Below are 57,111 nucleotides of genomic sequence, written 5' to 3'. Positions count from 1 at the left end.
AGCACAAGAATCTTTTTGGTCATGCGGCGCTCTCCAAGGAACCGAAGCGGCGAATCATGCGCGCCCGACGTGCGCAAAATGTGGCGCCTTCCGATGATGCGGAAGCGGGGTAAGTCCTTGCGTCAAAAGCAGAAAACAAATATAGAACACGTCTCATTTTATCTTTTTCTTTCAACTGCTTGGTGCGGCCTTGCGCATCTGGAACAAATCAGGTACAAACTTCGCATCGGCGGCTACATTGCCTAGGCGGCTTCAATAACCTAAAGGTGGATCGGATGTCACAGAATAGTTTGCGGCTCGTAGAGGACAAATCGGTGGATAAAAGCAAGGCACTTGAAGCGGCACTCTCCCAGATAGAGCGGTCGTTCGGCAAGGGCTCGATCATGAAGCTCGGATCGAACGAGAACGTGGTCGAAATCGAAACTGTTTCCACGGGTTCGCTGAGCCTCGATATCGCCCTGGGCATCGGCGGACTGCCCAAGGGACGTATCGTCGAGATCTACGGTCCGGAAAGCTCGGGCAAGACGACGCTTGCGCTGCAGACGATCGCCGAAGCGCAGAAGAAAGGCGGCATCTGCGCCTTCGTCGATGCCGAACATGCGCTCGATCCGGTCTATGCCCGCAAGCTCGGCGTCGATCTGCAGAACCTGCTGATTTCTCAGCCTGACACCGGCGAGCAGGCGCTTGAAATTACCGATACACTGGTGCGCTCCGGTGCAGTCGACGTTCTGGTCGTCGATTCCGTTGCAGCATTGACGCCGCGTGCGGAAATCGAAGGCGAGATGGGCGATAGTTTGCCTGGTCTCCAGGCTCGTCTGATGAGCCAGGCGCTGCGCAAGCTCACCGCCTCGATCTCCAAGTCAAAGACAATGGTGATTTTCATCAACCAGATCCGCATGAAGATTGGCGTGATGTTCGGTTCGCCGGAAACGACGACGGGCGGCAACGCGCTGAAGTTCTATGCTTCCGTTCGCCTCGACATCCGGCGCATCGGCGCCGTCAAGGAGCGCGACGAGGTCATCGGCAACCAGACCCGCGTCAAGGTCGTCAAGAACAAGATGGCGCCTCCGTTCAAGCAGGTCGAATTCGACATCATGTACGGCGAAGGCGTGTCGAAGACTGGCGAACTTGTCGATCTTGGCGTCAAGGCCGGCATCGTCGAGAAATCGGGCGCCTGGTTCTCGTATAACAGTCAGCGCCTTGGGCAGGGCCGCGAGAATGCGAAGCTTTTCCTGCGGGACAATCCGGACCTCGCTCGTGAGATCGAGACGTCGCTGCGCCAGAATGCCGGGCTGATCGCCGACCGTTTCCTCCAGAACGGCGGACCGGATGCCGATGATGGTGATGGTGCCGGCGACATGTAATCTCCAGTAGACGATCTCCTGAAGTCTGTTTCTTTCATTCAAAACCGGTTGCACGTCCTTAAGATGTGCAGCCGGTTTTGTTTGTGCGGCTGGACAGGGCCAAGAGCGGACGATAAAAGCCGATAGATTTGAAGCTTACCTGCCTTTGGCAGCAATGAAGGGCCCACTATGAGCGGTGTGAATGAAATCCGGTCGACCTTCCTCGACTACTTCAAGACGAACGGACACGAGATCGTTCCGTCGAGCCCGCTTGTGCCGCGCAACGATCCGACCCTGATGTTTACCAATGCCGGCATGGTGCAGTTCAAGAACGTCTTCACCGGTCTGGAACAGCGTCCCTACAAGACGGCATCGACTGCGCAGAAATGCGTGCGCGCCGGCGGCAAGCATAACGACCTCGACAATGTCGGCTATACCGCGCGCCATCACACATTCTTCGAAATGCTTGGCAATTTCTCGTTCGGCGACTATTTCAAGGAGCGGGCGATCGAGCTTGCCTGGAACCTGATCACCAAGGAATTCGGCCTCGATGCCAAGCGCCTGCTGGTGACCGTCTACCATACGGATGACGACGCCTTTAACCTTTGGAAGAAGATTGCCGGTCTCTCCGATGACCGCATCATCCGCATCGCGACCAGCGATAATTTCTGGGCCATGGGCGATACCGGCCCCTGCGGCCCGTGCTCGGAAATCTTTTACGATCACGGCGACCAGATTTGGGGCGGCCCTCCCGGCTCGCCGGAAGAGGATGGCGACCGCTTCATCGAGATCTGGAACCTCGTCTTCATGCAGTACGAGCAAGTGACGAAGGAACAGCGCGTCGACCTGCCGCGTCCGTCGATCGACACCGGCATGGGTCTCGAGCGCGTCGCTGCCGTCCTGCAGGGCAAGCACGACAATTATGACATCGACCTCTTCCGCGCGCTGATCGAAGCTTCCGAGGAAGCAACCGGGGTCATGGCGGTCGGCGAGCACCGCGCCAGCCACCGCGTCATCGCCGATCATCTGCGTTCGTCCGCATTCCTCATCGCCGATGGCGTGCTGCCGTCGAACGAAGGCCGTGGCTACGTGCTTCGCCGCATCATGCGCCGCGCCATGCGCCATGCGCAGCTGCTCGGCGCGCGCGATCCATTGATGTACAGGCTGCTGCCGACGCTGGTGCAGGAGATGGGCAGGGCTTATCCCGAACTGGTGCGGGCGGAATCGCTGATTTCCGAGACGCTGAAGCTCGAAGAGAACCGTTTCCACAAGACGCTGGAGCGCGGCCTGTCGCTGCTCTCGGATGCAACGACGACGCTCGGCAAGGGCGATATGCTCGATGGCGAGACGGCATTCAAGCTCTACGACACCTACGGTTTCCCGCTCGATCTGACGCAGGATGCGCTGCGCGAGCGCGGCATCGGCGTCGATATCAGCGGCTTTACCGATGCCATGGAGCGCCAGAAGGCCGAGGCCCGGTCGCATTGGGCCGGTTCCGGCGACAAGGCTGCCGAGACGATCTGGTTCGAGCTCAAGGAAAAGCACGGCGCGTCCGAATTCCTGGGCTATGACACCGAGGTGGCTGAAGGCGTGATCCAGGCAATCGTCAAGGATGGCGTTTCCGTCGACAGCGTCTCGGCCGGCGATGCCGTGCAAGTCGTCATCAACCAGACGCCGTTCTATGCCGAATCCGGTGGCCAGATGGGCGATACCGGCACGATCTACGGCGACAGCGGCGAGCTCAATGTGACCGATACGCAGAAGAAGGGCGAGGGGCTCTTCGTCCATGTCGGCACGGTCGGCGAGGGTTCACTGAAGGTTGGCGATCCCGTTGCGCTGAAGGTCGATCATGCCCGCCGCGGCAGGCTGCGCGCCAACCATTCCGCGACCCACCTGTTACACGAGGCCCTGCGCGAAGTGCTCGGCACCCATGTGGCCCAGAAGGGCTCGCTGGTTGCCCCTGAGCGCCTGCGTTTCGACGTCTCGCATCCGAAGCCGATGTCGGCGGAAGAGCTGAAGGCTGTCGAAGAAATGGCCAACGAGATCGTCCTGCAGAACGCGCCGGTCACGACGCGTCTGATGAGCGTCGATGATGCCATTGCCGAAGGCGCGATGGCGCTTTTCGGCGAAAAGTATGGCGACGAAGTGCGCGTGGTCGCGATGGGCACGGGCATTCACGGCGCCAAGGCCGGCAAGCCCTATTCGATCGAGCTTTGCGGCGGAACGCATGTTTCGGCAACCGGCCAGATCGGTCTTGTCCGCATCCTCTCGGAAAGCGCCGTCGGCGCCGGCGTTCGCCGCGTCGAAGCGGTCACCGGCGAGGCAGCGCGCGAGTATCTCGCCGAGCAGGACGAGCGCGTGAAGTTGCTGGCATCCACGCTGAAGGTTCAGCCGGGCGATGTTCTGGCGCGCGTCGAATCGCTGATGGACGAGCGCCGCAAGCTGGAACGCGAACTTGCCGATGCCAAGCGCAAGCTGGCGATGGGCGGCGGTCAGGCGGGAACGGCGGACGCCGTTCGCGAGATCGGCAGCGTCAAGTTTCTCGGCAAGGCGCTTCAGGGCGTCGACCCCAAGGATCTCAAGGGTCTGGCCGATGATGGTAAGGCCAGCATCGGTTCGGGCGTTGTCGCGCTGATCGGTGTTTCGGAAGACGGCAAGGCGAGCGCCGTCGTCGCGGTCACTGCTGATCTCGTCGAGCGCTTCAGCGCCGTCGAGCTTGTCCGCGTCGCTTCTGCCGCCCTTGGCGGCAAGGGCGGCGGCGGCCGGCCGGACATGGCACAGGCCGGCGGCCCCGATGGCTCCAAGGCCGACGAGGCGATCGAAGCCGTGGCGAGCGCGCTCGCGGGCTGATTGGTTCTTATTTCTGCGGTTTCAAGCGGCGGAGGCTTCACGGCCTCCGCCGCTTTTGTTTGCCGCGATATGTTCGGGCGGAAGTCAGCAGGATTTGTCAAATCGGACTATGCTTTCTTCGGGCCGATCGAATTGCATGGGGTTTGACATGAACGGCGAAAAGGCATGGGGCATCTATGAAGCGCGTCTGAGGCGGGTTTCGGCCTATATCCACGAGCATCTCGACGAGGAGCTCGACATGGAGAAACTTGCCGAAATCGCCTGCATGTCGAGCTATCACTGGCACAGGATCTATCGGGCGATCTATGGCGAGACGCTGACCGCGACGGTCAAGCGTCTGCGGCTGCATCGTGCGGCCGGCGAAATCGTCCGGACAGGTCTTAATGTCGGCGAGATTGCAAGGCGGTCGGGCTATCCCAATCTCCAGTCTTTCAACCGCATCTTCAAGGCCGCCTACGGCATGCCGCCGGCGCGCTACCGGAAAGAGGGAAGTCATATAGTCTTCGAACCAGGACCCAAAGGAGAGGTTTCAGCCATGTTCGACGTCACGCTTCGCACCATTCCGTCCACCCATCTTGTCGGCGTCGCCCATGAGGGATCGTATATGCAGATCGGCAAGGCCTTCGAAACGCTGTTCGGCACGCTCTATGCCCGCGGCATCGCAAAGCCAGAGATGCGGATGATAGGCGTCTATCTCGACGATCCCGACATCACGCCCGTTGAAAAGCTGCGGTCTATGCCTGCGTCCAGGCCGGTAGCGAGCTCTCCGTGTCATCGCCGCTGGAGCGGCGGGAGATCAATGGCGGCGAATATGCCGTCCTGCGGCACAAGGGACCCTATGCCGATATGCACAAGGCCTATCAATGGCTCTATGCCGAGTGGCTGCCGAGTTCCGGCCGCCAGCTGCGGGACAGCGTGATGTTCGAGGAATACCTCAACAATCCGCGCGATGTCCCGCCAACGGAGCTTCTGACCGAGATCTATATGCCGCTGCATTGAGGGCTGGGCGGCCTGGCACCGGTTTGTCAGGCCGCCTGCATAGCCTTGGCAGCTTCGTCGTCCAGCATATTGCCGCGCTTATAGGCGTCACGCTCGCTGAGACGGCCGAAATAGTCGACAAAGGCCTGGCGTTTCTCCATCGTACCGAAGGCGAGGCCCCAGCCGATATGTGAGCCGACGTAAACGTCAGCTGCAGTAAAGCGGTTGCCGGCAATGTAGGGTGAGGCGGAAACCGCCTGTTCAAGCGTGCCCATGACATCGCCGAAATCGCCACAGCCTGCCATGCGCAGCCTGTCCTTCGGGATTTCGAAGCCGAGAGCCCGCATCGTTACAGATGCTTCGACCGGACCGGCCGCAAAAAACATCCAGCGGTAGTATGCGGCACGCTCCTCCGGCCTTGGTGCAAGGCCTTTCTCCGGGAATGTCTCGGCAAGATAGGCACAGATGGCGGCACATTCGGTGACAACGGTTTCGCCGTGCCTGATCGCCGGCACCTTGCCCATGGGATTGACGGCAAGGTAGCTCGGCGCCTTCATTTCTTCACTGAAGGCAAGGACCTCGGTTCGGTATGTCAGGCCGGTTTCCTCAAGCATCCAGCGCGCAATGCGCCCGCGCGACATCGGGTTTGTATAGAATATCAGCTCTTCTGCCACGGTCTCTTCCTCACATTGTTGCCATGTCGTGGTCGACATGTCGCAAATTCCCCTTGAGCCAAAGTAGCTCAACTAGAATAGATGATTGTGTAGATTGCGTGATCTGCTCGACGGAACCTCGTCGCTATTCACGTCAGCTTTGCTAAAGTTCGCCACACGGCCAGCGCGTTGGCATTCGAGCCGTCTCTGAAGCTAAATGGCGATGGTGATTGGGGGGGCGATATGACGCTGCGAGAATTACTGTGCAGGCGGCGGGAGTGGTCGGAAGAAAATACCATTTTTGTAGTGGAGCCGTGGAGCGAAGATTCGGCTGCGTTCCTTTCGAACGAGGCTACAGAGACGACTGATCCGATCATTCAATCTGGAAAATGTTACGCCTATTTCCTTGAAGGATTCATCGCTCGCGATTTCCTCGACGATCTCGGCGCGCCAGATGATGTGGGCGAGGCGGCGTGTGAACGATTGATCCGGTACGCCATCGACGACGCATAGGCGCCAAAGAGCTTTATTCTTGCAAGTCGAACGGTGTGTTGCGCTGGCTCCGCACCTATAAGTCTACAGCCTAGGTCGCGAACTCATAAACCCGATACATCCCAACGGAGTTGCTCGACAAAAGCGGTAAACCGTCTGGCAGCTCGGCCGGCGGATTCCACTCGCGTCCATTGTCTCTCGGCAATGCCGGTATCGACGTAGCGAAATTCAACGGAGCCGGAAGGCAAGGGCGAAATACGAAGATATGGCCCGCTGTAGGGAGTTGTATCAGTTTGCTGGACACACAGGTCGTGCATCGAGGTCCATCCGAACAGTACGGAGTTGAGCGGCCCCTCCGCAATCAAGCTTGCGACTTGAGCGACCCCCGATAGCGCAGTTTGAAATTCTCGCCCTTCGAGCCCCTGCTTCTCGCGAAGTTTTACAATAATATCATCCCAAGACTTGCTCATGCCGGAAGTGTGACGCATGGGGCCGTTGCCTGTCAAATGTGCGCCTCCTCTTACACAAATGTTTAAAGTCTGATTCAACGGTGGCATGAGTCGATATGATTTGACTGACTTCGAGTGGCGCGTAATCGAACCGCTGCTGCCCAATTTGGGATCAGACCTCTCTTCAGCACATTGCTTTACCGCAAACGGGACCTGATCGAGCGCTTCTTCTCCAAACTCAAGCACTTCCGCAGGATTGCCACACGCTACGACAAGCTGGCCGAAAACTTCTTAGCTGTGGTCCAACTTGCTTCAGTGCGACTGTGGCTTCGAGTTTATGAGTTTACAGCTCTAGTCAGAGCGGCTTCCGATATTGAATGAATCCGGAGCGCGCGGCGATGTGGTCGTAAAGTCTCTGGGCGGTGACGTTGGTTTCATGCGTCGTCCAATAGAGGCGGCCTGCCTTGTTGGCCCTCGCCAAATCTGCCACCGCCTCGATCAGCGCTGCCCCCGTGCCGCGGCCACGCTGGCTTGCGTCGACATAGAGGTCCTGCAGATAGCATGTCCAATCGGGCAGCCAGGTGGAGCGATGGAAGATCGCGTGCACAATGCCGACAAGTCGGTTCTCGTCGTCGAATGCGCCCAGCGCGTGCATCGGCTCGGATGCGTCGTGGAAGCGTGCCCAGGTCCGGTCCGTCGTTTCAGTCGGGATTTCGACCTCGTAGAAGCGCTGGTAGCCTTCCCAGAGAGGCTGCCAGGCGGCGCGGTCCGATGGCTGAAGCGGGCGAATCGTCGTGGTCATGAAAATACCTCGCGGCTGATGCCCAAAAGAAAACGGCGGGAGAGCCCCGCCGTCAACTGTTTCCTGAGATGCCGGCCCAATCAGGCCAGCCCCAATCAGGCCATGGCCTTCTGGAGGTTCTCGTCGATCTTGTCGAGGAAGGCTGTCGTGGAGAGCCACGGCTGATCGGGGCCGATCAGCAGCGCCAGGTCCTTCGTCATGAAGCCGGCTTCGACGGTGTCGACGCAGACTTTTTCCAGCGTGGAGGCGAACTTGGCCAGTTCGGCATTGTCGTCCAGCTTGGCGCGGTGTGCGAGGCCGCGGGTCCAGGCGAAGATCGAAGCGATCGAGTTCGTCGAGGTTTCCTGGCCCTTCTGGTGCTGGCGATAGTGACGGGTAACCGTGCCGTGAGCGGCTTCGGCTTCAACCGTCTTGCCGTCCGGCGTCAGCAGGACCGAGGTCATCAGGCCGAGCGAGCCGAAGCCCTGGGCGACCGTGTCGGACTGGACGTCGCCGTCGTAGTTCTTGCAGGCCCAGACGTAGCCGCCGGACCACTTCAGGGCGGAGGCGACCATGTCGTCGATCAGGCGGTGTTCGTAGGTGATGCCGATTTCCTTGAACTGATCTTGGAATTCAGCTTCGTAGACTTCCTGGAAGATGTCCTTGAAGCGGCCGTCATAGGCCTTGAGAATGGTGTTCTTGGTCGACAGGTAGACCGGCCACTTGCGCATCAGGCCATACATCATCGAGGCGCGGGCGAATTCGCGGATCGACTCGTCGAGGTTGTACATGGCCATGGCAACGCCGGCGCCGGGAGCGTCGAACACTTCCTTCTCGATGACCTGGCCGTCTTCGCCCACGAACTTGATCGTCAGCTTGCCCTTGCCCGGGAACTTGAAATCGGTTGCGCGGTACTGGTCGCCGAAAGCATGACGACCGACGACGATCGGCTTTGTCCAGCCGGGAACGAGGCGCGGAACGTTCTGGCAGATGATCGGTTCGCGGAAAATGACGCCGCCGAGGATGTTGCGGATCGTGCCGTTCGGGCTCTTCCACATCTGCTTGAGGTTGAATTCCTTGACGCGGTCTTCGTCCGGGGTGATCGTTGCGCACTTGATGCCGACGCCGTGCTTCTTGATGGCGTTGGCGGCGTCGACGGTTACCTGGTCGTTGGTGGCGTCGCGATTTTCGACCGAAAGGTCGAAGTAGTCGATATCGAGGTCGAGATAGGGATGGATCAGCTTGTCCTTGATAAGCTGCCAGATGATGCGAGTCATTTCGTCGCCGTCGAGATCGGCTACGGGGTTAGCGACCTTGATCTTCTTCATGTATCTGCCTCGTTCTGCTGATGGGACCAATGTCCCGGGGAGTGGGAATGAAGTCCATGGCGCTATAGCACCGTGTGCCTGGAACGCAAAGCCGCTAGAGGCGTCGGATCGACCTTTTTGCTCTTCACATTCCCTCGAACTGCCATGGCATTTTTCAAGCAGGCGCCATTGCCAAAGCGGCGGATGCGGATAATCTCGCGCGCAAGTGCTTGGACCATTCACGGATACCCGTCATGCGCAAATTACTGTCCGCGGCCGCCCTTGGCCTATTCGTCTCGCTGGCCTCCGGAGCGATTGCCGCAGACGCTGTGGCACCTGTCAAAGCCGTCATGGACGCGACCGTCGCCAACTGGGCCGGTGGGGATAGCGACTGGCAGGACATTTTCGAGGAATCCAAGCTCAACCAGCTTTACAGCAAGGATTTCATTGAGAAATACAAGGCGGCCGCGCAGTTTCCGGCGGTCGACGAGGACGGCATCTCGCCCTTCGATTACGATGTGATCGTCGGCGGGGAGGATGCCTGCCCGCTGGAAGATTTGACCATCTCGCTGCAAGCGCCATCTAACGGCAAGACGGAAGTGGTCGCCCAGTTCAAGAAATCGACCTGCATGGGAACGGATCCGCAATACCAGGCCTATACGAGCGTTCGTTTCGAAGTCCTCGAAGAGAGTGGCAAGGCCGTGATCGACGATATCATGACGACGGATGACAGCGGCAATGTCAGCTCACTCAAGGATGCAATGCAGGCAATCGTGAAGCAGCAACAGCAATAGCTTTTCCTCCCCCTCAATGAAGGACGGGTATGCACCTCGGTCATCAGCTTCGCGATTGGCTGGCCGCCAATGACCCGGCCTTTTCGCGGCTTCGCCAGGCCACGCGGGTGACGCTGACGATCGCCTTTTCGTTCGTCATCCTGTTTGCGATCCATATCGCTATCGTGCCGCTTCCGACGATCACCTATGCGCTCGGAATATTGCTTTCGATCCAGGGCGGGCTGACCGTGCGGGATACGCTGCCCTCACAGCAATTGGTCACGAGGCTGCTCGGCTGTGTCGCCAGCATCGTGGTGGTGATCCTCGCCGCCCTATTTGTCGATCACCGCTATATTTCCGATTTCGTATTTCTTCTCATAATTTTTGCTGCCAGCTGGGGGCGGGCGATCGGCGTGCGCTGGAATGCCGTCGGCATGTTTGCCTTCATGTCCTATTTCATGGGCGCGTATTTTCAGCCGAAACTTGCGGAGATACCGCTTGTTGGATTCGGTTCCGTCGTCGCTGTCCTCGTAGCTCACGCCGTGCGCGTATGGCTCCTGCCCGATGACTGGCGGCGTGATCTGTTGCGGGCGCTGGAAAGCGTGCGAGGAAGGGTGAACCAGATTCTTGTCGAGCTTGCGGCCGCAGTCTCCGATGGGAAACTTTCTGAGGGCGAGCGCAGGGCATTGACGCAATCGGAAGAGCGGTTGAAGGAAGCCGTTCTCATGGCGGAGAGCTTTGTGCCCAAGCCTGCGGACAGCGCGTCCAGCGTCGACTCGCCCGATGCCGAGGTCGCAATGCGGTTGTTCGACATTCACCTCGCCGCAGAGAGCGTCATCGTTCTTAGCCAGCACGCTCCGCCATCCTTCGCACTTGTTCATTCCGTGATCGATCATGACGAGGCCCTGCTGCGACGCGAGATCGATAGTTGCGAGAGCATGGAGGACAAGGACAGGGCGGAGACGGCGCGAGCGCTGATCTGGCTGGATGAGGCGCGCAATGCGCTTGGCGAGTTGATCCAACGCGGCCGTAGCACGGGCTTTCGCGCGCTGGAGGCCTCGCAGGCGGCAAGCAGCACGCCCGTGACATGGCCGAAATTATCGCTCGACGACCCGGCGACGCGGTCCTCCCTGCAGATTACGCTTGCGACCAGCATTGCGATGATCCTGGGGCTGATGCTGTCGCGCGAACGCTGGTTCTGGGCCGTCCTCACGGCCTTCCTCGTTTTCAACAATACCAGCTCTCGCGGCGATACCGCCGTGCGGGCGATGCAGCGGTCAGTGGGGACTGTGCTTGGCATTGTGATCGGGATGCTCCTGGCGGCTCTGGTGGAGGGACATATGGCCGCCGCGATTGTGCTGTCGGTGATCTCCATTTTCCTCGCCTTCTATTTTCTGCAGGTCTCCTACGGGGCGATGACTTTCTTCATCACCATCGTCCTCTGTCTGATCTACGGGATGACCGGGGCACTCTCGTTCCACCTTCTGGACCTGCGGGTGGAGGAAACCATTCTCGGCGCGGTGACGGGGACGCTTGTTGCCTTTTTCGTTTTCCCGGCCAAGACGAGGAGCATTCTCGATACTGCCCTGCTCAAATGGTTTGACGCATTGCGGGCGCTTTTGAACGCAGCCTTCGGCAACGGATCGGGAATGGAAATCATTCAGCTCTCGCAGAAGCTCGATGCGGCCTATCGCGATGTTGCCACGGCCGCGCGACCGCTTGGCGCCTCCTGGTATGTGGTCAAGCGACCCGGCCATATCCGCCAGACCCTGGCGATCTTCATGGCCTGTACCTATTGGGCCCGGATTTTCGCCCGAAACATCGTCGACTCCCGCGATGATCCGGACGGCGAGATCAGAAAAAGCCTCGAGGAGAACCTGAAACGCATCGATGCGATCGCGCCGAAGGGGTCGGACTGTTTCTTCGTGCAGCGCAAGACACCACGGACGGTCGGTCAAAATCTGCCGCTGTCGCGTCATGGAAAACGTCTCGGGGTGGAGATGGTCGGCTCCATGCTGGATCGCCTCTATCCGTGATCTGGCCGTGATCGGGCCTTGCCGATTGCGCTAAGCGCCGTTATTTCCGGGGCGAATGCGCCTTGATGGCGGCAAAGGACGGACTTCATGGCAGGCACGAACAGCGAGCTTCAACTTTTGGCCGAAGGGCCGGCGATCATTCTGGTAGAACCCCAAATGGGCGAGAATATCGGGATGGTGGCGCGCGCCATGGCGAATTTCGGACTGGCGGACCTGCGTCTCGTCAACCCGCGCGACGGCTGGCCAAACGAGAAGGCGCAGGCCGCTGCCTCCAAGGCAGACCATGTGATCGAGGCTACCCGCGTGTTCGACACGGTCGAGCAGGCGATCGCCGACCTTAACTTCGTCTATGCCACGACAGCGCGCTCGCGTGACGGCTACAAGCCGGTGCGCTCGCCTGTTGTGGCTGCCCAGACGCTGCGTGCAAAATTTGCGGCGGGCGAGGGGACCGGCATCCTCTTTGGTCGCGAGCGCTGGGGACTGAACAACGAAGAAGTGGCGCTCGCCGACGAGATCGTCACTTTCCCCGTAAACCCCGCCTTTGCCTCGCTGAACATCGCCCAGGCGGTGTTGCTGATGTCCTACGAGTGGATGAAATCCGGGATGGAAGATCTCTCCGCCGTGCCGTTCCAGGCGGTCGAGCAGCGACCTTCCACCAAGGAACAGCTGTTCGGTCTTTTCGATCAGCTGGAGGAGGCGCTCGACGCCCGCAATTATTTCCACCCTGCCGGGAAAAAGCCAAAAATGGTAGACAATCTCAGGGCCGTTCTCTCCCGCCGGGCTTTCACGGAGCAGGAAATCAGCGTGATGCGCGGCGTCATCTCCTCACTCGACCGTTTCTCGCGCAAAGCTCCGCGCGGCAGCGGCTCACCGGCAAAGCGCAAGGAAGCCAAAGGCGATGACAGCAGCAGCGAATGAGCTGAAACCCGTTCTGGTCTTCGATTCCGGTATCGGCGGCCTGACCGTGCTGCGCGAAGCGCGCGTGCTGATGCCGGAGCGCAGTTTCATCTATGTCGCTGATGATGCCGGTTTTCCCTATGGAAGCTGGGAGGAGCAGGCGCTGAAGGAGCGCATCATCGGGCTCTTCGGCAAGCTGCTGCAGGACCATGACCCGGAAATCTGCATCATTGCCTGCAACACGGCCTTCACGCTTGTCGGAGCGGATCTGCGGGCCGCCTTTCCGCAGATGACCTTCGTCGGCACGGTGCCGGCGATCAAACCGGCTGCGGAGCGGACGCGATCGGGCCTCGTCTCGGTTCTTGCGACGCCCGGAACCGTGAAACGCGCCTATACCCGCGATCTGATCCAGTCCTTTGCGACGCAATGCCATGTGCGCCTCGTCGGATCGGAAAATCTTGCGCGGATGGCCGAGGCTTACATTCGCGGCGAGACCGTGTCCGACGAAGCCGTTCTTGCTGAAATCGATCAATGTTTTGTCGAGAAGGATGGCGGCAAGACCGACATTGTCGTGCTTGCCTGCACGCACTATCCCTTCATGGCCAATCTGTTTCGACGACTGGCGCCCTGGCCGGTAGATTGGCTCGACCCTGCCGAGGCGATCGCCCGCCGCGCTCGCAGCCTCGTGCCGCTGGTTGCCGATGCGGTCCATGCCGAAAACTCCGATTTCTCGGTGTTCACATCAGGCATGCCCGATTTTCCGACCAGGCGGCTGATGCAAGGCTTCGGGCTCAGGGCGTAGAGGCGATCAGCTGTGACACTTGTTATTCTCATCGGCGCTTCCGGATCGGGTAAGACGACACTTGCGAAGGCCGTCAGCGAACGTTGGCGAGATGAAATCGATGTTCTCCATTTCGATTCTATCGGCGTCCCGCCGGTCGAGGAGATGATTGCCGTACACGGATCGCCCGAAGCGTGGCAACGTGCGGCCACTGTCGAATGGATGCGGCGCCTCGCTGACATGGCGAAGGACGGGCGGCACATATTGTTCGAAGGGCAGACGCGCTTGTCCTTTCTTGCGGAGGGTGCTGCCGCCGCTGGAGTGCTCCCTTATGTGCCTATTCTCGTCGATTGCGACGATGCGACGAGAACGCGGCGGCTTTCGGTGGATCGGGCGCAGCCGGAACTCGCAAATCCCGACATGATGAACTGGGCGGCCTATCTGCGAGCGGAAGCGCAGCAAAGCGGCTGTGAGATATTCGATACGTCTGACCGCGGCCTGGAAGACTGCTTGGCCTACCTGCTGGAGCGCTTTCGGAGCCCAGCGTCTCCGGTGAGTGACAATGTGTCGGAGCCCGAAATCCGGCGGGCCGATGTTGCGGATGCCGATGCAATCCGTGAGCTGACGCGCGCCGCCTACACGAAATGGGTGCCGCTGATCGGGCGTGAGCCGCTGCCGATGACGGCGGATTATGAGCAGGCGGTCCGGCATCATCTGATCGACCTGCTCTATGCCGGGAATGAGCTCGCAGCGCTGATCGAGCTAGTCCCCGATGAGGGACATCTTCTGATAGAGAATGTCGCCGTCTCGCCGCGGTTTCAGGGGCGGGGATATGGACGTCGGCTGATGCGGCATGCCGAGGATGTTGCGGCAGGCCTGAAACTTCCGGAAATCAAGCTCTATACGAACCAGTTGTTCGCCGAAAATGTCGCGCTCTACCGGAAGCTCGGCTATTCCGTCGATCGTGAGGAGCCGTTCAAGGGCGGCGTCATCGTGCATATGAGCAAGCATCTGCCCTACAACGAATAATCCTTTGTGGGTTTCTCAAATCCAGCCGCGAAAGCCCGCAAATTCTCTGATAGACGACAGCGTAACATTTCTGAAAAAATGAGCGTTCGCGCATCTGAGTCCAATTCGGAAGGGTCAGGCATTGCAGGTAGGTATCGATATGGGATTGGCGTCCGGCAACAGCCCGGCGACGCTCGATATCGAGGAGCTGCTCGCCACCCGTCTGCTCGTGCAGGGCAATTCCGGCTCGGGTAAATCGCACTTGTTGCGACGCCTGCTGGAGCAATCCGCTCAATGGGTACAGCAAGTCATCATCGATCCCGAAGGCGATTTCGTCACGCTGGCCGACAAGTTCGGGCATATCGTCGTCGATGGCGAGCGCACTGAGGCCGAGCTTGCCGGCATTGCCAACCGCATCCGCCAGCACCGCGTCTCCTGCGTCCTGACGCTCGAGGGGCTCGATATCGAGCAGCAAATGCGCGCTGCCGCAGCATTCCTCAACGGCATGTTCGATGCCGATCGCGAATATTGGTATCCGGTGCTGGTCGTGGTCGACGAGGCGCAGATGTTTGCGCCCTCGGTCGGCGGAGACGTTTCTGAAGACGCGCGCAAGATGTCGCTCGGCGCGATGACCAACCTGATGTGCCGAGGCCGCAAGCGCGGATTGGCCGGTGTCATCGCAACGCAGCGACTGGCAAAGCTTGCCAAGAACGTTGCGGCCGAAGCGTCGAATTTCCTGATGGGCCGCACCTTTCTCGATATCGACATGGCTCGTGCCGCCGACCTGCTGGGCATGGATCGTCGGCAGGCGGAGATGTTCCGCGACTTGAAGCGCGGCAATTTCGTCGCGCTCGGGCCCGCCCTGTCGCGCCGGCCGCTACCGATCCAGATCGGTTCCGTCGAGACGTCGGCGCGCTCGTCCAGCCCGAAGCTGATGCCTTTGCCCGATGCGCCGCAGGATGTGGAAGATCTGATCTTCACACCCGATCCGGAAGAGTTCACCCGGCCTATCGTTCGCCGCGCCCCGCCCGCGCCACGACCGACGACCGATATTCTTGCCGAATTGTCCCGATCGGCCCCGGCGGCGACTGTTGCCCCTGTTGAGACGCGGGCAAGCCAGGTCGAATTGTCGGAAGAGGAACGCGAGGAGCGGCTGAGCGGCGTGCTCGCCGAAATTCTGGATGATCCAGGTGCGGCTTTCAGAACGGATTCTGTACTTTACCAGGAATTCCTCGTTCGCTTGCGTATGCGCCGCGTTCCCGGCCCACCGATGTCGCTGCCGGAATTCCGGCGCAGGGTGGCAGTCTCCCGTTCCGGCGTCGATGCTGCAACGGCGGAGACAGAGGTTTGGAACCTTGCCCTTTCGTTGTCGAGCAGGGTGACGGACGATCTGCAAGGCGTCTTCCTGATGCTCGCAAAGGCGGCCGTCTGCGGCGAGCCGTGCCCCTCCGATGCCCGCATCGCACGCGCCTATGGAACGCATTCCGCTCGGCGCGCCCGCCGTCTCCTCGGCTATTTCGAGGAGCAGGGCAGTGTTGTGGTCCACACCGATTTCTCGGGAAAGCGCATCGTTGCCTTTCCGGATATGGACTGCCAGACCGCGCCCGGCGACCCCAATGCGCCGGATGCCGGCGTGGCTGAGCAGGCGGCGGCCGAGTAACCGGTCAGCCCTCTCGTCGCCAATCGCGATGTGCCTGTCACGGATTAAAGTGGAGTATTTCACTCATCTGTCATATGCACTTCAAACCCCGCATGGATAACTTTAGCGTGCCCCGGGGGTTCGGTGCACGTTGTAACAGGTGGGGATATTCAACAATGCAGAACGACATCAGACGCTATTTTTCGCTTTTTCTTGCCGCATCCGCTCTGACGCTCATGGCCGCGCAGGCACATGCCGACGAGGCCGCAGACAAGCTGCTGGAACGCGCTGCTCAGGGTGACGTCAGCGAGCCCGGCGGCGCTCGTCGCCTGACCGGTGATATTACTGAAGCCTTCCGCGCTTCCATCGTGGACGGTCGTCCGAAGAATGTCATCCTGCTCATCGGCGATGGCATGGGCGATTCCGAAATCACCATTGCGCGCAACTACGCGCGTGGCGCCGGCCAGTTCTTCCGCGGGATCGACGCGTTGCCGATCACCGGCCAGTACACGCATTATTCGCTCGACAAGAAGACCGGCAAGCCGACCTATGTCACCGATTCCGCCGCTTCGGGGACGGCGTGGGCGACGGGCGTGAAATCCTATAACGGCGCGATCGGCGTCGATATCAAGGAAGCGGCCCACGAGACGCTGATCGAAAAGGCCAAGGCCGCTGGTCTTGCCACCGGCGACGTTTCGACGGCTGAACTGCAGGATGCCACTCCGGCCGTTCAGATCGCGCATGTGACGAACCGCAAATGCTACGGTCCGGAAGCAACGACGAAGCTGTGCGCTTCCAACGCACTCGAAAACGGCGGCAAGGGCTCGATCAGCGAGCAGCTGCTGAACGCGCGCGCCGATGTCACGCTCGGCGGCGGCGCCAAGAGCTTCGGCGAGACTGCAAAGGCAGGCGACTGGAAGGACAAGACCCTGCGTGAGCAGGCTGAAGCCCGCGGCTTCAAGATCGTCGAAAACCTTGCCGATCTGCAGGCCGTGAAGCAGGCCGACGACAAGGCTCCGCTGCTCGGCCTCTTTGCGCCAGGCAATATGCCGGTCCGCTGGGAAGGGCCGAAGGCGAGCCATTACGGCAATGTCGAGAGGGAAGCTGTCGTCTGCCAGCCGAACTCCAAGCGCACGGCTGAAACCCCGACGCTCGCCCAGATGACGACCAAGGCGATTGAACTGCTCAGCGCCAACCCAAAGGGCTTCTTCCTTCAGGTCGAAGGCGCCTCGATCGACAAGCAGGACCATGCCGCCAATCCCTGCGGTCAGATCGGCGAAACCGTCGATCTCGACGAAGCCGTTCAGGAAGCCTTGAAGTTCGCGCGCGCGAACGGCAATACGCTCGTTGTGGTCACCGCCGACCACGCCCATGCCAGCCAGATCATCGACGCCGAAGCCAAGGCCCCGGGCTTGACCGAAGCGCTGATGACGAAGGATGGTGCGGTCATGGCCGTCAGCTACGGCAATTCCGACGATGTCGACGACCAGGGACATACCGGCTCGCAGCTGCGCATAGCCGCCTACGGTCCGCGTGCTGCCAACGTGGCCGGCCTTACCGACCAGACCGATCTGTTCTATACGATCCGGGATGCGCTGGAATTGAAGTAAGAGCAGCCCGGCGGGCCGTTTTCGATCTCTTCGCGAATGGCCCGCTATTGCTGTTGACATTTTCATGACGGGCCACTAAACACCGCGCCAGCACCGGGCAGAAATGTCCGGTGTTTCATTTAACATGTCCCGTGGCCTTTCCGAACGCTTTCGTGAGAGACCTGTCAGAACTTCTGAAACGGAGTTCAGAGGAGGGCGTGTTTCCTTAACCGGTTTGGCAACAGACCGGTGCAACACTATGAAAGGAAATGCGATGAGCAAGCGCGAATCGTCCAAGTACAAAATTGACCGCCGTATGGGCGAAAACATCTGGGGCCGTCCGAAGTCCCCGGTAAACCGCCGCGAATACGGCCCGGGCCAGCACGGCCAGCGCCGCAAGGGCAAGCTTTCGGACTTCGGTGTGCAGCTGCGCGCCAAGCAGAAGCTGAAGGGTTACTACGGCGACCTGCGCGAAAAGCAGTTCCGCGCCATCTTCGCTGAAGCCGACCGCCGCAAGGGCGATACCTCGGAAAACCTGATCGGTCTTCTGGAATCGCGCCTCGACGCAATCGTCTATCGCGCCAAGTTCGTTCCGACGGTCTTTGCTGCCCGTCAGTTCGTCAACCATGGCCACGTTACCGTCAACGGCGTTCGCGTCAACATCGGCTCCTACCGTTGCAAGGCCGGCGACGTTATCGAAGTTCGTCAGAAGTCGAAGCAGCTCGTTACGGTTCTCGAAGCCGTTTCGCTCGCTGAACGCGACGTTCCTGACTATATCGAAGCCGACCACAACAAGATGGTTGCGACCTTCGCTCGCGTTCCGGCGCTCGGCGACGTTCCGTACCCGGTTGTCATGGAACCGCATCTGGTCGTCGAATTCTATTCGCGCTAATAGCGGATACAGTTTCGCAAATGGGAAAGCCGCTCATTTCGGGCGGCTTTTTCGTATCCGGAGGGTGACGGATGGATTTGCAGGCAGTTCTCGACAGCATCTATGCCGAGCTTTCGCCGCGGCTTGGTGAAGGCAAGGTGGCGGATTACATTCCACAGCTCGCCAAGATCGACCCCCATCAGTTCGGTATGGCGATAGCGACGACCGACGGTAAGCTCTACAGCGTCGGCAACGCTGATACGGGTTTTTCGATCCAGAGCATCTCCAAGGTCTTCATGCTGACGCTGGCGCTCGGCAAGGTCGGCGAAGGCCTGTGGAAACGGGTCGGACGGGAGCCCTCGGGCACATCATTCAATTCCATCGTCCAGCTCGAGCGCGAGGAAGGCATCCCGCGCAATCCTTTCATCAATGCCGGCGCCATTGCTGTTACCGATGTCGTGCTGTCCGGCCATGCGCCGCGCGAGGCGATCGGCGAATTCCTGCGGTTCGTCCGCTATGTCGCCGATGACGAATCCGTGGTCATCGACGACAAGGTTGCGCGCTCCGAGACGGAGACCGGATTTCGCAATTTCGCCCTTGCCAATTTCATGCGCGCCTACGGCAATATCCAGCATCCCGTCGAACATACGCTCGGCGTCTATTTCCATCAGTGCGCGCTATCGATGAGCTGCATTCAGCTTGCCCGCGCTGGTCTCTATCTCGCCGCGCAGGGCACCAATCCTCTGACGGGCCATTCCGTCGTTTCCCCGAAGCGGGCGCGTCGTATCAATGCCCTGATGTTGATGTGCGGCCATTATGACGGATCGGGCGATTTTGCCTATCGCGTCGGCCTGCCCGGTAAGAGCGGCGTCGGCGGCGGCATTCTGGCCGTCGCGCCGGGAATCGCCTCCATCGGCGTCTGGTCGCCGGGGCTGAACAAGGTCGGAAATTCGCAACTCGGCTCCGTCGCGCTCGAGCTGCTTGCGGCGCGTACCGGCTGGTCCGTGTTCGGCGATTGAGTGGTGTCTTCGCGCGCCGCTTTCTGCTATGGGCTTGCCAGGTTTTGCTGACGGTTTGATTGGAAGACGAGATGAACATTGCGGCTGATGTTGGGGATACCGATCTCGGTTCCGAGGAGAGCGAAACCGCGCTGCATCCGCTCTTTGCCGACGTGCCGCGCTCCGTCTCCTTCAACAAGCTGCGCAAGCGCTTGCTTCGGCAGGTGCGCCAGGCCTTCGACGATTTCGACATGCTGAAGGGCCAGAAGCGTTGGCTGGTCGGCCTCTCAGGTGGCAAGGATTCCTACGGGTTGCTTGCGATCCTGCTCGATCTGCAATGGCGCGGTCTGCTGCCGGTCGAGCTTGTCGCCTGCAATCTGGATCAGGGCCAGCCGAATTTCCCCAAGCACATCCTGCCAGAGTACCTCACCAAGATCGGCGTGAAGCATCGGATCGAGTATCGCGACACCTATTCGATCGTGAAGGAGAAGGTGCCTGAAGGAGCGACCTATTGCTCGCTCTGTTCGCGCCTGCGTCGCGGCAATCTCTATCGCATCGCCCGCGAGGAAGGCTGCGATGCGCTCGTCCTTGGCCACCATCGCGAAGATATCCTCGAGACCTTCTTCATGAATTTCTTCCATGGCGGTCGCCTGGCCTCCATGCCTGCGAAACTCCTGAATGACGAAGGCGATCTGATGCTGCTGCGGCCGCTTGCCTATGCGGCGGAGGACGATCTCGCCAAGTTCGCGGTTGCCATGCAGTTCCCGATCATTCCCTGCGATCTCTGCGGCTCACAGGACGGCCTCCAGCGCAACGCGATGAAGGACATGCTCGCCGATATCGAGCGGCGCATGCCAGGCCGCAAGGACACGATGCTGCGGGCTCTGGCGCATGTTAACCCGTCGCATCTTCTCGATCCGAAACTCTTTGATTTTTCGAGCCTTGCCGTCACCGATCCTTCATGAAAATCCGGCTATGCACGGTCTTTATTCGCATGAAGGGCTGGATTTCACATGACTATTTCGGACAAGGACATTCTATTTCTAGGTGATTGCATCAGGGAAGCAGCGCAGGCTGAAATCATGCCGCGTTTCCGCAATCTCGGTGTTGCGGATATCGCTGAAAAGACCTCGGCAATCGACCTCGTGACGGAGGCCGATCTCTTGGCCGAAAAGCGGATCACGGCGATGCTGCGCGAGCGCTTTCCCTCCGCGCTTATCGTTGGCGAAGAGGCCTATGAGGCCGACAAATCAGTGGTGCCGGCCCTGGCCGATGCCGAGCTTGCCTTTGTGATCGACCCCATCGATGGCACGTTCAACTTCGCGGGCGGCTTTCCTGTTTTCGGGACCATTCTTGCAGTTGCCGTGAAGGGCGAGACCGTCGCGGGCATCATCCACGATCCTGTTCTCGGCGACACGCTCAGCGCCATCAAGGGGGCGGGAACCTATCTCAACCGGAAGGACGGCCAATCGACCAGGTTGAAGGTGGCGGACGCGATCGATCTGTCGCAAATGGTCGGAGGCATATCCTGGGGGCATATGGACGAACCCGACCGCTCGCGCATTGCCGCCAATATGTCGAAGGTGCGCATGACCTTCTCCTTCAATTGCTCCGCATACGAGTATTGGATGGTGGCCTCGGGCAAGATGCATTTCATCGGCCATTCCAAACTGATGCCCTGGGATCATCTGGCCGGCGTGCTTGCGCATCAGGAGGCAGGCGGCCATACGGCGAAATTCGACGGCTCTCCCTATCGGCCCGGCGAGATCTCGGGCGGCATCATTTCCGCGCCGGATCGCGAGAGCTGGCAAATCATTCGGCGCGAAATCGTCGGCATCTGAATTCGACTTATTGAAGGGAATAAAGGAATGACCGCTTCCGTAGACGTAACAGCCCTGGCAGACCTTCTTCGCCGCGCGGCTCAGGCCGAGATCCTGCCGCGTTTTCGTCGGCTGGGTGGCGGCGACGTCCGTGCCAAGACCGAGGCCACCGATTTGGTGACGGAGGCCGACGAGCAGGCCGAGCGGATGATCAAGGCCGAGGTCGCACGACTCTGGCCTGACGCAGTCTTCGTCGGGGAAGAATCCGTTGCTGCCGAGCCGGCGCTGCTCAAAAGGATCGAAGGCTCCGATCTCGCCATCATCGTCGATCCGGTCGACGGGACATTCAACTTTGCCTCGGGCATTCCAGCCTTCGGAGTCATGGCATCCGTTATCGTCAAGGGCGAGACAGTCGCGGGCATCATCTTCGATCCGATGGGCGATGATTGGGTCATGGCTGAAAAGGGCAGTGGTGCATGGCTGAAGCGGCCGAGCGGCGAGGCGGAGCGTCTTTCCGTTGCAGCCCCCGTCGCTCTGGACCAGATGGTCGGCATGGCCTCAACCGGCTACCTGCCTGGGGAGAAGAAGGCCGAGATTCTTGGCAATCTCGCCAAGGTGCGATTCCTCACGAACTACCGCTGTGCGGCCCATGAATACCGTACCTTCGCCGGTGGTCACGTGCACTATCTGATGTACAACAAGATGATGCCCTGGGATCATCTCGCAGGCACGTTGATCTCCCAGGAGGCTGGCGGCTATGCGGCACGCTTCGATGGAAGCGCTTACCTCCCGCATCATCTCGAAGGCGGGTTGCTGATCGCGCCTGACAAGGCCAGCTGGGATGTTCTGCGGCGGGAAGTCTTTACGGTCTGACGAAACGCATCATCGCAGCATGCAAAAAGCCCGCCGAAAGCAATTCGGCGGGCTTTTCTCATATATGACCGGCGCCGGCTTCCAGTTGCGGATCGTCTCCCGGATGGGTGAAAAGCTTGCCGTTCTCTGCCCACAGCGTGAAGGCGACGCTGAGCGCTCCAAAAATGGCAAAGCCGCCGAAGAGCGGCAGCACAGTGCCATCAAACATTCGACCGACCACGCTGCCGAGCAATGCTCCGCCCGTCGTCGAGACGAAGCCGGTGACGGCGGTTGCCGTTCCGGCCAGATGGCCCATCGGCTCGAGACTGATCGCCATGAAATTCGTGGTGACGATCGCAAAGGCCATCAGCATGACTGTGATCAAGAGATAGATGAAGACGAAGCTCGGTGTGCCGCTGAGCGCAATCGCATAGCCAACGATCGCAAGCGCTGTGAAGACGAGCATTGCTGCATGGGACATGCGCCGCATGCCGAAGCCGCGTACCAGGAAGCCGTTGGCGAACTGCGCGACGGCGATTCCGCCTGCCGTCGCGGCAAAGGCGGTCGGCATCCATTCACCCAAGCCATAGACCTCGCCGAAGACCTGCTGCACTGACACAACATAGGCGCAGATGACGCCGGTATAGAGCGTCATGCCCATCATGTAGCCGCAGGTGATGCGGTTGGTCAGGACCGTCTTGAAGCCGCTTGCGATCGATCCGACCGAGAAGGGCAGCTTGTCTTCCCTCGGCAGGGATTCCCGCATGCGCACGAACGCCCAGATGAACAGGATGCCGCCGATCGTGCCGAGCAGGATGAATATCCATTCCCAGCCGGCATAATTCGAGACCAACTGGCCGATAGTTGGCGCGAGGATGGGCGAAACCATGAAGACGATCATAACGAAGGACATCACGCGCGCCATTTCACGCCCGCCGAAGCAGTCCCGCACGATCGCCATGCTGGTGATGCGGACGGCGGCCGCGCCGAAGCCCTGCGCAAAGCGCAGCACCAATAGCATGGTGAAGCTTGTCGACCATCCGGCAGCGAGCATCGTGATCATGTAGAAGGCGAGGCCGCCCAGAAGAATGGGACGTCGACCAAAAGCGTCGGATAGGCTGCCGAACAACAGCTGCGAGAGCCCGAATCCGAGGAAATAGACGCCGATGACGAGCTGGGCGTCATTCGGATCCGCAAGATGCAGGGACTGGCCGATCTTGGGCAGCGCCGGCAGCATGCTGTCGATCGCGATTGCAATGCTTGCGGTCATCAGGGCGATCGTGAAGATGAATTCCACGGTGCCAAGACCGATACGGGCGGAGCCGGCGGGCTCCGCTTTATTGAGTTGCGTCGGGTTCATGTCTTTCCCCAGTCAGTGCATTGCCAGAGAGGGATCGGAGGACGGTGGTGCATTCTGCGGGCGGAAGAGCTTGCCGCGCTCGGCGATGAGCACGAAGATCAGACCGACGACCGAAACGCAGAAATAAGCGGCCACCATAGGCGTTGCGGTGCCATTATAGAACTGGCCGATGACAGCGCCAATAAGGGCGCCGCCGACCGTGCTCATGAAGCCGAGGACCGACGATGCCGTTCCTGCGACATGGCCGAGCGGCTCCATGGCCAACGAATTGAAGTTCGAGCCGATCCAGCCGAACTGGAACATGGTCAGCGCAAAAAGCCCCATGAAAACAGGGAAGGGCATCGGCTGCGGCCCGAAGAGCTGGACCATCAGCCAGATGAAGGACAGCGCCATGAAGGCCAGCAGCGAGAAGTGCGACAGCTTGCGCATGCCGAAGCGGCCGACGAACTGTGAATTGATGAAGGATGAGAAGGCCATGAACAACGCGACGCCACCAAAGGCGAGCGGCGTATAGACGCCGAGGCCATAAATGGTGTTGTAGATCTGCTGCGCCGAGTTGATGAAGCCGAACAGCGCTCCGAAGAGGAACGTGCTGGCGATGGTATAACAGAGGGCGACGCGGTTCGTCAGGAAGATAGCAAAGCCTGACAGCACCGATTTTGCGGTGAAGGGGCGTACGTTTTCTGGTCGCAGCGTCTCGGGAAGGCGGAAGAACATCCAGATGCCGACCAGCGTCGCCATGGTGCCGATGAAGGCGAAAATCATGTGCCAGGTGCTGAACAGCATGATGACCTGGCCCGTACCAGGCGCGATGACGGGGACGACCATGAAGACCATCATGATCAGCGACATGACCTCGGCCATCTGACGGCCGCCGAAAACATCTCGAACAATGGAAATCGTGATGACGCGTGTTGCCGCCGAGCCGAGCCCCTGGATCAGCCGCAGGATAAGAAGTCCTGCAAAGGAGGGGATGAGAGCGATGCCGAAAGCGGACACGACATAGATGAAAAGGCCGATCAGCAGCGGAATGCGCCTGCCGAAGCGGTCCGACAGTGGTCCATAAAAGAGCTGCGCCGAGCCGAAACCGATGAGATAGGCGGTTACGACATATTGCCGATGATTTTCGTTATCGACCTGAAGACTGGCGCCGATCTGCTGCAGCGCTGGAAGCATGATGTCGATCGCGAGAGAGTTGACCGCCATCAGAAAGGCTGCGAGTGCAATGAACTCGCGCTTGCCCATGGGTAGTTGCCCAGCGGACATGGCCTGTGAAGAATTCGCCACGGTAGTATTCCCATAAACATGCCAAGGCGCTGCCGGAAAAGGCAGCGCCTTATCAAATCAGTAGCTATGGAAACCGGACGAAAAGGTCCGGTAACCGGTCAAGCGGCGCCGCGAACGCTGATGCCGTTTTCCTCGAAGTGCTGCTGCAATTCACCGGCCTGGAACATTTCCCGGATGATGTCGCAACCGCCAATAAATTCGCCCTTTACGTAGAGCTGCGGAATAGTGGGCCAGTTGGAGTAATCCTTGATGCCCTGGCGGATTTCCGAATCAGCAAGAACGTTGATGCCCTTGTAGTCGACGCCGATATAGTCGAGAATCTGTACGACCTGACCCGAGAAACCGCACTGCGGGAACTGCGGGGTGCCCTTCATGAAGAGAACAACGTCGTTGCTCTTGACCTCGTTGTCGATGAATTCGTTAATTCCGCTCATTTCTTTTCCTTTCACATACGGGTTCAAGGCCCGCAGTTCGTTCGTGCATTTTAGATAGCATGTGGGAGTTTGTTTTCCAGTCGCAATAATGCATGGCAGGTTTTTTTAATCGGTAAACCGATGCGTGTAGGCAACAGTTCAGCAATGTCTCGATGTTTGAACCCGACCGCCTGACTTGATATGGGATGTCTCCCGTCTCAGGCGTTGCGGTCACCTTAACGCAGCACCGTTTCGATTCCAGCCTGCCATTAAAAAGCCGGAAGGCAATGATGTGCGAAGGTCCGTCTGCATTCCGCATCTCTCTGTTTGGACATGTAAATTATAATGAATCCCATTAAAAAGAGGGTGGTCCTTCACTTCCCTGGTTTTGAGCCCCTCGACGCTGCTGCCCATCGTGCCCGCTACGACCGCTCTGCGAAGCAAAGTGCCAAGGCATGGGACTATTCGGCCGATGTCGGCCAGCTTCAGCCTTTCGGGATGGCGCCTTATTTTGATGTGAAGACCAGCGGCGCGGCATGGCAGACACTTAGCCGAGTTCATATCCTGGATCACGATGAGTTCGTCGGTCGTTTGAACGGCCGCAATTTCTTCACCCGGCTTGTCCAGGGCTATCTGGCAGCTGCGCGTGTTGCGGTCGGTGGCGGGCTTTTCGGCTATTTTCGTCATGCTTGGCGATTCGGCCTGTTCTTCATCTTTCCGTTTCTTCTGATGTTCGTTGGTCTGGCCATCGCCGCAGCAATCGTTGCGGCGCCTTATGCAGCCGAGCTTTCAGTCTGGCATTTTCTCTGGAGCGCACCGCTTGCGGCAGCGTTCATGATTTTCGCCTTCCTGCCGTTTGCAGCGCGTTTTCATACGCTGCATCTGTTTGCGGATTGGGAGCTGGCGGTGGCCATGGCCGGGCTGAATCGGCTGAGCGCTCAGCAGTGGATCGAAGCCTGCGCGACAAGCGCACGGCGCGCGCTGGAAGAGCCGGCGGATGAATATGTTATCTCGTCACATAGTATGGGGTCCAGCATTGCCGTGCATGTGATCGGACTGCTTCTCGAGCAGGAGCCCGAGCTTTTCGCCGACAAGCGCGTCGTCTTCACATCGCTTGGCAGCGCCATATTGCAATGTGCGCTGCTGCGGTCGGCCCACGTCCTGCGTTCACGTGTCGGGTTGCTCGCCCGCTGCCAGAACATACACTGGATCGACGTTCATTGCCTGACAGATGCGATCCACTTCTACAAGGTGCCGGTCGTGGCGGTTTGCGGTCACAAGGCTGCGCCGCAGGCGGCTATCACCACAGTGCGTTTCAAGACCATGCTCACCGAAGAGCATTATCGCAAGATCAAGCGGGATCTACTGCGCGTTCATCGCCAATATGTATTGGGTCCCGATGAGCGGGCGGCTTTCGATTTCACCCTGATGACGGCGGGGCCATTGCCTGCCTCGGCATTTGCAACGTTCACGCGGGCAAACATGCCGAGCCTGGCGCTTGCCGGCGAGGGGCCGGCAGAGCGCGTTGCCTCAATCGGGGGCTGATGTCTGCAGGGCAAGGGCGTGCAGCACGCCGCCCATATTGCCCTTCAGCGCATTGTAGACCATCTGGTGCTGCTGCACGCGGCTCTTGCCGCGAAAAGCTTCTGCCACGACTTCCGCAGCATAGTGGTCGCCATCGCCGGCCAGGTCACGAATCGTCACCTTAGCGCCGGGTATGCCCGCCTTGATCATGTCTTCGATATCGCCGGGATTCATCGGCATGCGGGGCTATTCCTTATTCTTATTCGGCCGCGACGAGCGTTTCGCCGTCCATGAATGCAGGAAACCACGATTCATGTGCCTCGCGCAACTGCTGAACCGGTACCGACATCAGATCGTCGATCACCAGCGCATCGCCGCCAACGGTACCCAGTCGTCGGAAAGGAATACCGGCGCCCTCGGCGTTGAGGCAGACGAAGTTCGCGAGGTCTGCCTGTACTGTGATCACGTAGCGCGCCTGGTCCTCGCCGAAAAGGAGAGCGTGAGGTGCTCCCTTGCATTCGCTGAGGCTGAGCTGCAATCCCTTGTCCGACGCTATGGCCATCTCGGCGAGTGCCAGCGCGAGCCCGCCTGAGGACAGGTCGTGACAGGCGGTGACCTGGCCGTTGCGGATCGCGGAGCGAACGAAGTCGCCGTTACGGCGTTCGGCGAAAAGATCGACCTCCGGAGCGGGGCCATCCGTCTGACCGATTATATCGCGAAAGTAGATCGATGAGCCGAGGTGGCTGCCGTCTACGCCGATCAGCAGGACGCTGTCGCCATCGGATGCGCTGCCGATACGGGCCATCTTGCTCCAGTCGGGCAGCAAGCCGACGCCGGCAATCGTCGGAGTCGGCAGGATACCGACGCCATTGGTCTCGTTATAGAGCGAGACGTTGCCCGAAACGATCGGGAAATCGAGCGCGCGGCAGGCTTCGCCGATGCCTCTGATGGCGCCGACGAATTGGCCCATGATCTCGGGCTTTTCCGGATTGCCGAAATTGAGGTTATCCGTTGCAGCCAGAGGCTCGGCCCCGGTTGCCGTGATGTTTCTCCAGCATTCGGCAACAGCCTGCTTGCCGCCTTCGAAGGGATCCGCCTCGACGTAGCGCGGCGTGACGTCCGACGAGAAGGCAAGCGCCTTGGTGGCATGGCCTTCGACGCGCACGACACCGGCGTCGCCACCTGGAAGCTGCAGCGAGTTGCCCTGGATCAGCGTGTCATATTGCTCGTAGACCCAACGGCGGCTGGACTGGTTGGCCGAACCGACTAGCGTGAGGAGCGCCTGACCATAATCCTTGGGAGCGGCAACGAGATTTGCGGGCAGAGGGGCGCGCTTGTCGGCTTCACGCCACGGACGGTCATATTCCGGGGCCTGATCGCCGAGGTCCTTGATCGGCAGGTTTGCGACTTCCTCGCCCTGATGGATGACGCGGAAACGCAGGTCGTCCGTCGTCTTGCCGACGATCGCAAAATCGAGGCCCCATTTGACGAAGATCGCCTTGGCCTCATCTTCCTTCTCCGGCTGCAGGACCATGAGCATGCGCTCCTGGCTTTCCGACAGCATCATCTCATAGGCGGTCATCCGCTCTTCGCGGACGGGAACCTTGTCGAGCTGCAGCTCGATGCCGAGATCGCCCTTGGCGCCCATTTCGACGGCAGAGCAGGTGAGGCCGGCCGCACCCATGTCCTGGATGGCGATAACGGCGCCCGTCTGCATCAGTTCCAGGCAGGCTTCCAGCAGGCACTTTTCGGTAAAGGGGTCGCCGACCTGGACGGTCGGGCGCTTCTCCTCGATCGATTCGTCGAATTCCGCCGATGCCATCGTCGCGCCACCAACTCCGTCGCGGCCGGTCTTGGCGCCGAGATAAACGACGGGGAGGCCGACGCCCTTGGCTTCCGACAGGAAGATGGCATTGGACTTTGCAAGGCCTGCCGCGAAAGCGTTGACCAGGATATTGCCGTTGTAGCGCGCGTCGAATTCGACTTCACCGCCGACGGTCGGCACGCCGAAGGAATTGCCGTAGCCGCCGACGCCGGCGACGACGCCGGAGACGAGGTGGCGGGTCTTCGGATGATCCGGCTCGCCGAAGCGGAGCGCGTTCATGGCTGCAATCGGGCGGGCGCCCATGGTGAAGACGTCGCGCAGGATGCCGCCGACGCCGGTCGCCGCACCCTGGTAGGGTTCGATATAGGAGGGGTGGTTGTGGCTCTCCATCTTGAAGACGACGCAGTCGCCGTCATCGATATCGACGACGCCGGCATTTTCACCCGGGCCCTGGATAACGCGCGGCCCCTTGGTCGGCAGGGTGCGCAGCCACTTCTTAGAGGATTTGTAGGAGCAGTGCTCGTTCCACATGGCCGAGAAGATACCGAGCTCGGTGAACGTCGGCTCGCGATCGATCAGATCCAATATAAGCTGGTACTCATCCGGCTTCAGGCCGTGCGAAGCAATGAGTTCCGGGGTGATCTGGATCGTATTAGAAATTGTCATGAGCGCGAGAGAGTCCTTGCCGGTGACGGGATTGGCGTCTCTTTAGCGCAAGTGAAGAGGTCATGCGACAGGAAAATGGCCGCCCTTCACAGGACGGCCATGCAGAATAGATCATGAATTCAGCTGAGGCTTAGAACTTGTAGCCAACCATGAGACCGGCGCGGGTCATGCCGCCATTCGGGCCGTCGCAAAGATTGGCGTGCGAGGAGTGGGCAACCTGGGCCATCAGGCTCCAGTGGCTGTCGAAATTATAGCCAGCGCCGAGATATTCGTGGAAGAGCAGATGACAGCCGAGCTTCGGACCATCGTTTTCGTCGGTCAGGTTGCCGTTGTGGACCACGCCGCCAAAGCCCGCTTCGGTGAAGAAGCCGTTGGGATTTGTCAGTGTCCAGCTCAGGCCACCATAAAGCTGCTGCGCTGCGGTATGGGTCGTGCCGATCGACGTGCCGATATGGATGCGCGGATGGAGGAGCTGGCCTTTCCAGTCGTCGGCCGGATTATAGCCAAACGGATTGAACAGGACCATCACGTCGGGCATGACGCCGTCTTCGCGATCGTGACCGTCCTCAATCGAACCGCTCAAGCCAAAGCGCAATTCATCAAAAATCTTTGGGGCGGGAGCAGGCGCGGGGGCTGCGGGAGGGGCCGATGCAGGCTGAAGATCGGCACCAGAAGCTGGCTGATAGGCAATAGCAACTGAACTCAAAAGCACAAAAGCGGACAATGCGTTTCTCGAAAAACGTCTAACGAGATCGACGTGCAGGCTCATGCAAGAATCCTCAAGAAACCCGCGACTCGCGGGCAGGCTACGCAATTCCTAGCATCGCGAGCGAGATGGTAAAGGAGGCTTGGTATTTCGATGAGGTATTTGAAATTGCTGATGTAAAACCGCAACAGCAGCTGTTGCGCTAGCAAAATCAGCTATAGCTATCGTAGCTTGCAGAGCCATTGTCCAATAGCCGGCGAAGGGTCATCAGACCGGCAGCAACCTCCTCGCGACCTTGCGGAGAGGAGAATGCAACGCGAACGCGATGGTAGACTTTGTCGGTGCGCCCCGCTTTGAATTCGTCTTCGTCATCCACCAGAACGCCGTCGGCCAGGGCTGCATTCTTGAACGTGCCGGATAGCCAGGGCTCGGGCAGCTTCAGCCAGAGAAACGGTACATGCGGATGAGAATTGAAATCGGAACCGGCCAGGATTTCGCGCGCCAGCGCTTCGCGGGCACGGATCTCCTCCGCGCTTTTGCGGCGCAGCGCTTCCGCGTGGCCCTCGAGCACCAGCCGGGCACCGGTCTCAGCCAGGATGAAGGGCAGGCCGCCCGTCGTCATCTTGTGCGTGATCCTGATGCGCTGGGCAAAATGCTGCGGGCAGGCGACCCAGCCGCCTCGCACGCCCGCCGTTACCGCCTTCGATAGGCCACTGACCAGGAAGGTGCGTTCCGGCGCAAGGCTTGCGATCAGCGGGTTCTGGTCCTGCGTCATGCCGCCGTAGAGGTCGTCCTCGATCAGCCAGACGCTGTGGCGGCGAGCGATTGCAATGATTGCCCTGCGTCTCGCTTCGGGCATGGTGGCGACCGTCGGATTGTGCGCGGTCGGCATCAGGAAGGCGAGGCGGGGATGTTGTTGCTGGCAGACGCGCTCGAAATCATCCGGAATGATGCCTTGTTCGTCGGAGTCAACAAGGATCGATCTTCGCCCGAGAAGCCGAGCGCCGCGGCTGACCTGGGTATAGGTCAGATTTTCAAAGACGATCTTGTCGCCGGGGGAGGTGACGGCGGAGATGACTGCGATTGCAGCGGCATGGGCGCCGAGTGTCGGCACGACATTCTCCACGTCGGGATACCAGCCATTGCGGCCAAGCCAGGCGCGTCCCGCCGCAAACCAACTCGCTGGGAAGTTCCGCGAATAGGACGAAATCTCAAGCTGATGGTCCCGGCTGATTTCCGTGAAGAGCCGACCGATGATTTCGCCCTGACCGATGTCGGGCGCCGCCGTTGTGTCGAAGCGAATCTTGTCGCCCGGCGCATCGAAGCCTCGGGTGCCGGCGAGTGCCTGGGTAATGGGATCGGCTTGCTCGATGGGTTTGCTGTTGGCGCGATCCAACACGTAGGTGCCACGCCCGACCTCGCCTGCGACCAGTCCTCGTTCGTGAACCAGCGCATAGGCCCGGCTGATTGTCCCGATTGTCACCCCTATGTCATAGGCAAGATTGCGCTGAGGCGGGAGCTTGGTGCCGGGCGGCAAAACGCCATGGCTGATCGCGGATTCGATACTGTCCGCAACTCGGATATAAACGGGGCCAACGCCGCTCGATAGGTCTGGTAGCCAGTTTGTCATGGGGACAATTTGATAGATTGATCCCTACCCATTGTCAAGAATAGGGTCAATTCGACGCGAATGTAGCGAGTCCAATATCGAATCGACGATGGCAATGGATACAATAAATACAATTGAGAGAGCGGCGCACCAATCGCGTCCGCGCGCAGCTTCACTTTCCTTGAAGGGCGTATTTCACTGTTTTTGCCATCTACTTTGGACTTGGTACGAAAAGCGTGAAAGCAGGCGGACGCTGCGCGATCTGACCGACGATCAGCTCAATGACATCGGCATCACACGTCGCGAGGCGAGGACCGAGGTCAGTAAATCATTCTTCTGGGATTGATCCACGATGGAGCTGGATGCGAAGGCTGCTCAGCAGCCCTTGTTGCCGTTGGCCCAGCGGTTGACGTCGCCAGTGATCTGGGCGGCAGAAGCGCCGCTCATCATCGGACCGAAGGCCTCGAGCTTGGCCGGATTGCCTTCCGCCTGAACGACCAGTGAGGGCCGACCGGTCGGATGGCCGCGATCGACGATCAGGATACGCGGCCGGCCGGTATACGAATTGAGCTCTGGCGCCAGTTGATATTTTGCGAAGGTCGGATTGGCCGACTTGAACCAGCAGGCGTTCGCGCTCAGCATGATGCGTTCCATCGTCGACAGCGCGTCCTTATCGGTTGTCACGACCGGCGCATGCGACTGGCAGGACGCCACCAGAGCGCCGAGACCGGCAAGGAGGACGGACATGCGGAGGGCGACGGAAGGATGACGCATCAATCTCTCTTTCGGGATCGGCTTTGAGGGAGCATGCGGGGGGGAATGCAGCCTGTTTGATCAGGCTGCGATGACATCCAGCGCGGAAGCGAAAAGCCCGCGCCCGTCAGCACCGCCATGGGCGGCTTCAATGAGATTTTCGGGATGCGGCATCATGCCGAGCACATTGCCCTGCGCATTCATAACGGCGGCGATATCGTTGATCGAGCCGTTCGGGTTGGTTCCTTCTGCATAGCGGAACACAACCTGGCCTTCGCCTTCGATACGGGCCAAGGTCTCGGCGTCGGCGAAATAATTGCCGTCGTGGTGGGCGACCGGGCAGCGGATGACCTGACCCTTCGCATAGGCGCGGGTGAAGTCGGTCTCGGCGTTGACGACTTCGAGCTTGATCTGCTTGCAGACGAATTTCAGGGAGGCATTGCGCATCAGAGCGCCGGGCAGCATGCCGGCTTCGACCAGGATCTGGAAACCGTTGCAGACGCCAAGCACCTTCACGCCTTTGTTCGCCTTCTCCTTGATCGCCTGCATGACAGGCATGCGGGCTGCGATCGCGCCGCAGCGGAGATAGTCTCCATAGGAGAAGCCACCCGGAATGACGATGAGATCGACATCCGGAATCTCGGTCTCCGTCTGCCAGACCGTAACAGGTGCTGTTCCCGAGATCTTGGTAAGGGCGGCGATCATGTCGCGATCACGATTGAGGCCGGGAAGTTGGACGACGGCTGACTTCATGGGTGCGGTTCAAACCTTGCTTGTGCTTCTGCGAGTTCACGCAATTCGAGGCGATTTTCAATACGGTCGAGACGCTGATCATGATGGGCCAGAACACCATAGATATTATGGATATCCTGCTGCATGGAAATCATCGTTCCACGCATGCTCTGCATCTCATTTCTGATTTCACCGAGCGCAAAATCGATCTTATCGAATCGCTGATGCATCTTCTTCATGAGCTCATACATCAGTTCGTTGGCAACCTCGGTCATAACCCTCTCCGCAACCGTCAGTCGAGAGAAATAGTATAATTCTCGATAACGGTGTTGGCGAGGAGTTTGTCGCACATGGCCTTGAGATCAGCCTCGGCCTTCGCCTTGTCGACGCCGGCGAGTTCAAGGTCGAAGACCTTTCCCTGGCGGACCTGGTCTACGCCTTCAAAGCCGAGGGCGCCGAGGGCGCCTTCGATTGCCTTGCCCTGCGGATCGAGAACGCCGTTCTTCAGCGTAACGGTAACACGAGCCTTGATCACGATTGTCCTTCCATATGCCTTTACTTGACCAGAACCGGTCCCGTGCCGCGCACGGGTTCGTTCTCGTTGATGATGCCGAGACGGCGCGCCACTTCCGAATAAGCTTCGAGAAGTCCACCCATATCGCGGCGGAAGCGGTCCTTGTCCATCTTTTCGTGGGTCTCGATGTCCCAGAGACGGCAGCTATCCGGCGAGATTTCATCGGCGAGGATAATGCGCATCATGTCGCCTTCGAACAGGCGACCGCACTCGATCTTGAAATCGACGAGCTGGATGCCAACGCCAAGGAAGAGGCCGGTCATGAAGTCGTTGACGCGGATGGCGAGCGCCATGATGTCGTCAAGCTCAGCCGGATTGGCCCAGCCGAAAGCTGTGATGTGCTCCTCCGAGACCATCGGGTCGTTGAGGGCATCCGACTTGTAATAGAACTCGATGATCGAGCGCGGAAGCACCACGCCTTCCTCGATGCCCAGGCGTTCAGCGAGCGAGCCGGCGGCAACGTTGCGCACGACGATCTCAAGCGGAATCATTTCCACTTCCTTGATCAACTGCTCGCGCATGTTCAGGCGGCGGATAAAGTGCGTGGGGATGCCGATCTTGTTCAGATGGCTGAATATATACTCGGAGATCCGGTTGTTCAGGACACCCTTGCCATCGATGACTTCGTGTTTCTTCTTGTTGAAAGCGGTAGCGTCATCCTTGAAAAACTGGATCAGCGTGCCCGGTTCGGGACCCTCGTAAAGGATCTTAGCCTTGCCTTCGTAAATACGGCGGCGACGGTTCATCTTCACTTTTCTCTGTAGTTGGCGCTCTTCGAACAGCGCAAGTGGATCGATCTTTGGGCGTCCCCTTAAAGGAAAAGAAGGAAATTCACAATCGGCCAGCGCCTCCTTCCTCGGGATTTCGCCGAGCGGCCATATACCGCTGCGAGAATCGGGTATTTTCATCTCATGTTCTACAGGCTTTTCTTTGACGAAGAAATGAATGCACCCGTTGCTGCACAATATATAGGAAGCGCAATCGCCACTTTTACCTGGTTTTGTGTGGGAAGATCGCAGGACGACGGAGTTTACCGGCTCAGCGAAGGGATTGCTCGAGCTTCTTCTGGGTAGCCCTTGCACCACGCTCGTTGCCGCGCCAGCTTTCGCTGCGTATGAAATTCGGCATATCCGCGGCCTTCATCGGGTGGGCAAGCGCAAAACCCTGGAGTTGGTCGCAGCCAAGATCGCCCAGGATGTGGACATGTTCCGGGGTTTCCACCCCCTCGGCGGTGACCCTGATATTCAGCGAATGGCCGATATCGATGATCGATCCGACGAGCTTTCGCTGCTCGGCGGAATGGGGCAGGGGCTTGATCAACTCCCGATCGATCTTCAGAGACGCAGGACTAAGCCGAAGCAGACTGACGATGGAGGCGTGGCCCGTTCCGAAGTCATCGATCTCAATATCGATGCCCAGCCTGCGCAGAAGCGCAAGATTGGCCGTCGAGGCCTCGTCACAGTCATCAAGCGAGATGGATTCCAGCAATTCGAAGGCAAGAATTCCCGGCTTTATCTTCAGCGCGCGGAGGCTTTTAGCCAAGCCCGGATCAGCCAGCCGCCGCGACGAAACATTGACCGAAATCTTTGCGATATCGATGCCGGCATCGCGCCATGCGGCATGGTCACGGAGGGCTTGCTCCAGGATGAGGCCGTCAATGGTCGAGACAACATCGAGATCCTCGGCAATCGAAAGGAACTTGTCCGGCGTCATCAGGCCGAAAACCGGATGCTGCCAGCGCGCCAATGTTTCGATACCGACCACATCGAGCGAGCGGGCGCAGAACTGCGGCTGGTAAAAGGGAACGAATTCGTGCCGCTCCAGACCTCGCAAGATTTCGTCGGACAATTGCTTTGTCGCAATGATGTGGCGCTGCATGTCGTGCGAGAAGAACTCATGACGGTTTCGTCCGCCGGCCTTTGCTCGGTAAAGAGCGATATCGGCGTTCAGCAGAAGCTGGTGCGCATCGAGGCGAGGGCCGCTATCGCAGGCGATACCGATACTGGCGCCGAACCGGCAATCGTGACCGTCGTAACGCACAGGCTTGCACAGCTCGCGAATGATCTGGGAGGCCATGCTTGCGATGCGCTTTGAAAAACCCTTGCGCTTGCAGACGACGACGAACTCGTCGCCGCCGATGCGGGCGACGAAATCATCCTTGCCGGCGACCGATACCAGTATGCCGGCTGCGTGCTTCAGCATCATATCACCGGCCCGATGCCCGAGCGTGTCGTTGATCTGCTTGAAGCGGTCAAGATCGATATGGAGGATCGCCAGAAGCGAGCCGTCGGCGCGGCACTCCTGGGATCGGCGGTCCAGCATGTGGTCGAGATAGCGACGGTTGGGGAGGCCGGTCAGGTGATCGTGGAAGGCGATGTGCTCAATCTGCTCCTTGGCCGCTTCCAACTCGCCGTTGCGGGCTTCCGCCAGCGTCTTTGCGCGATGCAGTTCATTGCGAAGGGTCGCTTCCTCTGTCACGTCCCAGTTGGCGCCGATCATCTTCGGATTGCCGCGCTCGTCGACGAAGGGGGCTGCGCGGGCCCGGATGACGCGCACGACGCCATCGGGGCGCACGATCCTATATTCGTGCAGAAAGCCGTCGTCGCCCATGAGATTATCGTTCACTCGCTTCAGCACCCGTTCCCTGTCGTCCGGATGGAGCGTCTCTTCCCAGAAGTTGCTTGGCTTCAGATTCGGCGTGCCATCGATGCCATAGATCGCAAGCAGGCGGTCGTCCCACTCGACCTCATCCTTGTTGATGTCGGCTTCGAAGACGCCGATTCTTGAGATTTCGAGCGCAAGATCCAGACGGCGCGACACATGGGCCAGCATCTCTTCCGCGGCCTTGCGCGGCGAAATATCGGTATCGGTGCCGATGATATGCGTCGGAACGCCATTCTCATCCCATTCCACGGACGCGCCGCGGCATTCGATCCAGACCCAATGGCCGTCCTTGTGGCGCTCGCGATATTCGAAGATGCGATAGGCCGGATCGCCGCTATTTTGTCTTTCGATCGCATGCAGGACATGTTCGCGGTCATCAGGATGCACGCCCTGGATCCAGTCGCCGAGGGCGGCCTCGAATTCCTCGTCCGTTTTCAGTCCGCGCATCTTCCGCCAGGTGTCCGAATAGAACATTCGGCCGCTTTTGAAATCGTGATCCCAAACGCCGAGATCGGAACTGATAAGAGCGGAATTCCAGCGGGCCTCGCGTTCGGCTATCTCTGCAAGCCGGTCCGGTCGATCGCCGACCTCCAGGAACTGGAGAAGCACATATTGCTTGCCGTCTGGAGCATCAGCGCCGATGCGCGACAGGAATAGTTGCGCGGAAATAGCTTCCTGCCCCGATGAAGCCAGATGAATGGAGAGCAGGGTCGACGTTGGGGCTGCCGCCTTCAGCAGACCGTTCAGCGCGTCGATCTCATCCGATTGAATAAAATCATCGATCCTGGCGTCGCCAAGGCTTGCCGAATTGGGGAGGAGCCGGCGAAACGCGGTATTTGCATAGACGACGCGATTATCGGCCCGCTGCACGACAATGCTTGGCAATGGCGCCAAATCGAGCATGCCTGCGAAGTCGAGATTCAAATCTGGGAAGGTCAGTCGATCTTTCGGCAGCGACGTCAAAGGGCACACCCATGCAGAACCTGCGTAACGATGCCCTTATTACATTAAACTTCCCTTAAAGAAGTGGTCGCTGTTATATCTATTCCCACCGATAAGGTGCTGAACTCACTTGCTAAGTTCAGCGGCATCCGGCCGGAGGCGGCTAAGGAATTGAGCAAAGACCATCGTGCCCTCAGGCCATGGACCGTGGCCGGAATCGGCATTGATGTGGCCTGCCTCTCCTGCGTCAATCAGCAGGGAACCCCAGCTATTGGCGATGTCGCCGGCGTGTTCGTAGGTTCCGAACGGATCGTTGCGGCTGGCGATCGTGACTGACGGAAACGGTAGGGGATCGCGCGGATAGGGGCCGAAGGTCATCAGATGCTTCGGCCGGATCTTCGGGTTGGCGACGTCAGGCGGTGCCACCAGGAACGCACCGGCGACCGGCTTCTTGAACAGCGGAATAGCGTGGACGAGAGACGGTATGCCAAGCGAGTGCGCCACCAGAACCACGGGACGTGTCGAGGCGTTCACTTCTTCTGCGATGCGGGCCATCCAATCGTCACGGACCGGCTTCGACCATTCGGCCTGCTCCACGCGCCTTGCCGTGCTGAGCTTCTGCTCCCAGCGGCTTTGCCAGTGATCAGGCCCGGAATTGGTGTAGCCGGGAATGATGAGGATATCTGCGTCTGAGACTTTCATGATGGCCCGATGTGAGAAGCGAGAGGTTCGAAGTCAAGTGAAAAGGCGACAAATGCGGCAAAATTTGCTAGAGTCGTGAAATGCCGGTTGCGATGAACGTGTCGGCCTTCTCATTTGCCGAAAGTTTTAAGCCACCTGCAAGCTTGCGCCCTTTCTGACCCCAGGGGTTTAAGGGGATGGTGCGTTGAAACTGCCGCTACGACTTTACGTTGGGAGAACGTGCTGTCTAGCAGGCTGCGGAGGAGGAAACCCATGACGGCATTCCATGTTATGGCCGGTGCAGACAACAACTTCGTGCGCCCGGTCGTTCGCAAGATAGGCTTTAGCGATATCGGCGACGCACTGAAGTCAGGACTGACAGATTTCAGCGAGAAGCCATCCCACTACGTCTTCCTCTGTCTCATGTACCCGATCGCCGGCATCGTTCTGATCGTCTGGAGTTCCGGTGCAAATCTCCTGCCGTTGCTTTTTCCGTTGATGTCGGGCTTCGCGCTGCTGGGGCCGATTGCCGCCATAGGCCTTTATGAGATCAGCCGTCGCCGGGAAATGGGTCTCGACAGCTCCTGGTCGCATGCCTTCGATGTCCGCTATTCGCCGGCGCTGCCGTCGATCATAGCCGTCGGCATTCTGCTGCTGGCGCTTTTCATCGGATGGCTGATAGTCGCGCAGATGATCTACACGGCCTACTTTGGCGACGCCATGCCGGCTTCAATCTCATCTTTTGTCTCGGAGGTGCTGACAACGCGGGCAGGGATGGGATTGATCTTCTGGGGTAATCTCGCCGGCTTCGTGTTTGCTGTGATTGTGCTTGCGACCACCGTCGTGACTTTCCCGCTTCTGCTCGACCGGGATGTCGGTGCAGTTGCAGCGATCGATGCCAGCATGCGCGCGACATTGGCCAATCCCGGTCCGGTAGCCCTATGGGGCCTGATCGTCGCAGCACTGTTGCTGATCGGAACGATACCGATCTTTGCCGGTCTCGCCGTCGTCATGCCGATCCTCGGTCATTCGACCTGGCACCTCTATCGCAAACTCATCGCCCCTGCGGCATAAGGGATATTGCAAGCTGGTACAGAAAAGCCGCCGGTTCATCCGGCGGCTTGGGACGTTTTGATCTGGAAGAATGCGTTTAGCCGAAGACGCGCTTGAAGATCGTGTCAACATGCTTGGTGTGATAGCCAAGATCGAACTTCTCGCGAATGTCCGCTTCCGACAGCGTCGCCCGGACTTCGGTGTCGGCCAGCAGCTCTTCGAGGAAGTCCTTGCCTTCTTCCCAGACCTTCATGGCATTGCGCTGCACGAGGCGATAGGCATCTTCACGGGAGACACCAGCTTGCGTAAGGGCAAGCAAAACACGCTGTGAGTGAACAAGTCCGCGGAACTTGTTGAGATTCTTCTCCATGTTACCGGGATAGATTACCAGCTTCTCAATGACACCGGCGAGGCGGTTCAGCGCGAAGTCGAGGGTGATCGTGGTGTCCGGGCCAATTGCGCGCTCCACGCTCGAATGGCTGATATCGCGCTCGTGCCAGAGTGCGACGTTTTCCATGGCCGGGACGACCGACATGCGCACAAGACGTGCGAGGCCAGTCAGGTTTTCGGTCAAAACCGGATTGCGCTTGTGCGGCATGGCAGACGAGCCCTTCTGGCCGGGCGAGAAGAATTCTTCGGCTTCCAGCACTTCCGTGCGCTGCATGTGTCGTATTTCGATGGCGACATTCTCGATGGAAGAGGCAATGACACCGAGTGTTGCGAAGAACATGGCGTGGCGGTCACGCGGGATGACCTGTGTCGATACCGGCTCCGGGGTCAGCCCGAGCTTGGCGCAGACGTGCTCTTCGACGCGTGGATCGATATTGGCGAAGGTGCCGACGGCGCCCGAGATCGCGCCGGTAGCGATCTCGGCCCGGGCGGCGACGAGACGGGCACGATTACGGTCCATTTCGGCATAGAAGCGGGCAAGTGTCAGGCCCATCGTCGTCGGTTCGGCGTGAATGCCGTGGCTTCTGCCGATCCGGACGGTGTCCTTGTGCTCGAAGGCGCGAGTCTTGAGAGCTGCAAGAACGCGGTCGAGATCGGCAAGCAGGATGTCGGAGGCACGCACGAGCTGGATGTTCAGCGTGGTGTCGAGCACGTCGGAAGACGTCATGCCCTGATGCACGAAACGACTGTCGGGACCGACGAATTCGGCGAGGTGCGTCAGGAAGGCGATGACATCGTGCTTGGTCACAGCTTCGATTTCGTCGATGCGTGCGACGTCGAAGGTTGCCTTGCCGCCTTTTTCCCAGATCGTCGCAGCCGCCGACTTCGGTATGACGCCAAGCTCGGCCAGCGCGTCACATGCATAGGCCTCGATCTCGAACCAGATGCGGAATTTGGTTTCGGGCGACCAGATGGCGACCATTTCCGGTCGGGAGTAGCGCGGGATCATGGGCTCTCAACTTTCGTGAACGGCAGATAATAAGTGCTTGGCGCCCCTGTAGCAAAGACGCGGCACAATCTCAACGCATGCGTTTTGCAAGATACAGGCTTGTGGCAACAAGGAACAGCAGACCGAGCGGCAGAAAGAGACGGCTGCCGAGGACTGCGAACTGGTAGACGGCGCTGGCGCTGGTAAAAACGAACTGGAACATCCAGACGATGGAACCGAAAGGCGCATGCCAGCGCGAATAGAACAAGCGGTAGTCCATCGCGAACAGAAACGCAGTCATTGCCATCGTGCCGACCGAAAGCGTCAGGAAGAAAGCCGCGAACCGCGTTTCCACCGACTTGCGGAAGGCAAGGACGCGGGCAAGCGGGATCATGAACGGCCAGGCAAAGGCGCCGCCAAAAAAATAGACGACCAGCAGTTCCATGAGACGGTCTGTCAGGAGGCCGTTGCGGAGGGCGATGGCAAGAAGCGCAGACAGCGCCATCATGGCGCCCCACCCCAGGGCGCCGAAGATGAATTCTCTGAAGGGCGGAATTGCCGTCCCCAGACGTTGACGGCGTCGATCTTTCGCCGGCTTAGTTTGCTCCACTTCGACCCTGTTCGGCAGCGGAACGCAGGGCACCGATGGCTTGGCGGTAGGCTTCAAGGGAGCCGCCCTTGAAGATTGCCGAGCCAGCCACGAATACGTTGCCACCTGCCGCGGCGATCGTTCCCGCGGTCTCGGCGGTGACGCCGCCATCGACTTCTAGCTCGATCGGCCTGTCGCCGATGAGTGACTTGGCCATTCTGATCTTCTCGGCCATCGCGGGGATGAATTTCTGGCCGCCAAATCCGGGGTTGACCGACATGATGAGGATCATGTCGACATCGTCGAGCACGTTTTCGAGAATGCTGAGCGGCGTCGCCGGATTGAGCGTCACGCCGACCTTCTTGCCGAGGTGACGGATCGCCTGCAGGGAGCGATGCAGATGGACACCGGCTTCGGCATGCACGGTGATGCGATCGCAGCCGGCCTTCGCGAAGGCCTCGAGGTATGGATCGGCCGGAGAGATCATGAGATGGCAGTCGAAGGTCGCGTCCGTATAGGAGCGGAGCGACTTGATGACATCAGGACCGAACGAGATGTTCGGCACGAAATGACCATCCATGACGTCGAGATGGATCCAATCGGCGCCGGCCGCGGTGACGTCGCGGACTTCCTGGCCGAGCTTGGCGAAATCAGCCGCAAGAATGGAAGGAGCGATGCGGATAGGTAAGGTCATGGCGTCAAGACTCCGTCGAGGGCTTTTGCGAGATGGCTTAGCACTCGATCGTCAGCTAAACAACCGGCCAAGGTCATGTCGCGCAATCTCAGTTCGTGGGAGATTGCGGCGGAGCAAAGGCCTTGCCTCGCCATTCCTGAAGCCGATAAGGATTGTCAGCGAGTTCGTGGTTCTGGCCGAAGGTTACCGGCCCAAGCACGGTCTGGAAGGTCGTGCCGATGAGTTTGCCGGCCAGCGGCTTGTTCTCGGAGATTGCCGCCTCGACTGCCTGGCTGGCAATGGCCGCCGCTGCGGCCGAGGGCAAGACATAGCCCTCAGGTTCGATACCGGCGGCGCGCATGGCCTGAACCGTCGCCGTGGCCGACGGAAGGCTTGCATAATCGGGAATCGCCACCGCCAGCGAGCCTGATGCCAGCGGCACGGGCTGGTCAGCCGCCCGCATGCTGTCCCCGCCCATGACGACGAGCGGAATTTTTTCAGACTGAGCATCGCGGGCGATGATTGCGACGTCGCTGCGGTCGCCGCCGACGAAGACATGGGTCGCACCGGTTTTCTTCAGCCTGCGCACGAGAGCAATCTGCTGCTCCTGACCGGGGCGATAGGTGTCGTTGAAGACAGGCTTCAGGCCGCGTTCATCGAGAGCGCTGCGCACCGCATCGACGAGTTCCCGCCCATGGATCGTGCCGTCGTCGATCAGCGCGATCGGGTCCGCCGTCCAGTCCCTCAGGATAATGTCGACCACTTTTGCGGCTTCGGCACCATCGACGGGGGCCAATCTGAAGAGCGGCCATCCGCTCTTCAGCGCATCCTCCATGAGGATGCGGGCGCGGACGGACACCGTAATCACGGGGATGCCGGCGTCTTTCAGTTTCGGAAGCGCGCCTTCCAGGGTTTCGCTGCAGAGAAAACCCACGGCGACCTGGACCTTGGCATTGATCAATGCATCTGCGACTGCCGCACCGGTTCCGTCCGTGCAGGGCTCGTTGACAGATGCGACGGTATTCTTTGATGCCTTGGCTTCAAAGCCGGCACCGGCAGCAATCTGCGCGCCTAAAACTGCGTAATTGCCGCCCTGAGGCGCGACCACTCCGATGTTGACACCGGCGGCATAGGCACTTCCAGCGGCCAGTAGCAGCGGAAAGGACGACAAAATGCGGCACAGGCGGTTCATCAAATGGATATCCCGGAAATTTCCCTGTTCTTTTATCCGTCCAGAGGCGGGCGTCAAAGAAAAAGCGGCAAAATCCGTCAGTTTTCCGGATGGTATTGTAGAAAAGCTAACGGATGGGGCTCATATCTAGGGAAAACGATAATAACGAAACAGACTGGAGAACGGCATTGTTGGACAAGCAGCATATGGATCCCGTGCACTATCGCGATGCCATGAGCCGCTATGCAGGACATGTACAGCTGGTAACGACCATCCTGGGCAAGGAGCGGCGAGGGGTGACGATCACGGCCGCCTGTTCGGTTTCCGACAATCCTGCGTCCGTGCTGATATGCCTGAACAACAGCAACGCGAAGAACGATATATTTATTCACAGCGGCATCTTCGCGCTCAATGCGCTCGGCGCGCACAATCAGGTCCTTGCCGACGCTTTTTCCGGCAAGACTCAAATGACGGCCGATGAGCGCTTTGCTTCGGGAACCTTCGATACGCTGGTCACAGGCGCGCCGGCGCTCACGGATGCGCTCGCGACCTTCGATTGCCGTGTGACCGAGGTCATGCGTGGCGCAACGCACAACATCATCTTCGGCGAGGTCGTTGCCGTTAGGTTCAGCGAGAGCAAGCCTGCTCTCCTCTACATGAACCGCGGCTATCACACGCTTTAAGCAACGAGCGGATGCCGAGGCAAAGATGGACAATACCGATATCGAGGAAATGTTTCAGTCGCTCGGGCCGGTGACGATCAAGTGCATGTTTGGCGGCAAGGGCGTTTATCACATGGGCCGCATCATTGCGGTCGAAGTCCGCGATGAGATGCTTCTGAAGGCCGATGACGTCAGCGCCCCCGAATTCGAGGCCGCAGGCGCTAGACGATGGTTTTATGAAGGCAAGAAGGGCAAGCCGGTGAACATGCCCTATTGGTCCATCCCTGAAGATGCTTTCGACGATCCCGATATCATGGCCCATTGGGTGCGGCTCGCCTATCAGGCGGCGCTGCGGGCCGAATAGACGTCAGCGAAACTCGTCTTCGTTCAGATTGGCGATTGCGGCCTGCGCGAAAGCGGAGAGCGGGCTCGGCAAGTCATCGCGACCGAACCAGCCGAAATCGGAAAGCTTATCCGGCTCCACCAACTGCGGCTCGCCGGATATATCCTGCGTCACGTAGATCAGCGATATCCAGTGATGGCGGTCTTCGGTGGAGATCAGTTCGGTGGTGCACAGAAATTCGGTCGCGCCGATGAGCAAACCGGTCTCTTCGGTTGCTTCGCGTGATGCCGCGGCTGCAGCCGTTTCCATGTGATCGACCTTGCCGCCCGGAATGCTCCAGAAGCCGGCTTCGGGCGCCTTAATGCGCTTATAGAGAAGCAGCTTGCCATTGCGAAGAATGGCAAGTCCTGTTCCGACACCGGGAAAGTCTATTCCGGGATTACCCGTCACGCGCGGCCCATCAGGCCTTTGCGCTGGCAACGATCAACATGAAGGCAGGAATGTCGTCGCCGAAGCCGACCGGGGTCGGGCCGTCGTCCTGATCACGGTGGTAACGGCTGCGACGATCGCGATTGTCGTCGTTTGCGGGATAGGGCCGATTGCCGCGAGAGCCGTTGTGGGACTTGTTATTGTCCGACTTATTGTTCTCTGACTTGCGTTCGTTTTTCAAACTTTCGGCCCTTGCTGGTGCTGCTTCGATCGTTTCAACCCGAGTATCCTCGGCATCGATATCAGATTTATGACCCGTGGAGGCGCGACCCTTGCCGCGGCCCCGGTCTCGATCCCTTTCGCGACCATTACGGCGCGGACGGTCGGTTTCCTGGCTTTCTTCGGGTGGCGGAAGGGCGCTGAGATCGCCGTTCAGCCACTCGACCTTCTCGCCGATCAGCTTTTCGATCGCATCCACATGCTTGGTGTCGCGCTTGGTGACGAGCGTGAAAGCTGCACCGGAGCGACCTGCGCGACCGGTACGGCCAATGCGGTGGACATAATCTTCCGAATGGATCGGAACGTCGAAGTTGAAGACGTGGCCGACATCCGGCAGGTCGAGGCCGCGGGCAGCAACGTCGGAGGCGACCAGCAACTGAATGTTGCCGTCGCGGAAGTTCTGCAGCATCGTTGTACGCGAGCGCTGGTCCATGTCACCATGAAGAGCACCGACCGAGAAACCGTGGCGCTCCAGCGACCGGAACAGGTCGGCGACGTCCTTCTTGCGATTGCAGAAGATGATCGCGTTCTTGAGGTCTGTCTGCGCGCGAATCAGGTCACGAAGCGTTGCGCGTTTTTCGTAGTCCTTGCCATGCGAGGCAACGAAGCGCTGCGTCACCGTCTTTGCGGTCGAAGAAGGCTTGGCGACCTCGATGCGTTCTGGATTCTGCAGGAAGCGGTCGGCCAGCTTCTGGATTTCACCAGGCATCGTGGCGGAGAAGAACAGCGTCTGGCGCGTAAATGGAATAAGCTTGGCGATACGCTCGATATCGGGGATGAAGCCCATGTCGAGCATACGGTCGGCTTCATCGATGACCAAGATTTCGACGCCGCTCATCAAAAGCTTGCCGCGTTCGAAATGGTCGAGCAGGCGGCCGGGCGTGCAGATCAGGACGTCGGCGCCGCGCTCCAGCTTGCGGTCCTGGTCTTCGAAGGAAACGCCGCCGATCAGAAGAGCGATGTTCAGGCGGTGGTTCTTGCCGTATTTCTCAAAGTTCTCCGCAACCTGGGCTGCGAGTTCGCGCGTCGGCTCGAGAATAAGCGTGCGCGGCATGCGCGCACGGGCGCGTCCTTTTTCAAGCAGCGTCAACATCGGCAGGACGAAAGATGCCGTCTTGCCGGTTCCCGTCTGCGCGATACCGCAAATATCGCGGCGCTGCAGGGCAAACGGGATGGCGCCAGCCTGAATAGGGGTTGGAATAGTATAGCCCGCGTCTGTCACCGCGGATAAGACTTTTTGGCTCAAGCCAAGGTCAGCAAATGTGGTCAAAGGGAGAACTGTTTCCGTTCCGGTTCGGTCGAACACTGATGAGTCGACACGCAATGCATGCCGCGATGCAGCGCGACATAGTCCCAAACACCCGGTGAGTCAAGGAAAGCAGACGTCCAGCGGTCTTCCTGGATTAAGGAGACTGCAATTTTTCAGCTCATTTTGCGGCTGTTGCTCGTTTGCAACATCCTGGAACGAGGGTAAATGCTTTCATGAAATTGAGGCAATGTTTAGCCGGCAGCGATCCTAATTGATGTAGCTGGCCAGTCTTGCGCCGGCGTTGACGAAATACATCGGATCGATCGGGCGACCGTTTTCGCGCACTTCGTAATGGAGATGGGTTCCCGTCGATCGGCCGGTGCTGCCGGCAAGGCCGATGGCGTCGCCTGCCTTCACGGTGTCGCCGGCCTGCACCAGGAGCTGCTCCATATGGCCGTAGCGCGTGGATATTCCGTCACCGTGATCGATCTCCACCATGTTGCCGTAGCCGTTGGCCCAACCGGCCGAAACGACCTTGCCCGGAGCGGTCGCCTTGACCTTTTCGCCGGGGCTGAAATGGAAATCGGTTCCGGTATGCAGCGCCAGCTTGCCGAAGAATGGGTCCTTGCGATTGCCGAAGGGGCTGGTGATCAGCTTGCCGGGCGCCGGATTGCGAAAGGGTAGGTCCTCGACCGTGGTGCGCATGGTGTCCAGACGGGTCAGGGCCGTATCGAGATTATCCAGCGAATGGTCGAATGCATCTTCGCTCTGCGGCGGAACGTAGGGACCGCCAACGCCTTCGTCGGCATCGCTCGCGACATCAGCGCTCGCCGTTTCTACCGGAAGGCTGACGCCGACGTGTTTGACGATGGACTGGATCGCATCGGCTGTCTGCGAGGCGTCTGCCGTCAGCTTCTGGACGCGGCTCAACTGATCCTGCTCGATGCGCTTAAGCGACAGCGTTACCTTGGAGAATACGCGATCGGCCCGGTCGGCCACGGTCTCCGGAGCGGGAACGTAGGCGAGGGTGGAATTGTCAGGCGTCGCATCGGCTGGATCGCCCTTGGAAAGGGCTGCCTCGATCGTCTGCGGGCTACCGCTGAGCTCGGCATGCTGGTCTTTTACGGAAGGTGCAGCCGGATCGTTCGGCTGATCCTTGCCCATCAAACCGGAGCTTTCGGCGCGGTCGAGCAGGGCGTCGAGCTTGCCATGCCGCTGCGACAGGGCCTGCTGCTGCTCCATCAGCTTGTCGACCTTGTCTTCGACGACCTGCTGATCCAGCAATTGACGGGACGTGACGCGATCCACCTGCGCGCGGAGAGCAGCTATGCGATCCTCATAGTCGTATTGCATGCGCGCCTGGCGCGCCATCGTCGCGCCGATCAGGTCATCGCGCAAAACGAGATAGGATGTGGCCAGCAGATAGCCGATAGAAAAGAGACCTATGACGGAAACGCCAAGCGCTGCCATCCAGGGCCGAATGGTCATGTGGCGCACCTTGTCGCCACTCGCAAGAATGAGAACGTGATGCTGTGCCCGCTTGCCGAATATCCGGTTTTGATGTCCGCCGCTCACGGAGAATCTCCCAATCGATGCGTCTCAGCTCGTTTGGAGAATTACACATTATTAAGGTTAACAATTGCTTTCAGTGACGTTACGTGAGGCCGCCGCCTGATGCCACGACGTCAGGCGCTGCTGGTCGCCGTCAGGGCGCGGTAGAAGGAGGGCGTCAGGCCTGCTTCAGCGCGTGCGATATCGTTGAAAGGCGCCTTGAGCGGCCCTCTGAAATTCGCCCTCACGAGTTCCTGGAACGCCCGCACGGGATCGCGCTTCTCCCTGGCGCAGAGGAAACGAAACCATTTCGCGCCAACGGCCACATGACCTTTCTCGTCATTGTAGATGACGTCGAGCACGGCGGCACTTTCCATGTCTCCGGTTTCGCGCATTTTGGCTTGCAGTGCCGGCGTGACGTCGAGCCCGCGAGCCTCGAGGATCAGCGGTACGACGGCGAGGCGGGCGGTGAGGTCGTTGCGGGTGGCATGGGCTGCCTGCCAGAGCCCGTCATGGGCCGGCATGTCGCCATAGTCGGCGCCTAGATCCCGCAATCTGTTGCGCACCATCCGAAAATGCTTGGCCTCCTCGAAGGCAACCTGCATCCAGCCGTCGAAGAAGGAATGCGGCACGGGTTCTGTTGCGAATCGCGCAACAATGTCGAGCGCGAGATCGACGGCGTTGAGCTCGATATGAGCAATTGCATGTAGCAGGGCGATGCGGCCGTTGACTGTATGCAGCGAGCGCTTTTCCGTGTGCTTCGGCGGAACGAGTTCCGGCTTTTCAGGCCTTCCGGGCCGATCCGGCAGTGGCGAGTCGAGCGGCGAACGAAGCGAAAGCCTCCTCTCGAACCAGCGCGTTGCCGATTCCTGTGCGATTGCAGTCTTGCGATCGAGATCCGCAGAACCGATCGCCTCGATCGCGCCGCCACGCAGCGAGATGATGGTGTGTCCGGCTACGGTCGTTATGCTCCGCTCGTTAGTCTTCACAGCGCCCTGACCGCGTTCAGCACGTCTTCCGCATGGCCGGCGACTTTCACCTTCGGCCAGATCTTCTCAATTCGTCCTTCCTTGTCGAGCAGAAAGGTTGTCCGCTCGACACCCATGTACGTCCTGCCGTACATGCTCTTTTCCTTCCAGACGCCGTAAGCCTCCAGCGTGGTCTTTTCCTCATCGGAGACGAGCAGCACTGAAAGATTGTGCTTCCTGACGAACTTGTCGTGGCTCTTGACGGAATCCGGCGACATGCCGATGACGACGGTATCCGCGGCTGCGAACTCCTGCTCCAATTGCGTGAAGGCAATCGATTCTGCCGTGCAGCCCGTCGTGTCATCCTTGGGGTAGAAAAAGAGGACTACGGCCTTTCCCTCGAATTGAGAGAGACTGACGCGTCCGCCACCGTCGCGGGGAAGATCGAAATCCGGTGCGTGGGCGCCAACTCCAAGTTCGGCCATGGGAAAACCTTTCTTTTGCCAGGTTTGTAGGTGACTATATGGGCCGTCGATATATAGTGTGCCTGTGCGTTGTCCATCGAGACGTAGCGTCACCCGCAAAATTCGAAAAGACAAAGGGGCGCAGGGAGTGATCCGGGGCGAAAAGGTAATTTTCCGAAAGAAGGATCTCGTCTCCCTCGACCAGCTTCCTTCTTCGCAGATCGACGACCCACTTATTGTCCATGCGCCTCGCCGTCGTCGCCGTTCGCATGCGGGTCACGCCACCAGGATCACCTGCGTCTTCATCATCTTCATCGGCATTATCCTTGCCGCGATCATCGGCACTATCGAAAGCGGCGCCTTTGACGAACCTCTGTCGCAGAAGGCGCAGGCGGCGCTCGATGCGGCGATCGGCCCGCGATACAAGGCCGAAGTCGGCTCCACCGTGGTTCGGTTTACGTCGGGGCTTCGGCTTGCGCTTGTAGCAAGCGACGTCAACATGATCGATCAGGAGAGCGGCAAGCATCTTTCGACGATGGGCGATCTCCGCCTCGTGCTCGATCCGCTTGCCCTCGTTCAGGGGCGCGTTCTGATCGCCGATGTCGAAGCAAAGGGCATTGCGCTCGACACGGCGCTTTTGCCGTCCAGCGACCCGGTCGATCTGACGAAGCTCCGGGTAGACTCCATTCCCGAGGCAGTTGAAACGGCCTTTGCCGATCTCGATTTCCTACGCCATTTCGTCGAGCGGGGCGGCACTGAGGGGGTACAGATCTCGGACATGGCTCTGCAGCTTGCGCGGGAGGATGGAAGTCCGCCGCTTTCGCTCGTGATCAACAGCCTTACATTTTCCCGTCCGTCACCCGATGCGCTTCAACTTGATGGCAAGGTTTCCGTCGATGGCGCCGTCGCAACGCTCCATGTCATGGCCCAGCAAGAGGGAGATAAGCCGTCCTCGCTGACGGCCACTCTCCGTCATCTCGACCTTACGCCGCTGACCTTGGCGCGCGATTCCCTCAACCAGCCTCGACAGGGGATCAACAGCTTTGCCGACGTCACGCTTTCTGCCGTACGCGGGACAAGGGACGTAGCGCCGATCTTGACGGCATCTGTCAGCGTTCAGCCCGGTCTGCTCTATATGGACCGCGACCAGCAGAACATAAGCGGCGCCAACATCAACCTTGCCTATAATTCGGATCACCATACGCTGGAGATCAATCGGTCTGAGGCCCGTTTCGAGGCAACCACGATCCCGTTCTCGGGCGCGCTGATCGATCTTGACCGGATCGACCCGAACGCTCCGAAGGGGTATGGCATCGATTTCCTCATCAGCGACGCGACGGCCGCTGCGGCGAAATCGGGCGAGGCGCCGCTTTCCTTCAACGGGCAGGCAAACGGGCGTTTCCTCTCTGACAGCAAGGAACTTGTGCTCGACAAGATCGGCATCAGCAGTCCGCTCGGCTCCCTGTTCGGGACCCTGCATATGCGCATCAGGCCGGGATCGCCGGAGATCAGCTTCGCCGCCCAGTCTACGACCATGCAGACGGCCATGATCAAGCAGCTCTGGCCGTTCTGGATGGCCTCCAAGCCACGTGACTGGGTCGAGACCAATCTCTTCGGCGGAACGGTATCCAACGCCGTGATTTCGGTTTTTATCCCCGAGGGGCGATTGGCTGCAGCGGCGGCGACCGGCAAGCTGCAACTCGGCGCAAATGAACTGCATATCGCCTTCGATATCGCCGAAACGCGCATGGATGTGCCGGGGGAAATACCGCCCATCCGCGATACGATGGCACATTTCGATCTGACGGGACCTGCCATGCAGGTCGATATTGCCAGCGGCACATCCTATTTCGCGTCAGGACGCTCTGTAACCCTCGGGCCCAGCACGTTTTCCATTCCCGCGACCTACGACAAGCCTCTTATGGCGCAGCTCAAGCTCGCCATATCTGGCGCTGGCGATGCGATCGGGGAATTGCTGACCTACGAGCCGCTGCGCGTCCTTCAGCGAACGGAATTCAAGCCCGAGGACTTCAACGGCAAGATCGACGCGCATGTGGACGCGACGATCGGGATCATCAAGGACCAGAACCCGCCGCCGCCGGTGTGGAAGGCAACCCTGCAGCTTCAGAAGGTCGACGTGCTCAAACCGGTGGACGGGCGCAAGATCCTTGATCTCGACGGCACGATCAACGCCGACCCGCAACAGGTTCATCTGAATGCGAAGGCACAGATCGACGGCGTACCGGCGCAGATCGATATGGTCGAGCCGACAGATAAATCGTCCACCGTCAAACGGGCGCGCGTGATCACCGCCTCGCTCGACAACCAGCAGCGCGAGAAGCTGATTCCCGGCCTCTCCGATATCGTGGACGGTCCGATTTCGGTCGAACTGACGCGGATCGACGACAACAGGCAGGGCGTGAAGATCGATCTGACAAAGGCAGCGCTTACCGTGCCGTGGATCGGCTGGTCGAAGGGCAGTGGTATCGGCGCGACAGCAGCATTTGAAGCTTCCGGACCGGGCGATCAGACATCGCTGAAAGGTTTCGACCTGCATGGCGACGGCTTTGGCGTCAGAGGCGACCTGGTCATCGGAAAGGGCGGCCTTTCCTCTGCCGATTTCTCCAGCGTGAAATTGTCCGCCATAGACGATTTTGCCCTTTCGATCCGGCGCAGCAGGGGGAATTACGACATCACAGTCGCTGGCGATTCCGCGGATGCGCGTCCGATTCTCGCCAAACTGAAGGCTTCCGCAAATGGTGGACGCAATGATGGCGGTGGATCCGTCGATGCGACCGTTCATGCCAAGCTCGACAAGATCGTCGGCTTCAACGATGAATCGATCGGCAATTTTACGGCGACCTATTCGACGTCGGGCGGCAAGACGACGGCCGCCGATATTTCCGGCGTGACACGCAGTGGAGAAGCTGTCGTCAGCGAAATGAGCAAGGGTGGCGCGAACGGTGGAGTCATTCATGTCACCAGCGGCGATGCCGGTGCCGTCGCAAAGTTTGTCGATCTCTACCAGCATATGAGAGGTGGCCTCCTGAACCTGAAACTTCAGGCGGTCGGCAGAAACGACTGGGACGGCACGATCGACATTCGCCATTTCTCGATCGTCAATGAAAAGAAGCTGCAGTCGATCGTATCGACACCAACCGGCAAAGACGGCCGAAGCCTCAATACGGCCGTCAAGCAGAACATCGATACCAGCTCGCAGAGCTTCCAGCGCAGCTCTGCCCGGCTGATCATTCGCGACGGGATCGTATCTGTCGAGGACGGTATCGTTCGCGGAGACCAGCTTGGCGCGGCATTCCAGGGAACGATCAAGGACCAGAAGGGCAATATCGACATGACCGGCACCTTCATGCCGGCCTACGGTCTCAACCGGCTCTTTGCTGAGGTTCCGATCGTCGGTTTCCTGCTTGGCAACGGCAACGATCGCGGTTTGATCGGCATCACCTTCAAGCTGACCGGCAATTTCGATTCGCCAAACCTGCAGATCAACCCTCTGTCGATCATTGCGCCGGGCGTATTCCGCCAGATCTTCCAGTTCCAATAAAAAAGCCGGCTGACATAGCCGGCTTCTGGAACGGTTCAGAGCCCTTTCAGTCTCATGCCTCGGGGCGGATCAGAATGTGCTTCTTCTTGCCGAGCGAAAGCTTGATGACGCCATCGGCGGTCAGTTCGTCATTGCCGATCAGCCTGCGTTCGTCGCTGACGGCCTGATCGTTGATGCGGACGGCACCACCCTGAACATGACGGCGGGCCTCGCCGTTCGAACCGGCAAGGCCGGCGCGGACGATCAGGGACAGCAGGCCGATGCCGGAGTTAAGCTCCGACGCCGGCACGTCGACCGAGGGAAGGTTCTCGGAAAGGCCGCCTTCCTCGAAAGTCTTGCGGGCCGTCTCGGCCGCCTGTTCGGCTGCCTCGCGGCCATGCAGGATCGCGGTCACTTCCGTCGCCAGGATCTTCTTGACCTCATTGATCTCGGAGCCGCCAAGCGCTGAAAGGCGCGCGACCTCATTCATCGGAAGCGTCGTGTAGAGCTTGAGGAACCGCGAGACGTCGGCGTCCTCGGTGTTGCGCCAGTACTGCCAGAAGTCATAGGCAGAGAGCATGTCGGCGTTCAGCCAGACGGCACCAGAGGCAGACTTGCCCATCTTGGCGCCTGATGACGTCGTCAGCAGCGGTGAGGTCAGCGCGAAAAGCTGCTTCGTCCCCATGCGATGACCGAGGTCGATGCCGTTGACGATGTTGCCCCACTGATCCGAACCACCCATCTGAAGGCGGCAGTCGTAGCGCTTGGCCAGTTCGACGAAGTCGTAGGCCTGCAGTATCATGTAGTTGAATTCCAGGAAGGAGAGCGACTGCTCGCGATCCAGGCGCGTCTTGACGCTATCGAAGGACAGCATGCGGTTGACCGAGAAATGACGGCCGACATCGCGCAGGAATTCGAGGTAGTTCAGCGAGCGCAGCCATTCGGCGTTGTTGATCATCAACGCGTCCTTGGGGCCTTCGCCATAGGTCAGGTAGTTGGAGAAGACGCGCTTGATCGAGGCGATGTTGCTTTCGATCGTATCGACCGTCATCAACTGGCGCGATTCCTCCTTGAAGGAGGGGTCGCCGACCATGCCGGTGCCGCCGCCCATCAGGGAGACCGCACGGTGGCCGGTCGCCTGCATCCAGTGCAGCATCATGATCTGGATCAGCGAGCCGGCATGCAGGCTCGGCGCGGTCGGATCAAAGCCGATATAGGCTGTCACGGTTTCCTTGGCGAAGAGGTCGTCCAGCCCGGCTTCATCGGAAATCTGATGGATGAAGCCGCGCTCCTGGAGGGTGCGAAGGAAATCGGATTTGAATTCGGCCATAGCTTTTTCTCTTGAGCTTCGTCTCGGTCGGAGGACTGGGCGGTTTATTTACCGCTTGTTGAACCGTCGCGGCGCGTTTAGCACTGTTTTGAAAATCAGTCACCAGTTGGTTGCGATGCTTTTGACGCTGCCTTGCACGGCAAGGCGGCCAAGCGAATGATTTTTGCGGGAGGGAATATGTCAGCAGAGAACATCATTCTGGAAACGCCCCGTCTGGCGCTGGTCCGGTGGAATGCGGAGGACGTGTCGCTCGTCCACGAGCTGCACGCTGCCACCGAGATGGTGCGCTACTATTCCGACCCGACGCCCTGGACCCGCGAAAAGGCGGTGGAGCGGATCAATTCCTGGTTCGACGAGGAAACTCGTTTCGGTGTGGCGAAATACAAGTTGCTCGACCGCCACGACGGCCGCTTCCTCGGCCGTGCCGGCTTTTCGCCCTTCGGCGAACCTGTGGAATTCGAGCTGGGTTATGCGATCAGGCGAGATGCCTGGGGCAAGGGCTATGCGAGCGAAATCGCCGAAGGCTTGCGCGATTGGTTCTTCCGCAAGGGTATTGCCAACCACTTCATCGCCTTCACGCACCCGGAAAACCTTGCCTCGCAACGTGTGCTGACGAAAATCGGCATGCGGGACCGCATGCCGATTACGATTGATGGAATTACCTGTGCGACTTTCGAGTTCACCGCCGGTATGCGGTGAGCGGTTAGCGGATGCGCTTGGCAGCCGGCTCCGGCACAAGTTCGCCGTTCAGGCGGCGGTCGAGATAATCCTCGCATTCGCTCATCAGCGTTTCCACCTGACCGTTGAAGAAGTGGTTGGCGCCGGGAACGGTCCTGTGGGTAATCAGGATGCCCTTCTGGGTCTTCAGCTTCTCGACGAGGCCGTTGACGTCCTTCTCCGGGGCCACCTTGTCGGCTTCGCCGTTGATGATGAGTCCGGAGGATGGGCAGGGCGCCAGGAACGAGAAGTCATAGGTATTAGGCTGCGGCGCGATCGACATGAAGCCTTCGATCTCCGGACGGCGCATCAGCAGCTGCATGCCGATCCAGGCGCCGAAGGAATAGCCGGCGACCCAGCAGCTCTTGGAATCGGGATGCAGGCTCTGCACCCAGTCGAGCGCCGAAGCCGCATCCGACAATTCGCCGGCGCCGTGGTCGAACTCGCCCTGGCTGCGGCCGATGCCGCGGAAATTAAAGCGCAGGGTGGTAAAGCCGCGCTTCTGGAACATATAGAAGAGCTGGTAGACGACCTGGTTGTTCATCGTGCCGCCGAACTGAGGGTGCGGGTGCAGGATGATGGCGATCGGTGCGCTTTTTTCCTTGGATGGCTGATAGCGGCCTTCAAGACGACCAGCGGGGCCGTTGAAAATGACTTCGGGCATCGGTACTCCGGCTCTTATTTTTTGCGTTCTTACCACGCACAACGCAGCAAGTTGACTTGACGAATGCGCTCATCTTTTCTAGAACGCAGTTTAGAACAATTCGAAACTTGGCATAGTCTTTCACGCGTCGTGGAACGTGTCATAAGGCAAGCCCGGCTGAAATTTCAAGAAAAATGAGCCGGAGCTGAAGAAGGCATCGCAACAGGAAGAAGATGATGGGCTCAAATCGCCTTTATCTTGACTGGAATGCGACCGCACCGCTCCATCCGGCGGCGCGGGAGGCGATGTTGCGCGCCATGGATCTTTTCGGGAATCCCAACTCGGTGCATGGCGAGGGCCGGGCAGTGCGTGCTGCAATCGAGGCAGCGCGCCGGCAGGTCGCCGCCCTGACGGGCGCAGGGCCTGCCCATGTGACCTTTACCAGCGGCGCTACTGAGGCGGCCAATATGGTGCTGACGCCGGAATTCCGGATGGGTCGCACGCCGCTTGCTGTCGGTCATCTCTATATTTCCGCGATCGAGCATCCTGCACTACGGGAAGGCGGTCGCTTCGCCAAGGACCGCGTCAGCGAAATCCCGGTTACCTCGGAAGGAATCGTCGATCTCGACGCCTTGGAAAGGTTGCTGTCGGCCCATGACAAGGCAACCGGTCTGCCGATGGTCGCCGTCATGCTTGCCAATAACGAGACGGGCATTATCCAGCCGGTTTCAGCGGCTGCGAAGGTTACCCAGGCGCATGGCGGACTTTTCGTCGTCGACGCCGTGCAGGCTGCCGGACGTGTTCCGCTTGATATCAATGAGATCGGTGCGGATTTCATGATCGTCTCGTCGCACAAGATCGGCGGCCCCAAGGGGGCGGGCGCGCTTGTGTCGCGCGGCGAGATCCTGATGCCGAAGCCGCTCATCCATGGCGGTGGTCAGGAAAAAGGTCACCGGTCGGGGACGGAAAATTCGCTGGCCATCATCGGATTCGGTGCTGCCGCTGCGGCTGCCGTTGCGGAATTCGAGTCGCGCAATACGACCATTACCGGTCTCAGGGAGCGTCTCGAAGCCGGGATGCGCCAAGTAGCGCCCGATGTCATCATCCATGGTGCCGACGGCTCACGCGTGCCGAACACCTGCTTTTTCACATTGCCGTGGCTGAAGGCGGAGACCGGGCAGATCGCTTTCGATCTTGAGGGCGTCGCTCTGTCGGCGGGCTCCGCCTGTTCGTCCGGCAAGGTCGGTGAAAGCCACGTGCTCGTGGCCATGGGCTGTGATCCCAAGCTGGGAGCGCTGCGCATTTCGCTCGGTTTTGCGACGACGGAAGAGGACATCGACCGTGCCATATCGGCCTTCGCGAGAATTGCAGGCCGCCGCAAAGCGGCGGGGCAGGCGGCGTAATGCTTTGGAAATTTGCGGAAAGGCAACTTTCCGCTTGCCAAGCGGGCTGAAAAGTCCCCTTTGGCCCACTACATAAGGGCAAACACAAGTTTGCCTAAACGTTGACAAGCTGCCGGACCTTGTATCCGGCGAGATTGGAGAACGACATGCCTGCCGTCCAGGAAACGGTCGATCGCGTCAAGCAGATCGACGTGGACCAATACAAGTATGGTTTTGAAACCGTCATCGAAATGGACAAGGCACCCAAGGGCCTGTCCGAGGATATCATCCGCTTCATTTCCGCCAAGAAGCAGGAGCCGGACTGGATGCTGGAATGGCGTCTGGGCGCCTATCGCCGCTGGCTGACCATGGATGAGCCGACCTGGGCGCGCGTCGACTATCCCAAGATCGACTTCAACGACATATATTACTATGCCGCGCCGAAGAGTACGCCAGGCCCCAAGTCGCTTGACGAAGTCGATCCGGAAATCCTCAAGGTTTACGAAAAGCTCGGTATCCCGCTCAAGGAGCAGGAAATTCTTGCAGGCGTCGATAAGCCGAAGATTGCTGTCGATGCCGTGTTCGACAGCGTATCCGTCGTCACAACCTTCAAGGAAGAGCTGAAGAAGGCCGGCGTGATCTTCATGTCGATTTCGGAAGCTATCCGCGAGCATCCCGAGCTGGTCCGGAAATATCTCGGTTCCGTCGTTCCGACGACCGACAATTACTATGCGACGCTGAATTCCGCTGTTTTCACCGACGGCTCCTTCGTCTTCGTGCCGAAGGGCGTTCGCTGCCCGATGGAATTGTCGACCTATTTCCGCATCAACGAGAAG

The 57,111-nt window shown here is 59.4% G+C and carries 54 protein-coding genes and 2 pseudogenes (2 of these 56 cut by a window edge); 26 read left to right on the top strand and 30 right to left on the bottom strand.

Translation table 11 applies throughout. The features are described from left to right. On the bottom strand, window positions 1-23 hold the beginning of the coding sequence (locus DTW90_RS19235; protein WP_149340243.1) for a carbohydrate kinase family protein. Its footprint begins 922 nt before the window's first position; only the first 23 of its 945 coding nucleotides appear in the window; it begins with the start codon at window positions 21-23; its stop codon lies off the left edge, out of view. A 252-nt stretch (window positions 24-275) separates the two neighbouring features. On the opposite strand from DTW90_RS19235, the gene recA reads away from it, so the two are divergent. The 3 genes and pseudogenes from recA (at window position 276) to DTW90_RS19220 (ending at window position 5,192) form a co-directional block, all read left to right on the top strand. Continuing rightward, window positions 276-1,364: a recombinase RecA gene (gene recA / locus DTW90_RS19230; RefSeq protein ID WP_149340241.1), complete on the top strand. Its 1,089-nt coding sequence runs from the start codon at window positions 276-278 to the stop codon at window positions 1,362-1,364. 168 nt (window positions 1,365-1,532) lie between these two features. Next, window positions 1,533-4,193, top strand: a complete 2,661-nt coding sequence (gene alaS, locus DTW90_RS19225) for an alanine--tRNA ligase (RefSeq protein WP_149340239.1) — start codon at window positions 1,533-1,535, stop codon at window positions 4,191-4,193. Between the two features lie 148 nt (window positions 4,194-4,341). Further along, window positions 4,342-5,192: pseudogene (locus DTW90_RS19220) on the top strand (AraC family transcriptional regulator). A gap of 26 nt (window positions 5,193-5,218) precedes the next feature. Here the strand turns inward: DTW90_RS19220 and DTW90_RS19215 are convergent. After that, window positions 5,219-5,845: a glutathione S-transferase family protein gene (locus DTW90_RS19215; protein ID WP_149340459.1), complete on the bottom strand. Its 627-nt coding sequence runs from the start codon at window positions 5,843-5,845 to the stop codon at window positions 5,219-5,221. A 222-nt stretch (window positions 5,846-6,067) separates the two neighbouring features. Between DTW90_RS19215 and DTW90_RS19210 the strand changes: the two genes are divergently transcribed. Next, window positions 6,068-6,337: a hypothetical protein gene (locus tag DTW90_RS19210; protein ID WP_149340237.1), complete on the top strand. Its 270-nt coding sequence runs from the start codon at window positions 6,068-6,070 to the stop codon at window positions 6,335-6,337. An 83-nt stretch (window positions 6,338-6,420) separates the two neighbouring features. Here DTW90_RS19210 and DTW90_RS19205 read toward each other — a convergent pair whose 3' ends face one another. Next, on the bottom strand, window positions 6,421-6,822 hold the full coding sequence (locus tag DTW90_RS19205; protein WP_149340235.1) for a hypothetical protein: 402 nt from the start codon (window positions 6,820-6,822) through the stop codon (window positions 6,421-6,423). Between the two features lie 135 nt (window positions 6,823-6,957). On the opposite strand from DTW90_RS19205, the pseudogene DTW90_RS19200 reads away from it, so the two are divergent. Beyond that, window positions 6,958-7,146, top strand: a pseudogene (locus DTW90_RS19200) (transposase); the annotation flags it as partial. On the opposite strand, the gene DTW90_RS19195 reads toward DTW90_RS19200, so the two are convergent. Then, window positions 7,121-7,567 carry a GNAT family N-acetyltransferase gene (locus DTW90_RS19195; protein WP_132524640.1) on the bottom strand — a complete coding sequence of 149 codons (447 nt, stop codon included), beginning with the start codon at window positions 7,565-7,567 and terminating at the stop codon, window positions 7,121-7,123. The pseudogene DTW90_RS19200 and the gene DTW90_RS19195 overlap by 26 nt on opposite strands. Window positions 7,568-7,662: 95 nt before the next feature. After that, window positions 7,663-8,874, bottom strand: a complete 1,212-nt coding sequence (locus DTW90_RS19190) for an NADP-dependent isocitrate dehydrogenase (protein WP_149340233.1) — start codon at window positions 8,872-8,874, stop codon at window positions 7,663-7,665. A 233-nt stretch (window positions 8,875-9,107) separates the two neighbouring features. Between DTW90_RS19190 and DTW90_RS19185 the strand changes: the two genes are divergently transcribed. From DTW90_RS19185 to DTW90_RS19130, 12 genes are all read left to right on the top strand, one after another. Continuing rightward, on the top strand, window positions 9,108-9,647 hold the full coding sequence (locus tag DTW90_RS19185; protein WP_149340231.1) for a hypothetical protein: 540 nt from the start codon (window positions 9,108-9,110) through the stop codon (window positions 9,645-9,647). 29 nt (window positions 9,648-9,676) lie between these two features. Then, window positions 9,677-11,662, top strand: coding sequence for an FUSC family protein (locus tag DTW90_RS19180; RefSeq protein WP_149340230.1), 1,986 nt, complete (start codon window positions 9,677-9,679; stop codon window positions 11,660-11,662). 87 nt (window positions 11,663-11,749) lie between these two features. Next, window positions 11,750-12,580, top strand: a complete 831-nt coding sequence (locus DTW90_RS19175) for an RNA methyltransferase (RefSeq protein ID WP_149340228.1) — start codon at window positions 11,750-11,752, stop codon at window positions 12,578-12,580. Next, the gene (gene murI / locus DTW90_RS19170) at window positions 12,561-13,361 is read left to right on the top strand and encodes a glutamate racemase (protein WP_149340226.1); all 801 of its coding nucleotides are present in this window, start codon (window positions 12,561-12,563) and stop codon (window positions 13,359-13,361) included. Before DTW90_RS19175 ends, murI begins: the two co-directional genes overlap by 20 nt. A 12-nt stretch (window positions 13,362-13,373) precedes the next feature. Beyond that, the gene (locus DTW90_RS38160) at window positions 13,374-14,369 is read left to right on the top strand and encodes a GNAT family N-acetyltransferase (protein ID WP_348642642.1); all 996 of its coding nucleotides are present in this window, start codon (window positions 13,374-13,376) and stop codon (window positions 14,367-14,369) included. Window positions 14,370-14,490: 121 nt separating this feature from the next. Beyond that, window positions 14,491-16,008 (top strand): ATP-binding protein, encoded by a 1,518-nt coding sequence (locus DTW90_RS19160; RefSeq protein WP_149340224.1) that lies wholly within the window; start codon window positions 14,491-14,493, stop codon window positions 16,006-16,008. 167 nt (window positions 16,009-16,175) lie between these two features. Beyond that, window positions 16,176-17,597, top strand: a complete 1,422-nt coding sequence (gene phoA, locus DTW90_RS19155; protein WP_210251420.1) for an alkaline phosphatase — start codon at window positions 16,176-16,178, stop codon at window positions 17,595-17,597. 253 nt (window positions 17,598-17,850) lie between these two features. Beyond that, on the top strand, window positions 17,851-18,468 hold the full coding sequence (rpsD, locus tag DTW90_RS19150; RefSeq protein ID WP_132524658.1) for a 30S ribosomal protein S4: 618 nt from the start codon (window positions 17,851-17,853) through the stop codon (window positions 18,466-18,468). Window positions 18,469-18,539: 71 nt separating this feature from the next. Further along, the gene (locus DTW90_RS19145) at window positions 18,540-19,466 is read left to right on the top strand and encodes a glutaminase (protein ID WP_149340220.1); all 927 of its coding nucleotides are present in this window, start codon (window positions 18,540-18,542) and stop codon (window positions 19,464-19,466) included. A gap of 71 nt (window positions 19,467-19,537) precedes the next feature. Then, window positions 19,538-20,410 carry a tRNA 2-thiocytidine(32) synthetase TtcA gene (gene ttcA, locus DTW90_RS19140; protein WP_132524662.1) on the top strand — a complete coding sequence of 291 codons (873 nt, stop codon included), beginning with the start codon at window positions 19,538-19,540 and terminating at the stop codon, window positions 20,408-20,410. A 48-nt stretch (window positions 20,411-20,458) separates the two neighbouring features. Further along, a complete protein-coding gene (locus DTW90_RS19135) occupies window positions 20,459-21,286 on the top strand; it encodes an inositol monophosphatase (protein WP_149340218.1) in 828 nt (275 codons plus the stop codon). A 27-nt stretch (window positions 21,287-21,313) separates the two neighbouring features. Continuing rightward, window positions 21,314-22,138 carry an inositol monophosphatase family protein gene (locus DTW90_RS19130; protein WP_132524666.1) on the top strand — a complete coding sequence of 275 codons (825 nt, stop codon included), beginning with the start codon at window positions 21,314-21,316 and terminating at the stop codon, window positions 22,136-22,138. A gap of 58 nt (window positions 22,139-22,196) precedes the next feature. Here DTW90_RS19130 and DTW90_RS19125 read toward each other — a convergent pair whose 3' ends face one another. From DTW90_RS19125 to grxD, 3 genes are all read right to left on the bottom strand, one after another. Further along, complete coding sequence (locus DTW90_RS19125; protein ID WP_149340216.1) at window positions 22,197-23,477, bottom strand: multidrug effflux MFS transporter; 1,281 nt, start codon at window positions 23,475-23,477, stop codon at window positions 22,197-22,199. 12 nt (window positions 23,478-23,489) lie between these two features. Continuing rightward, window positions 23,490-24,722 carry a multidrug effflux MFS transporter gene (locus DTW90_RS19120; protein ID WP_149340455.1) on the bottom strand — a complete coding sequence of 411 codons (1,233 nt, stop codon included), beginning with the start codon at window positions 24,720-24,722 and terminating at the stop codon, window positions 23,490-23,492. Window positions 24,723-24,862: 140 nt separating this feature from the next. Further along, window positions 24,863-25,198 carry a Grx4 family monothiol glutaredoxin gene (gene grxD, locus DTW90_RS19115; RefSeq protein ID WP_149340214.1) on the bottom strand — a complete coding sequence of 112 codons (336 nt, stop codon included), beginning with the start codon at window positions 25,196-25,198 and terminating at the stop codon, window positions 24,863-24,865. Between the two features lie 324 nt (window positions 25,199-25,522). Between grxD and DTW90_RS19110 the strand changes: the two genes are divergently transcribed. Next, window positions 25,523-26,722 (top strand): hypothetical protein, encoded by a 1,200-nt coding sequence (locus DTW90_RS19110; protein WP_149340212.1) that lies wholly within the window; start codon window positions 25,523-25,525, stop codon window positions 26,720-26,722. Here DTW90_RS19110 and DTW90_RS19105 read toward each other — a convergent pair. The 4 genes from DTW90_RS19105 to DTW90_RS19090 form a co-directional block, all read right to left on the bottom strand. Then, on the bottom strand, window positions 26,708-26,941 hold the full coding sequence (locus tag DTW90_RS19105; RefSeq protein ID WP_149340210.1) for a BolA family transcriptional regulator: 234 nt from the start codon (window positions 26,939-26,941) through the stop codon (window positions 26,708-26,710). The two genes, DTW90_RS19110 and DTW90_RS19105, sit on opposite strands and share 15 nt — an antisense overlap. Before the next feature lie 19 nt (window positions 26,942-26,960). Continuing rightward, window positions 26,961-29,192 carry a phosphoribosylformylglycinamidine synthase subunit PurL gene (gene purL / locus DTW90_RS19100; RefSeq protein ID WP_149340208.1) on the bottom strand — a complete coding sequence of 744 codons (2,232 nt, stop codon included), beginning with the start codon at window positions 29,190-29,192 and terminating at the stop codon, window positions 26,961-26,963. A 130-nt stretch (window positions 29,193-29,322) separates the two neighbouring features. Continuing rightward, entirely contained in the window at window positions 29,323-29,961 is a 639-nt protein-coding gene (locus tag DTW90_RS19095) for an acyloxyacyl hydrolase (RefSeq protein WP_149340206.1), read from the bottom strand. A gap of 148 nt (window positions 29,962-30,109) precedes the next feature. Beyond that, on the bottom strand, window positions 30,110-31,528 hold the full coding sequence (locus DTW90_RS19090) for a PLP-dependent aminotransferase family protein (RefSeq protein ID WP_132524680.1): 1,419 nt from the start codon (window positions 31,526-31,528) through the stop codon (window positions 30,110-30,112). Window positions 31,529-31,622: 94 nt separating this feature from the next. Between DTW90_RS19090 and DTW90_RS19085 the strand changes: the two genes are divergently transcribed. Continuing rightward, window positions 31,623-31,853: a DUF1127 domain-containing protein gene (locus tag DTW90_RS19085; protein WP_149340453.1), complete on the top strand. Its 231-nt coding sequence runs from the start codon at window positions 31,623-31,625 to the stop codon at window positions 31,851-31,853. A 29-nt stretch (window positions 31,854-31,882) separates the two neighbouring features. Here DTW90_RS19085 and DTW90_RS19080 read toward each other — a convergent pair whose 3' ends face one another. From DTW90_RS19080 to DTW90_RS19050, 7 genes are all read right to left on the bottom strand, one after another. Then, window positions 31,883-32,281 (bottom strand): hypothetical protein, encoded by a 399-nt coding sequence (locus DTW90_RS19080; protein ID WP_149340204.1) that lies wholly within the window; start codon window positions 32,279-32,281, stop codon window positions 31,883-31,885. A 60-nt stretch (window positions 32,282-32,341) separates the two neighbouring features. Next, window positions 32,342-33,013, bottom strand: coding sequence for a phosphoribosylformylglycinamidine synthase subunit PurQ (gene purQ, locus DTW90_RS19075; protein ID WP_149340203.1), 672 nt, complete (start codon window positions 33,011-33,013; stop codon window positions 32,342-32,344). Then, on the bottom strand, window positions 33,010-33,267 hold the full coding sequence (locus DTW90_RS19070) for a hypothetical protein (RefSeq protein WP_149340201.1): 258 nt from the start codon (window positions 33,265-33,267) through the stop codon (window positions 33,010-33,012). Before DTW90_RS19070 ends, purQ begins: the two co-directional genes overlap by 4 nt. Before the next feature lie 17 nt (window positions 33,268-33,284). Continuing rightward, window positions 33,285-33,527, bottom strand: coding sequence for a phosphoribosylformylglycinamidine synthase subunit PurS (gene purS / locus DTW90_RS19065; RefSeq protein WP_149340199.1), 243 nt, complete (start codon window positions 33,525-33,527; stop codon window positions 33,285-33,287). Window positions 33,528-33,547: 20 nt separating this feature from the next. Beyond that, complete coding sequence (purC, locus tag DTW90_RS19060; RefSeq protein ID WP_132524689.1) at window positions 33,548-34,312, bottom strand: phosphoribosylaminoimidazolesuccinocarboxamide synthase; 765 nt, start codon at window positions 34,310-34,312, stop codon at window positions 33,548-33,550. A 292-nt stretch (window positions 34,313-34,604) separates the two neighbouring features. Continuing rightward, window positions 34,605-36,839 carry an EAL domain-containing protein gene (locus tag DTW90_RS19055; protein ID WP_246664981.1) on the bottom strand — a complete coding sequence of 745 codons (2,235 nt, stop codon included), beginning with the start codon at window positions 36,837-36,839 and terminating at the stop codon, window positions 34,605-34,607. Window positions 36,840-37,298: 459 nt separating this feature from the next. After that, window positions 37,299-37,874, bottom strand: a complete 576-nt coding sequence (locus tag DTW90_RS19050; RefSeq protein WP_132524693.1) for an alpha/beta hydrolase — start codon at window positions 37,872-37,874, stop codon at window positions 37,299-37,301. A gap of 252 nt (window positions 37,875-38,126) precedes the next feature. On the opposite strand from DTW90_RS19050, the gene DTW90_RS19045 reads away from it, so the two are divergent. After that, the gene (locus DTW90_RS19045) at window positions 38,127-38,927 is read left to right on the top strand and encodes a DUF2189 domain-containing protein (protein ID WP_149340195.1); all 801 of its coding nucleotides are present in this window, start codon (window positions 38,127-38,129) and stop codon (window positions 38,925-38,927) included. Window positions 38,928-39,003: 76 nt separating this feature from the next. Here DTW90_RS19045 and purB read toward each other — a convergent pair whose 3' ends face one another. The 4 genes from purB to DTW90_RS19025 all read right to left on the bottom strand — a co-directional run bounded on the left by purB (window position 39,004) and on the right by DTW90_RS19025 (window position 42,738). After that, entirely contained in the window at window positions 39,004-40,305 is a 1,302-nt protein-coding gene (gene purB, locus DTW90_RS19040; RefSeq protein WP_149340193.1) for an adenylosuccinate lyase, read from the bottom strand. Window positions 40,306-40,375: 70 nt separating this feature from the next. Then, window positions 40,376-40,852: a hypothetical protein gene (locus DTW90_RS19035; protein WP_149340452.1), complete on the bottom strand. Its 477-nt coding sequence runs from the start codon at window positions 40,850-40,852 to the stop codon at window positions 40,376-40,378. 28 nt (window positions 40,853-40,880) lie between these two features. Next, on the bottom strand, window positions 40,881-41,567 hold the full coding sequence (gene rpe / locus DTW90_RS19030) for a ribulose-phosphate 3-epimerase (RefSeq protein ID WP_149340191.1): 687 nt from the start codon (window positions 41,565-41,567) through the stop codon (window positions 40,881-40,883). 88 nt (window positions 41,568-41,655) lie between these two features. Then, complete coding sequence (locus DTW90_RS19025) at window positions 41,656-42,738, bottom strand: branched-chain amino acid ABC transporter substrate-binding protein (protein ID WP_149340189.1); 1,083 nt, start codon at window positions 42,736-42,738, stop codon at window positions 41,656-41,658. A gap of 167 nt (window positions 42,739-42,905) precedes the next feature. Between DTW90_RS19025 and DTW90_RS19020 the strand changes: the two genes are divergently transcribed. Continuing rightward, the gene (locus DTW90_RS19020) at window positions 42,906-43,400 is read left to right on the top strand and encodes a flavin reductase (RefSeq protein ID WP_149340187.1); all 495 of its coding nucleotides are present in this window, start codon (window positions 42,906-42,908) and stop codon (window positions 43,398-43,400) included. Between the two features lie 25 nt (window positions 43,401-43,425). Continuing rightward, window positions 43,426-43,743, top strand: a complete 318-nt coding sequence (locus DTW90_RS19015) for a TfoX/Sxy family protein (protein ID WP_149340185.1) — start codon at window positions 43,426-43,428, stop codon at window positions 43,741-43,743. 3 nt (window positions 43,744-43,746) lie between these two features. Here DTW90_RS19015 and DTW90_RS19010 read toward each other — a convergent pair whose 3' ends face one another. The 5 genes from DTW90_RS19010 to DTW90_RS18990 all read right to left on the bottom strand — a co-directional run bounded on the left by DTW90_RS19010 (window position 43,747) and on the right by DTW90_RS18990 (window position 48,683). Continuing rightward, entirely contained in the window at window positions 43,747-44,172 is a 426-nt protein-coding gene (locus DTW90_RS19010; protein ID WP_149340183.1) for an NUDIX domain-containing protein, read from the bottom strand. Between the two features lie 10 nt (window positions 44,173-44,182). Continuing rightward, the gene (locus DTW90_RS19005; RefSeq protein ID WP_132524711.1) at window positions 44,183-45,700 is read right to left on the bottom strand and encodes a DEAD/DEAH box helicase; all 1,518 of its coding nucleotides are present in this window, start codon (window positions 45,698-45,700) and stop codon (window positions 44,183-44,185) included. Window positions 45,701-45,946: 246 nt separating this feature from the next. Further along, window positions 45,947-47,254 (bottom strand): M23 family metallopeptidase, encoded by a 1,308-nt coding sequence (locus tag DTW90_RS19000; protein ID WP_149340182.1) that lies wholly within the window; start codon window positions 47,252-47,254, stop codon window positions 45,947-45,949. A 110-nt stretch (window positions 47,255-47,364) separates the two neighbouring features. Beyond that, window positions 47,365-48,219 (bottom strand): ferritin-like domain-containing protein, encoded by an 855-nt coding sequence (locus DTW90_RS18995; RefSeq protein ID WP_246664975.1) that lies wholly within the window; start codon window positions 48,217-48,219, stop codon window positions 47,365-47,367. Further along, window positions 48,216-48,683, bottom strand: coding sequence for a peroxiredoxin (locus DTW90_RS18990; protein ID WP_149340180.1), 468 nt, complete (start codon window positions 48,681-48,683; stop codon window positions 48,216-48,218). Before DTW90_RS18990 ends, DTW90_RS18995 begins: the two co-directional genes overlap by 4 nt. A gap of 127 nt (window positions 48,684-48,810) precedes the next feature. Between DTW90_RS18990 and DTW90_RS18985 the strand changes: the two genes are divergently transcribed. Then, window positions 48,811-52,224 (top strand): AsmA-like C-terminal domain-containing protein, encoded by a 3,414-nt coding sequence (locus DTW90_RS18985; protein ID WP_149340178.1) that lies wholly within the window; start codon window positions 48,811-48,813, stop codon window positions 52,222-52,224. 52 nt (window positions 52,225-52,276) lie between these two features. Here DTW90_RS18985 and tyrS read toward each other — a convergent pair whose 3' ends face one another. Continuing rightward, window positions 52,277-53,533 (bottom strand): tyrosine--tRNA ligase, encoded by a 1,257-nt coding sequence (gene tyrS / locus DTW90_RS18980; protein WP_149340176.1) that lies wholly within the window; start codon window positions 53,531-53,533, stop codon window positions 52,277-52,279. A 177-nt stretch (window positions 53,534-53,710) separates the two neighbouring features. On the opposite strand from tyrS, the gene DTW90_RS18975 reads away from it, so the two are divergent. Then, window positions 53,711-54,232, top strand: a complete 522-nt coding sequence (locus tag DTW90_RS18975) for a GNAT family N-acetyltransferase (protein ID WP_188079983.1) — start codon at window positions 53,711-53,713, stop codon at window positions 54,230-54,232. 4 nt (window positions 54,233-54,236) lie between these two features. On the opposite strand, the gene DTW90_RS18970 is transcribed toward DTW90_RS18975, so the two are convergent. Continuing rightward, window positions 54,237-54,914, bottom strand: coding sequence for an alpha/beta hydrolase (locus DTW90_RS18970; protein ID WP_149340174.1), 678 nt, complete (start codon window positions 54,912-54,914; stop codon window positions 54,237-54,239). A gap of 215 nt (window positions 54,915-55,129) precedes the next feature. Between DTW90_RS18970 and DTW90_RS18965 the strand changes: the two genes are divergently transcribed. Then, the gene (locus DTW90_RS18965; RefSeq protein ID WP_149340172.1) at window positions 55,130-56,296 is read left to right on the top strand and encodes a cysteine desulfurase family protein; all 1,167 of its coding nucleotides are present in this window, start codon (window positions 55,130-55,132) and stop codon (window positions 56,294-56,296) included. Window positions 56,297-56,442: 146 nt separating this feature from the next. Beyond that, window positions 56,443-57,111: the start of a Fe-S cluster assembly protein SufB gene (gene sufB, locus DTW90_RS18960; RefSeq protein WP_132524725.1), read on the top strand. 801 nt of this gene lie beyond the right edge of the window; 669 of the gene's 1,470 nt are visible here — the first part of the coding sequence; its start codon is at window positions 56,443-56,445; its stop codon lies beyond the right edge, outside the window.

The sequence above is a fragment of the Neorhizobium sp. P12A genome (assembly GCF_008365395.1).
In the GTDB taxonomy this organism is placed as follows: Bacteria; Pseudomonadota; Alphaproteobacteria; order Rhizobiales; family Rhizobiaceae; genus Rhizobium.
Note: the sequence above shows the minus strand (reverse complement) of the source record. Positions and strands in the feature narration are given on the sequence as shown.

What these genes read in the sequence shown, in the direction of transcription:
- recA (WP_149340241.1), top strand. Translation starts at nt 276, where the DNA reads ATGTCACAGAATAGTTTGCGGCTCGTAGAGGACAAATCGGTGGATAAA.
- alaS (WP_149340239.1), top strand. Translation starts at nt 1,533, where the DNA reads ATGAGCGGTGTGAATGAAATCCGGTCGACCTTCCTCGACTACTTCAAG.
- DTW90_RS19210 (WP_149340237.1), top strand. Translation starts at nt 6,068, where the DNA reads ATGACGCTGCGAGAATTACTGTGCAGGCGGCGGGAGTGGTCGGAAGAA.
- DTW90_RS19195 (WP_132524640.1), bottom strand. Translation starts at nt 7,567, where the DNA reads ATGACCACGACGATTCGCCCGCTTCAGCCATCGGACCGCGCCGCCTGG.
- DTW90_RS19190 (WP_149340233.1), bottom strand. Translation starts at nt 8,874, where the DNA reads ATGAAGAAGATCAAGGTCGCTAACCCCGTAGCCGATCTCGACGGCGAC.
- DTW90_RS19185 (WP_149340231.1), top strand. Translation starts at nt 9,108, where the DNA reads ATGCGCAAATTACTGTCCGCGGCCGCCCTTGGCCTATTCGTCTCGCTG.
- DTW90_RS19180 (WP_149340230.1), top strand. Translation starts at nt 9,677, where the DNA reads ATGCACCTCGGTCATCAGCTTCGCGATTGGCTGGCCGCCAATGACCCG.
- DTW90_RS19175 (WP_149340228.1), top strand. Translation starts at nt 11,750, where the DNA reads ATGGCAGGCACGAACAGCGAGCTTCAACTTTTGGCCGAAGGGCCGGCG.
- murI (WP_149340226.1), top strand. Translation starts at nt 12,561, where the DNA reads ATGACAGCAGCAGCGAATGAGCTGAAACCCGTTCTGGTCTTCGATTCC.
- rpsD (WP_132524658.1), top strand. Translation starts at nt 17,851, where the DNA reads ATGAGCAAGCGCGAATCGTCCAAGTACAAAATTGACCGCCGTATGGGC.
- DTW90_RS19145 (WP_149340220.1), top strand. Translation starts at nt 18,540, where the DNA reads ATGGATTTGCAGGCAGTTCTCGACAGCATCTATGCCGAGCTTTCGCCG.
- ttcA (WP_132524662.1), top strand. Translation starts at nt 19,538, where the DNA reads ATGAACATTGCGGCTGATGTTGGGGATACCGATCTCGGTTCCGAGGAG.
- DTW90_RS19135 (WP_149340218.1), top strand. Translation starts at nt 20,459, where the DNA reads ATGACTATTTCGGACAAGGACATTCTATTTCTAGGTGATTGCATCAGG.
- DTW90_RS19130 (WP_132524666.1), top strand. Translation starts at nt 21,314, where the DNA reads ATGACCGCTTCCGTAGACGTAACAGCCCTGGCAGACCTTCTTCGCCGC.
- DTW90_RS19125 (WP_149340216.1), bottom strand. Translation starts at nt 23,477, where the DNA reads ATGAACCCGACGCAACTCAATAAAGCGGAGCCCGCCGGCTCCGCCCGT.
- DTW90_RS19120 (WP_149340455.1), bottom strand. Translation starts at nt 24,722, where the DNA reads ATGGGCAAGCGCGAGTTCATTGCACTCGCAGCCTTTCTGATGGCGGTC.
- grxD (WP_149340214.1), bottom strand. Translation starts at nt 25,198, where the DNA reads ATGAGCGGAATTAACGAATTCATCGACAACGAGGTCAAGAGCAACGAC.
- DTW90_RS19110 (WP_149340212.1), top strand. Translation starts at nt 25,523, where the DNA reads ATGAATCCCATTAAAAAGAGGGTGGTCCTTCACTTCCCTGGTTTTGAG.
- DTW90_RS19105 (WP_149340210.1), bottom strand. Translation starts at nt 26,941, where the DNA reads ATGCCGATGAATCCCGGCGATATCGAAGACATGATCAAGGCGGGCATA.
- purL (WP_149340208.1), bottom strand. Translation starts at nt 29,192, where the DNA reads ATGACAATTTCTAATACGATCCAGATCACCCCGGAACTCATTGCTTCG.
- DTW90_RS19095 (WP_149340206.1), bottom strand. Translation starts at nt 29,961, where the DNA reads ATGAGCCTGCACGTCGATCTCGTTAGACGTTTTTCGAGAAACGCATTG.
- DTW90_RS19090 (WP_132524680.1), bottom strand. Translation starts at nt 31,528, where the DNA reads ATGACAAACTGGCTACCAGACCTATCGAGCGGCGTTGGCCCCGTTTAT.
- DTW90_RS19085 (WP_149340453.1), top strand. Translation starts at nt 31,623, where the DNA reads ATGGATACAATAAATACAATTGAGAGAGCGGCGCACCAATCGCGTCCG.
- DTW90_RS19080 (WP_149340204.1), bottom strand. Translation starts at nt 32,281, where the DNA reads ATGCGTCATCCTTCCGTCGCCCTCCGCATGTCCGTCCTCCTTGCCGGT.
- purQ (WP_149340203.1), bottom strand. Translation starts at nt 33,013, where the DNA reads ATGAAGTCAGCCGTCGTCCAACTTCCCGGCCTCAATCGTGATCGCGAC.
- DTW90_RS19070 (WP_149340201.1), bottom strand. Translation starts at nt 33,267, where the DNA reads ATGACCGAGGTTGCCAACGAACTGATGTATGAGCTCATGAAGAAGATG.
- purC (WP_132524689.1), bottom strand. Translation starts at nt 34,312, where the DNA reads ATGAACCGTCGCCGCCGTATTTACGAAGGCAAGGCTAAGATCCTTTAC.
- DTW90_RS19050 (WP_132524693.1), bottom strand. Translation starts at nt 37,874, where the DNA reads ATGAAAGTCTCAGACGCAGATATCCTCATCATTCCCGGCTACACCAAT.
- DTW90_RS19045 (WP_149340195.1), top strand. Translation starts at nt 38,127, where the DNA reads ATGACGGCATTCCATGTTATGGCCGGTGCAGACAACAACTTCGTGCGC.
- purB (WP_149340193.1), bottom strand. Translation starts at nt 40,305, where the DNA reads ATGATCCCGCGCTACTCCCGACCGGAAATGGTCGCCATCTGGTCGCCC.
- rpe (WP_149340191.1), bottom strand. Translation starts at nt 41,567, where the DNA reads ATGACCTTACCTATCCGCATCGCTCCTTCCATTCTTGCGGCTGATTTC.
- DTW90_RS19025 (WP_149340189.1), bottom strand. Translation starts at nt 42,738, where the DNA reads ATGAACCGCCTGTGCCGCATTTTGTCGTCCTTTCCGCTGCTACTGGCC.
- DTW90_RS19015 (WP_149340185.1), top strand. Translation starts at nt 43,426, where the DNA reads ATGGACAATACCGATATCGAGGAAATGTTTCAGTCGCTCGGGCCGGTG.
- DTW90_RS18990 (WP_149340180.1), bottom strand. Translation starts at nt 48,683, where the DNA reads ATGGCCGAACTTGGAGTTGGCGCCCACGCACCGGATTTCGATCTTCCC.
- tyrS (WP_149340176.1), bottom strand. Translation starts at nt 53,533, where the DNA reads ATGGCCGAATTCAAATCCGATTTCCTTCGCACCCTCCAGGAGCGCGGC.
- DTW90_RS18975 (WP_188079983.1), top strand. Translation starts at nt 53,711, where the DNA reads ATGTCAGCAGAGAACATCATTCTGGAAACGCCCCGTCTGGCGCTGGTC.
- DTW90_RS18970 (WP_149340174.1), bottom strand. Translation starts at nt 54,914, where the DNA reads ATGCCCGAAGTCATTTTCAACGGCCCCGCTGGTCGTCTTGAAGGCCGC.
- DTW90_RS18965 (WP_149340172.1), top strand. Translation starts at nt 55,130, where the DNA reads ATGGGCTCAAATCGCCTTTATCTTGACTGGAATGCGACCGCACCGCTC.